A 55,756-nucleotide genomic window follows, 5' to 3' on the forward strand; every position below is an offset into this window, starting at 1 on the left:
TGCCATCCTCTTTCGGCAGCTCGACGCATGGATCACACCTCGGCCAGGTGCCGGCGAATCGTCCTCATCCGCAGAGTCGACCTCGCCCCGCGGCCGCAGCAGAAGACTGGAGGAAAGGCCTCATGACCCATACCCGAGAAGTGGTGGATCTTCATCCGCCCATCCCGGACGGCAACCACGAACCTCCATGTCCTGGTCCTGTCGTGGCCGTCGAGCCTGATGCGCCGCCGATCGTCCGAGCTGTCGCGACCCGTGTGCGCGTGGCGGTGCGCACCGACAGCGGGAGGCAGGCCCTCCAGCGTCTACCTGGCCCGATCGCGCTCCGCTCCGTCTCCGACGCTCAGCGCGCGACGATCACCCGCACATCCGACGGCGTGCACGTCGAGACGCTCGGCTCGGGCGCGCCTGCCGCGACGCTCGACATCGACCCGCTCTCGCTGACGGTTTCGTCCGCGAACGGCGAAGCCCCCGCCGTCGAGGCCGTGTCAGCCCTGCTGCACCCGGATCCGCCCGCGCTCGCCGCCGCCGCCGAGGATTTCTGGGCGCTGTCCTCCCCGATGCCCGGGATGCCAGGTCTCGTCCTGGTCGCCGTCGACACCGGTGAGGTGGTACGGCTCGGCCCGCAGGAGGAGCCGTACGAGATCCACGGCGGCGACATCGACCTGCGGCGGCTGATGTCGGGATTCGACTGGCTCATCCCCAGCCTCCGTGCCGGAAAGTTCTCCATCAAAGGGACGCACCGTCAACTGTCCGTGGTGACCGGGGCGTCGATGAAGGCGGTTTACGATGTCTGACTCCACCACCGTCGCCGACTGGATCGACGCCGCTTCCACCCGGGTGGTCCGCGCCCAGACGGTGACACTGGACGGCGTACTCGTCGGAAAGCACCTGTCGCCGAAGAAGTTCCTGTCCGGAGCGGAATCCGGGTGGGGATTCGCCGATATCGCCCTCGCCGTGGACCTGGGCAACGTCACCCAGCTCGGATTCGATTTCGGCGATTGGCGCGGCGAGATGCGCGACGTGATCCTGCGGCCCGACCTTGGCACGATGGCGCCGGATTCGTCACTGCCCGGTCTCGCGTCGGTGCTGTGCGACCTCGTCGACCAGACGGGGGCTCCGCTTCCCGTCTGCTCGCGATCCGCGCTCAAGCGGGTGGTTGGGCAGCTCACCCAGCTGGGCTACACCGGCAAGGCCGCCGTCGAGATCGAGGCGACGGTGTTCGAGGAGTCGATCGACCAGGCCCGGGCGCAGGGATTCAAGGATCTTCATCCCCTCGGCGGCGCACACGGGGCGATCTACCTCCTGAGCCGTTCCAGGGACTTCACCACGCTGCTGGACGCGATGGCCGTACGGATGGACGAGGCCGGCATTCCGTGGGAAGGCTGGGCCGACGAGTCGGCGCACGGCCAGATCGAGGTCAACCTTCCCCCGACCGACATCCTCACCGCCGCTGACCTGTACGTCCGGACCAAGCAGCTGATGCGTGAGGTCGCCTACGAACACGGCCGCACGATCACGTTCATGGCCCGCTGGTCGCCGGACCAGTTCGGTCAGGGTGCCCACATCAACCTCTCCCTCCAGCGTGACGGCGAGAACGTCTTCTTCGACCCGGCGTCGCCCCGGCGGCCGTCCGAGACGATGCGGCATTTCATCGGCGGCGTGCTCCGGACCTTGCCCGCGGCGAGCTCCTTCCAGTACCCGACGGTCAACTCCTACCGGCGGATCGCCGAGTTCGACGGGCCGCCGACGACGGCGACCTGGGGAGTGGACAACAAGAGCACCGCGGTGCGAGCGGTCTGCGGTACCCCGAAACTGACCCGCGTCGAGTACCGGGTGCCGTCCGCCGACGTCAACATCTACCTGTCGATGGCCTCGTTCCTCGCCGGTGGCCTCGTCGGGCTGCGGGAGCGCGTCGATCCCGGCCCTGAGTGCACCGTCATGGCCTGGGGGCTTCCCGAGGGCGCCCCGCGGCTGCCCGCCACCTTGTCGCAGGCCATCGCGGAACTGGCCGCGGACTCCGAGCTCACGCAGGTCCTCGGGCCGGAGCTGGTGAGCTACTGGATCGGCACCCGCCGCTGGGAGTGGCTCCAGTTCCACACCACCGGGGGAGACCCCGAGGCCGGTGTCTCGGACTGGGAACTCGAGCGCTACTTCGAACACATCTGACGCCAGAGGAAGGAAGCACACCGATGAGGGCCGCAGTACTCAACACCGCGCCCGGACAGCTCGAGTTCGAAGAGCTCGACATGGACGCACCCGGTCCTCGGGAAGTCCTCGTCCGCACGGCCGCGGTCGGCCTGTGCCAGAGCGACCTGCACTACATCGACGCGCACTGGAGCACGGCCTTGCCCGAAGTGCTCGGGCACGAGGCGGCCGGCGTCGTCGAGGCGGTGGGCTCCGAGGTCACCGCCACGGCCCCGGGCGACCATGTGGTCACCTGCATGACGGCCTTCTGCGGGCGATGCCGATACTGCGTCGACGGACGGCTCACGCTGTGCGTCAACCATTCCAGGCTCCGCACCCGCCCACGCCCGGCGCTGCTGAACCGGCATGGTGCCGCGGTGGGAAGGATGGGCGGGATCGGCGGGTTCGCCGAGCAGATGCTGGTGCACGAGAACAGCGTGGTCCCCATCGATCGAGACCTCCCCCTGGATCGTGCCAGCCTGCTGGGCTGCGCCATGATCACGGGCGTCGGGGCCGTCTGGCGCAGCGCTCGCGTCGAGCCCGGGGCGTCAGTGGCCGTGATCGGGTGCGGCGGAGTGGGGTTGTCCGTCGTGCAAGGCGCCCGCCTGGCCGGCGCCGCCAGGATCATCGCGGTCGACGTCGACGAGCACAGCCTGGCGCAGGCGCGCCTGCTCGGCGCGACCGCCACCGTGAACGCCACGGCCGAGGACGCCGTGGACGCCGTACGGCGCCTGTCATCGGGCGGTGTCGACTACGCGTTCGAGGCCATCGGCAGGCCCGCCACCGTCGAGCAGGCGTTCGCCATGCTCGCACCGGGTGGCGTCGCGACCGTGCTGGGAATGGTGCCCGACGATCAACCACTGCGCATCACCGCGTCGGAGCTGTTCTTCCACGAGAAGAAGCTGCAGGGCTCGCTCCTGGGATCCAACCAGTTCCCCACCGACATCCCCCGTCTCGCCGAGCTGTACGTGCAGGGGCGCCTCGAACTCGACGGCATGATCTCGCGGCGGGTCGGCTTCGACGACATCGACGCAGGTCTGGCCGCCCTTCGCGCGGGAGGGGTGAACCGTGTCGTCGTGGAATTCGGCTGAGCGGGCGCGGCGGCCGCTGATCGGGGTGACCGGTCGGCGTGCGAGCGCCGGACGACTCGACGTCGAGGCCAGGTACCGGTCCCGCGAGTTCGACATGCACTACGCAGATTTCGCGACGCGGCTGGCCGAGCAGGGCGCCATCCCGGTGCAGCTTCCCTATGAGGCGATCGGCCCGGACCTCGTCGAGCGGCTCGACGCTCTCGTCGTCTCCGGTGGCCAGGACGTCCACCCCGCCACCTTGGGCATCGACGCCCCGCCCGTCGATGCCGAGAGCGACCCCCGCCGAGACCGCCACGAGATCGAGTTGATCAGGTGCGCCATCGAACTGGGGACGCCGCTGCTCGGAGTCTGCCGCGGACTGCAGATTCTCAATGTGGCGCTCGGGGGCACGCTGGTTCCCGACCTCCGCACCGGCGAGATCGACCACCGGTCGCCGGGAAAGGAGGTCTCCGACGAGACCCATGGCGTCCGCTTCCTCACCGGATCGACCGTGCACGGGATCTACGGAGACCGGGCACCCGTGAACTCGCTGCACCATCAGGCCGTCGACCGTCTCGGCACGGGACTGACCGCCACCGGATGGGCGCCTGACGGCGTCGTGGAGGCCGTCGAACTGGGCGGCGCACCGGTGGTCGGTGTGCAGTGGCATCCGGAATGGCGTGCACACGACCCGATCTTCTCCTGGCTCGTCCGGGTGGCCTCGACGCGCAAGGAGGCGCTCGATGGAGTTGCGTGAATACGCCCGCATGGACGCCACCGGGCTGAAAGACCTGCTCGATCGGCGCGAGGTCACCCGCGGTGAGGTGTTCGAGGCGGCGCGCGCCGCGATCGCGCAGGTGGATCCGGTGCTCGGCGCCGTCGTCGGGGAGGTGTTCGACGAGCCCCCGGCCTACTCCGAGGCGGGTCCGTTCAGCGGTGTTCCCTTCGCCCTCAAGGACCTGATGTGTACGGCGGCGGGGGTGCGGAACGAGAACGGCAGCGCGTTGACGGCCGGGTTCGTCGCCCGACGCGACTCGGATCTGATGGTGCGCTGGCGGGCGGCCGGGCTCGCCGTGGCCTGCCGTACGAGCACGCCGGAGTTCGGGTTCAGTGCGACGACCGAGCCGGTGGCGAACGGTCCGACCCGCAACCCCTGGAATCCCGAGCGTGTGGCCGGGGGGTCGAGTGGCGGTTCGGCGGCCCTCGTCGCCGCGGGTGCCCTGCCCTGGGCTCACGCGAACGACGCGGGAGGGTCGATCCGTACGCCCGCCGCGCTCTGCGGTGTCGTCGGGCTCAAACCCACGCGCGGCCTGGTGCCTCCCGGACCTGACTCGGACGAACCGCTGTTCGGCCTCACGGCCGAGTTCGCCGTCACCCGAAGCGTCAGGGACGCCGCGGCACTGCTGGATCTGGTGCACGGAAGCGCCCCGGGCGACCGCTACCACGTCCGGCGCCGGGCTCCGGGCGAGTTCGCCGCCGCGGTCGGGCTCCGACCGCGGCGCCTGCGCGTGGCCGTGTCCACGGACTCGCCGGGCGGCGGCGCCGATCCGGCCGTCGCGGCCGAGGTCCTCCGCGTCGCCGGGCTGCTGGAGGACTTCGGCGACCAGGTGGAACGGGCGGCTCCGGTGGTCGACGACGAACGCTTCCGCGAGCTCAACCTGACGTTCTGGTCCGCCTCGATCGCCGACACCATCCAGGCGCTGACCGGCGGACGGGACGTGGAGAAGGCACTCGCGCTCGTGGAGACCGCGACCGCGGCGATGGTACGCCACGGCCTGGCACTGCGCTGGGAGGACGTGTCCCGAGCGCGCGGCTACCAGAACGAGCTCACCCGATCCATGGCCGGCTTCCTCGACCGGTTCGATCTGATCCTGACCCCGACGACGCGGTCCACGGCCTGGCCGATCGGTGAGCTCGATGCCAACCGGCCCGGCATCGACGCCCGTGGCTGGGTCGACACGCTGTCCGGATACTCGCCGTTCACGGCCGTCTACAACGCGACCGGCCAGCCGGCGATCTCGATACCCACCGGAATGTCTGAGGGACTGCCCATCGGGGTCCAGCTCGCGGCGGCACCGGGACAGGAAGACGTGCTGCTGGCGGTGGCCGCCCAGCTCGAAGAGGCGGACCCCTGGCGAGGACGCGTTCCAGCCGTCCACGCGGGTGGTCCCGCGGGCCACCCCTCACCCGAGATCAGAGAAACGGAGGCCAGATGAACACCCGAGACGAGTGGGCACGGTTCGCGTCAGCGCTCATCGTGCCGTCCACGATGTGGCTGGACGGGGCGTGGTTCGACGCCGCCGACCGCGCCAGACAGGACGTCGTGTCACCGCACACGGGGACGGCCGTCGCGAGCGTGCCCCTGGCCACTCCCGAGGACGTCGACCGGGCCGTCGCCGGAGCGCGTGCGGCCTTCCGGGACGGGCGGTGGTCCGGAATCAGCGCCCGGGACAGGGGAGCGGTGCTGCGACGCTGGGCGGACCTGATCCAGGAGCACCGCGACGAACTCGCCGCGCTGATCACCCTGGAGATGGGGAAGCCGGTGGTCCAGGCGCGGGACATCGAACTGCGCGCCACCGAGGCGACGTTCCGCTGGTACGGCGAGCTCGCCGACAAGCTGCTCGACGAAGCCCCACGAGGGCTGCCCGACGCCGTCGCACTGGTCACCCGTGAACCCGTCGGAGTCGTCGCCGCCATCACGCCGTACAACTTCCCGCTGACACTGAGCGGCTGGAAGATCGCGCCGGCCCTGCTCGCCGGGAACAGCATCGTGGTCAAGCCGGCGACCCAGTCGCCGCTGTCTCTCCTCTGGCTGGCCGAGCTGGGTTCCGCGGCCGGACTGCCCGACGGGGTGCTCCAGGTCGTGACCGGGGCGGGTGGCAGCACCGGAGCGGCCCTGGCCCGGCACATGGACGTCGACTGCCTCACCTTCACCGGATCTCCGGAGGTCGGCAAACGGCTGCTCATCTACGCCGGGGAGTCGAACGCGAAAGCGGTCCACCTCGAACTCGGCGGCAAGAGCCCGCAACTGGTGTTCGCCGACGCGCCGGATCTCGCCGAAGCCGCGCGGACAGTGGCCTGGGCGATCACCTTCAACGCCGGGCAGATGTGCACGGCGGGCTCCCGGCTCCTGGTCGAGGAGAGCATCGCCGAGCCGTTCGTCGCCGAAGTGATCGCCGAGATCAAGAACACCGCGGTCGGCGACCCGTTCGACCCGTCCACCGGGATCGGCCCGGTCGCGAGCACGCGGCACCGCGCCGACATCCTGGCGCACGCCAGGTCCGCTGTCGCCCAGGGGGCGACCTTGGCCCTGGGGTCCTTGGACGCGCCGGCCGGTGACGGCGCGTATCTGGATCCGATCGTGTGCACGAATGTACGGCCGGAGCACGACCTGTTCCGGAAGGAGGTGTTCGGGCCGGTCCTCTCGGTCACGAGCTTCACCGACGCCGACGACGCGATCCGGTTGGCGAACGATTCCTCGTTCGGACTCGGGGCCGGGCTGTGGACCTCGAACCTCTCCCGCGCGCACCGCCTCTCCCGGGAGATCGACGCGGGACTGGTCTGGGTGAACTGCTACGAGGAGGGAGACCTTTCGGTTCCCTTCGGTGGTCGCAAGCTGTCCGGCCACAGCGTGGACAAGAGCATCCACGCACTCGACAAGTTCACGTCGACGAAGACGACGTGGATCCGGCTCTGACCGAAGGCGCACCATGGCAACCAGTGACAACAGCGGCCACATCGCGATCATCGGGACAGGGTTCTCCGGCCTGTGCATGGCGATCGCGCTGAAGAAGAAGGGCATCCACGACTTCACCCTGTTCGAGCGCGCGGACGACCTCGGCGGCACCTGGCGCGACAACACCTATCCGGGCGCGGCCTGCGACGTCCCCAGCGTTCTGTACTCCTTCTCCTTCGCGCCGAATCCGAACTGGACCCGCGTCTTCCCGCCGTGGTCGGAGTTGCACACCTATCTGCGGTCCGTCGCCGAGCGGTTCGACATCATGCGGCACATCCGGTTCGGAACCGAGGTCGCCGAGATGCGCCTCGACGAGCGCACCCTCAGGTGGGACCTGCAGCTCACCTCCGGCGAATCCGTCGACGTCGCCGTGGTCGTCAACGGCTCGGGCGGGCTCAGCCGGCCGTTCGTTCCCCCGCTGGCCGGCCTGGAGTCCTTCGAGGGCACGAGATTCCATTCGGCGGAGTGGAGGCACGATCACGACCTCGCCGGCAGGCGCGTCGCCGTGATCGGCTCCGGCGCCAGCGCCATCCAGTTCGTTCCGGAGATCGCTCCCCACCCGGAGGCGCTGCACGTCTTCCAGCGGACACCACACTGGATCATGCCGCGAGGCGACGCTCCGCTGCCCGCGTCGACGCGCGCGCTGTTCGCCAGAAGCCCCATGCGGCAACGACTCCGGAGGTGGAAGACCTACTGGCAGTTCGAGTCCCTCGCCTACGCCTTCCTCGGGAACCGCCGGCTGATCGAGCGGTATCGCGCGTCCGCGCTCGAGTACCTGAATGAGCAGATACCGGATCCGAAGCTGCGGGCGGAGGTCACCCCTGACTACGACCCCGGCTGCAAGCGGCGACTCGTGTCCGACGACTGGTACCCGACGCTCCAGCGCGACAACGTGCACCTCGTCACGGAGGGGATCTCGGAGATCCGGCCGCGATCGGTGGTGACCGCCGACGGCGCCGAGCACGAGGTCGACACCATCATCTTCGCGACCGGATTCACCCCGACCAGCTTCCTGGCCCCGATGAAGGTGTTCGGCCGCGGCGGCGTCGAACTGCTGGACGCCTGGAGAAAGGGGGCCGCCACCAAGCTCGGCATCGCCACGTCGGGATTCCCGAACCTCTACTTCCTCAACGGGCCGAGTACGGGGCTCGGACACAACTCGGTCGTCTTCATGATCGAGGCGCAGGCCAGGTACATCGCGTCGGCGGTCCGCCGCATGCGGAGGGCCGGCGCCGGCGCCATCGACCTGGACCGCAGAGTGCAAAGGCGCGGCTACGCGTACACCCAGAAGCGCATGCGGCGGACGGTATGGGCCTCCGGCGGCTGCACCAGCTGGTACCAGTCAGCGGACGGCCGCATCGACACTCTCTGGCCGGCGACGACCGTCGAGTACTGGCTGCGCACGAAGTTCTTTCGAATGTCGGACTACCACCGGCTGAGCACCCGCAAAGGATGATCGACATGGATGTATCACTGCTGGGCACGGGGCTCATGGGATCCGCGCTCGCGCACGCGTTGATCCGGAACGGCGCCCGGGTGACCGTATGGAATCGCACCTCCGCCAAACTCGCACCGCTCGCGGCCGCCGGCGCCGCCGTGGCCGTGTCACCCCGGTCCGCGGTGGACGCGAGCCCGGTCACCATCGTCAGCCTCCTGGACTACGACGTCGCCCAGGCGGTTCTCGAAGAATGCGGTTCGCTGACAGGGAAGATCATCATCAACACGGCCACCGGGTCTCCCGACGAGGCGGCCTCGTTCGCCGAGTGGGTCGAGGGCAGGGGCGCGCGGTATCTCGACGGCGCCATCGCGGCCTACCCGGAGGACATCGGAACCGAAACGTCCGCGATCAACTACTCCGGCTCCCAGGAGGCGTGGGAAGCGCTCAGCCACCTTCTCCTTCCCCTGGCCGCGCAGTCGCGTTTCGTCGGGACCCGTCCCGGCGCCGCGAACGTGATCGACGCCGCCATGGCGGGCGCGTTCTTCAACGTCGCGCTCGGCGCCTTCCACGAGGCGGCCTCCTACGTGAAGGCCGAGGGCGTCGCGGTCTCGGAGATGCGCCACTGCCTGCATCTGTGGACCGGAAAGCTGCTCGAACTGCTCCAGGAAGCCATCGACACCTTCGAGTCCGGCGACTACACGACCGACCAGGCGACGCTCGACATCTACACCGCCGCCGCGCAGTCATGGCATCAGTCGATGCTCCGCGTGGGCCAGCGTGCCTCCCTGATGGCGGCGAACCTGGAGAACCTCGAACGCGCCTGCGCGGCCGGGTTCGGCGACATGGGGATTTTCGCCCAGATCGAAGTCCTTTCCACCCCCTCCGAGACCACCCCCTCCTAGACCACCCCCAACTGAAGGGCACCACATGACCACCACGACCAGCCTGACGACTCTGCCCGCCGCCACCACCAGCGTCGACGAGGTCGTCGACGTCATCCGTCGCGACGGGGGCGTCATCCTCGAGGGCTTCCTGGAGCCGTCCGTTCTCGCCGAGCTGCGCCGGCAGCTGGAGCCGATCCTCGACGAGACCCGCTACGGCGAGGACGCGTACTTCGCCGGGACGAAGACCCGCCGTGCCGGCGGCCTGTTCGGCAGGCTGGACATGATGCCGGAGATCGCCCTGCATCCCCTGTACTACGGCGCCGCCAAGAAGATCCTGCAGAAGCCTTTGTGGGTCTGGGTGGGGGACGACCGGATCGAGATGGTCCCGGACATCCAGGTCGGCGTCACGCAGGCCATCCAGATCCACCCCGGGCAGGGTGACCAGCGACTGCACCGCGATGACACGAGCTTCCTCTGGCGGCACCCGGACTACGGTCGCGAGGGGCGGGTCCAGATCATGGTCGCGGTCACCGATTTCACCGCGGAGAACGGCGGAACGCTGGTCATCCCCGGCAGCCACCTGTGGGACGACGAGCGCGGGCCCAGGCGTGAGGAGGCCGTCTCCACGGTGATGCCCGCGGGGTCGGCGTTGATCTGGATCGGATCCACCTACCATGGCGGCGGCGACAACTCCTCCGAGGCGTCCCGGACCGGTCTGACGATGGCGTTCGACCTCGCCTGCCTGCGGCAGGAGGAGAACCAGTACCTGTCGATTCCGCGCGACAAGCTGCCGGGCCTGTCAGAGGAGGTCCAGCGGCTGCTGGGGTGGGGTTCGGGAGTCAACCTCATGGGCTACGTCGAACGTGACGGCCAGATGGTCGACGCCCACACCCTGCTCGAGGACGGTGCGGTCGACCTGCCGACCGTGCGCTGATCCGGTTTCGGGCCGAGAACCCCCCGGCGTGGCGCGAGCTCGCGGCGGTGCTACACGGCGTTCTCCGCGCCGGTGGCGCCGCCACCACGATCGACTTCACCCGGACTCCGCGGAGCGGAGGTGATGTCGAAGGGAACATGTTGGTCGTCGAAGAGGATGGCTCCCGCGCGCACCAGCCGGTCCTGGAGCTCTGGCAGAGGGAGTGTCCGAGGTGACACGCCCAGACTCACGGACAGCGCGGCCGCGGCTCCGGCCCCTTCGCCCATCGCCATGCACTGCGCCATGAGGCGGGCGCTCGCCTGTGCTTCGTGGTCGGCCGAGAGGCAACGCCCGGCTGCCAGGAGATTGTCGAAGCCTGAAACGATCAGGCTTCTCAGTGGTATGTCGTAGACGCGTTCATCGCTGAGATAGCGCCAATCGGCATCGTCACTCCCTTGGATCTCGACGGGCGACCCGCTTTGTGCGATGACATCGGGGAACTTCCTGCCGTTGAGCACATCGTCCGACGTCAGTTCGTAGTCGCCGACCGCCCGCCGGGAGTCTCTGACGCCTATGTGCACGCCGTAGCTGACAAGCTCGGCACGGGCGTACCCGGGTACCTGGTCCTGGAGGAAGCGAAGATACTCGCGAGCCTGTCGGCGGCCCGCTCTCTCGGCCGCGCTGAGTTCGAGGACGTCGGTCGCGTCGTAGCCGCCGATTCGGGTGAGGAGAGCGTGTGCTCCGCCCCCTGTCGAGGAGCGGCGGACGTGGATGTCGTCGTGGGGGACCTCGTATCGCCCGCTCGCCCGTGCTTGCCGGACGTACTCGGCGAGGTGTTCTCGGGGGAAGGAGCGTGCGAGTTCGTTGTCGACATTCGCCAGTCGCATCGTGGTGGTCATGGCCTGCTTCAAGCCGCCTCGCGCGGCGTTCACCACCGGTCCGCCCGCGAGGCGGACGAGCGAGGCGTCCCCGGAAGCGTCGACGAAGCCGGCCGCGCTCAGTTCCAGCGGTTCTCCCCGCGCGATGAGGGAGAGGCGCTCCACCCGGCCGGCGCTGGTGCGGGCACCCGTCAGCTCGGTGTGGAGATAGACCTGGACGCCTTCGCGTTCGGTGATGTCGTCGAACAGATCCTTCAGGTGTTCGGGGTCGTAGCCGATCCCGATGCCGCCGCCGTGGGCGTTCTCACGGTAGAAGGCGTGCCCCTCGGCGACGAGAGAGCGTTCGATCTCTTGTGCGATGCCTCCGACGACCCGGAAGGGTGGTTCGCCCGGCGTGAAGAATCCGTAGAAGCTGTCGAGGACGGATGTCGCCGTACCGCCGAGGTAGCCCATCCTCTCGATCAGCGCGACCCGTGCTCCGGCGCGAGCGGCGGACAGTGCCGCCACGGCCCCGGCACATCCTCCGCCGACGATCGCGACATCGAACTCATGGTGAGACCGGGTGGCTGACATCACGGGTGACTTCTTCTGCCGCCGGGCCCTGTCGACCTTCGCCTCCTGGCGGGCAGTCGCCTCCTGATCTGGCAGCGGGCGCAGGCTCCGGCGTACTACGACCTGGTCGTGGGGGCGTTCCGGGACGCCGGTCTTGATCCGGTGGTCGACACGCGGCTTCGGAGGGCGACGACCCGGGTGGCGGAGATCGCGAGTGGTGAGACGGTCGCCGTCCTGCCGTCTCAGGCCGCGGCGTTCCCGCAGCCTGGTGTGCGGTATCGCGCGATTCAAGGCGGGCCGACGGCCTCGGTGGACGTGGTGTGGCAAGCGGCGGAGAGCAGGCGGGAGGTCCTCGCGGCGCTGGACGTGGTTCGCCTGAACGTCGTCGACGTGGCCTGAGGACCGTGCCGCGCGGACACCGGCGGGTCGCCTCAGCGGTCCTCCAGCTCCGCTCCCGCTCGACGGATGAGCTCGCGCAGCGCGAGTAGTCGTGCCCGCCCGTCGTCCATCCGCCACTGCATCTCCAGAGGGAGAGTCGCCCGCTCCGCGAGCGGGACCGCGACGACGTTCTCGGACAGGTGGCCCGTCGTCGATCCGGGGACGAGGGAGAACGCCCGGCCTTGGGACAGGAGGTAGAGGCGGGAGCCGACGATCCTCGGCGGACTCATGATCATGTGCGGTTCGAGCCCTCGATCGGAGCACATCGTGAGGACCCAGTCGTAGTACCTCGGATGCTGCTCTCTCGGCCACAGAAGCAGGGGAACGTCCGCAAGGTCGCGGAGTGCGACGCGTGGCAGCCCGGCTGCCGGATGCTCCCGGCTGATCGCGACGAAGACCGGCTCGTCGGCGATCGTTTCCTTCTGGAAACCGGCCATGTCGTCGAGGAACCGTCCCAGGCCGATGTCGGCGAGTTCTGCCGCGAGAGCCGCTGAGACCCCGCCGGTTTCGACGGGTATGTCGTCGATCTTCAGCATGGGAAGTTCGAGTTCTGCCTGGCTGATGACGGCGGGGAGCAGACGGTTCACGATGCTCGGGGACGCCACGAGACGAGCGGTGTTCATTCTCGACTCCTCGTGGAGGTGGACCTTCCCGAGGAGGGAGCCGGCCTGGTCGAGGAGCACGCGCCCCTCGGCCGTCATGACCCTTCCCGCCGGGGTCAGGGCGATCGCTCGGTGGCTGCGGTCGAAGAGGGCGACGCCGACGGCCCGCTCCAGCCGGGCGACCTCCTGGCTCACCGTGGGCTGTGAGATGTGCAGCTTCTCCGCGGCGCGTCCGAAATGGAGGGCCTCGGCGACCGCCAGGAAGACTTCGACCTGCCTGAGCGTGAACTTCATAGCTTAAAGCTATCGCAGCATCGCTTATTCATTCTGGTTCTTGAGCCCAGCCTCTTTCTAGCCTGTGAGGCACATGCTCGCGTTACGGAAGGTCTGAAGGTATGTCACATCCTGCGGTCCATGTCTCCGACCAGGTCACCCACGCGGTGGAGAGCGGCGCGCCCGTCGTCGCACTCGAATCCACGATCTTCACGCACGGCCTTCCGCGCCCCCGGAACCTGGCGGTCGCCCTGGAAGCGGAGGAACTGGTCCGTGCGGCGGGAGCCGTACCGGCGACGATCGGGGTCTATCGAGGCGTCCCCACGGTAGGGCTGACCACCGAGCAGATCACGGTGCTCTCGAACGCGGACGGGATCGACAAGGTGAGCCTGCGGGACCTCCCGGTCGTCGCCTCCCTCGGCCGGGACGGAGGAACGACTGTCGCGGCGACCGCCTACCTGGCACACCTGGCCGGCGTGCGGGTCTTCGCGACCGGAGGGCTCGGCGGCGTCCATCGCGGAGCTTCCGAGTCGTTCGACGAGTCGGCGGACATGACGACGCTCGCCGTGACACCCATCACCGTGATCAGCGCGGGAGTGAAGTCGATCCTCGACATCGGGGCGACCCTGGAGCGGTTCGAGACGCTGAACCTTCCCGTCATCGGGTACGGAACCCGCCGGTATCCAGGCTTCTACGTCTCGGACTCCGGATACAGGCTCCAGTATTCGGTGGACTCCCCCGAGGAGGCCGCGAAGGTCGTCTCGACCCGGGACGCGCTGGGGCTTCAGCAAGCGGTCCTGCTCGCCAATCCCGTCGACGAGTCCCTGCAACTGCCGCCGAGTGTGCTCGACGACGTGCTGCGCCGCGCGTGGGAAGAGGCCGGACGGCAGGGGATCGGCGGTAACGCCGCGACGCCGTTCCTGCTGGATTTCATTCAGCGCGAAACGGGCGGCCGGAGCCTGGAAGTCAATGTGGCCGTCTACCGCGGAAACGTCACCCTCGGCGCCGAGGTCGCCGTGGCGCTGTCCGCGGAGCGGAACCAGGAGTAGCCGATCATGCTCGGAGTGATCGGCGATCTCGTCGAAGATGTCATCGTGTGGGTCGGAGGTCCCGTTCGACACGGTACCGACACCGAGTCGAGGGTCTTCCGGCGCCGAGGTGGGAGCGGCGCGAACGTCGCCAGTTTCGCCGCGGACCTTGGGCCGACGCGATTCATGGGCTGCGTCGGTGCGGATCCCGCCGGTGACCGGGTCATCGGGGACCTCGAAAGCGAGCGCGTTGACGTGCGCGTGGTTCGACGGGGTGAGACGGGCACCATCGTGGTCTTGATCGACGGCCAGGGCGAGCGGACGATGTTTCCGAATCGGGGCGCGTCGACGCTGCTCGACGCGGTTCCGGATGAGTGGCTGTCCGGGCTCTCGCTGCTCCACGTACCCGCGTACTCCTTCAGCGCGGAGCCCCTGGGGGCGGCGGTGATCGACGCGATCCGGCGGGTGAAGGACGTCGGTGGTCGTGTCTCCGTGGACGCGTCCTCCACGGGCATGCTCACGCGCTACGGCCGTGGGCGGTTCCTCGACCTCATGGCGGAGCTCGAACCAGACTTCCTGCTGGCCAACAGCGACGAGTCCGCCTTTCTCGGACTGCTCGTCGACGGGGTGACCGGCACAGAGCGATGGCGGCTCCCCTCGACAACGGTCGTGACCAAGTCGGGGCCTCAAGCGACGATCATCGACGTGCCGAATCAACCGCAGGACGAAGTCGAGGTCCCCGCCGTCGAGGAGGTGCGCGATCTGACAGGGGCGGGGGACGCGTTCGCCGCCGGCTTCCTGAGCGGGTACCTTCGTACGCGAGATCTTCGAGAAGCCGCTGTGCTGGGGCACGCGTCGGCCGCTCGGGTCCTGACCTCGCCTGGAGCCTCCACGGCCGGCGGCTGAACGATCGGCCGACCCGCTCGCGGACGGCGGCGAGCGGCCGGCAGGAGAGTTCTGGGCTATCGGAGGTAGGTCGTTGGGTGCCATGAACAGGGTGCTGATCTCGGGGGCCACCGGGTCGGGGAAGACCACTCTGGCCACGGTGTTGTCGGCGGCGCTCGACGTGCCGCGGTTCGAGCTCGACGCCCTGCACCACGGCCCGGGCTGGGTGAAGCGGCCGGAATTCGCCTCCGAGGTGGACGCGTTCTCGGGGCGGCCTCGCTGGGTGACCGAGGACCAGTATCACCGTGACCTGGGCGATCTGTTGTGGCAACGGGCGGACACGGTGATCTGGCTTGATCTGCCCCGCCGTACGGTCATGTGGCGGGTCGTGTGGCGCTCGATCGTCCGCGCGGTGACGCGGCGTGAGCTGTGGAACGGCAACCGCGAGAGCTTCCGTGACTGGCTCGACGCCGGACATCCGATTCGCTGGTCCTGGTCGCAATACGACCGAAAGAGACACGAGACCGCCGACCGGATAGCCCGGCACCCCGGCCTCCGCGTCGTCCGGCTGCGCTCACCCCGAGAGGTGCGGCAGTGGACCGCGCGCCGCCACGACCAGCCTGGCCGCGCGGTTCGGTGAGATCTTCCTACGGGCGTGCCCCGACGATGCGCAGGGCCAGCTCGCAGTAGTGGTCGGCGATCTCCTGGTCGCTCCATTCGCCGTCGTCGCGGTACCAGCGCGCGAGGTCGACGCCGAGTGACAGCAGCGCGAGCGCGGTCATGCGCGGGTTGGGGGTGTGGAACACACCGGCGGCGACGCCCGCCTCCACGATCCGACGCATCTGCTGGTTGATGGTCCGCCTGATGGCGCGGATCTCCTCGTAGTGCTCCGCGCTGAGCGCGGAGAGCTCGTAGTTGACGATGCGTGCGCTCGTGTGGCCGCGGGCGTGGTACGTGGTGAACCCTCGGACGGCTGCGAGGAGCTGCTCCATCGGGTCGTCCGAGCTCGCCGCGCCTTCTCGCAGGAGCCGCAGCGTGACGTCGTGTCCCGATCGCGAGATCTGGTAGAGCAGCTCCTCCTTGGATGCGTAGTGCACGTAGAGGGCGGCGGGGCTCATCCCGGCCGCCGAGGCGATGTCGCGGGTGGTCGTCCCGTGGAACCCCTTGGCGGCGAAGGACTCCACCGCCGCGGCGATCAGCCGGTCGCGGGCGGTCTCGGGGTGGCTTTCCCTCGTCTTCGGACGGGCGTTCGGCACGTTCTCGCCTTCTGTGATCTTCCTCGGTCCGTACGGCCAGGGCGTTGACAAGAATGTCGCACTTGGGGAACCCTGAGCAAGCGCTTAGCGATAAGCAAGCGCTTAGTCACTCCTTTCCGTGCGAGGTACCGGTGAGACGCAGCATCTACGACTCTGACCACGAGGCGTTCCGCGGCTCGGTCAGGGAGTTCCTCGACCGGCACGTGATCCCGCACACGGATCGGTTCGTCGAGGCCGCGGGGTTCCCCCGGGAGCTGTGGATCGAGGCCGGCAAGCAGGGCTTTCTCGGCCTGGAGATCCCGGAGCGGTACGACGGCTCCGCCGCGGGGGACTACCGCTACAACGCCGTCCTCGGCGAGGAACTCGCCAAGGTGACGGCGGCGCTGTCCTCCTGCTTCGGCATCCACTACGACGTGGTGGCGCCGTACCTGGTGGAGCTCACCGGCGAGGAGCAGAGACGGCGGTGGCTGCCCCGGTTCTGCTCCGGAGAGCTGGTCACGGCCATCGGCATGACCGAGGCCGGCGGCGGGTCCGACCTGGCCGCGCTGCGCACCACCGCGGTGCGCGACGGGGACGCCTGGGTGCTCAACGGCGCGAAGACCTTCATCACCAACGGCTACTCGGCGGACCTGGTGATCGTGGCCGCGCGCACCAGCCCGGACAAGAGGGCCAAGGGGATCACGCTCTTCGCCGTCGAGGCGGGGATGGCGGGTTTCACCCGCGGCCGCAAACTCGACAAGGTCGGCCAGACGGAGTCCGACACCGCCGAGCTGTTCTTCGACGACGTCCGCGTGCCCGGCGCGAACGTCGTCGGCGAGATCGACCGCGGCTTCGTCCACATGATGGAACGCCTGCCGCAGGAGCGTCTCGGCACGGCGGTCAGCAACATCGCCCACGCCGCGCAGATCCTCAAGGAGACCATCGAGTACGCCAAGGAACGCCACGCGTTCGGGCAGCCGGTGGGGTCCTTCCAGCACAACAAGTTCCTGCTGGCCGAACTGGTCACGCAGATCGAGGTGTCCCAGGCGTACGTCGACCAGGCGGTCATGGCGCACGTCGAGGGACGGCTCACCGCGGTGGACGCGGCCAAGGCCAAGTGGTGGACGGCGCAGGTGCAGAACGACGTGCTCGACGCCTGCGTCCAGCTGTACGGCGGCTACGGCTACATGAACGAGTACCGCGTGGCCCGCGCCTGGCGCGACGCCCGGGTGACCAAGATCTGGGCCGGCTCCAACGAGATCATGAAAGAGCTCATCGGCCGGGACCTCGGTCTCTGACCGACGACACGAATCTGGGAAGCAGAGGGAAGACACATGCCCGAGGCAGTCATCGTCGCCACGGCCCGTTCGCCGATCGGCCGTGCGTTCAAGGGTTCGCTGAAGGAGATGCGGCCAGACGATCTCACCGCCCGGATGGTGCGCGCCGCGCTGGACAAGGTGCCCGAACTGGACCCGGCGGACATCGACGACCTGATCCTCGGGTGCGGCCAGCCCGGCGGCGAGTCCGGGTTCAACATGGGGCGCGTCGTCGCGGTGCTGCTCGGCCTGGACGGCGTCCCCGGTACGACGGTCAACAGGTACTGCTCGTCGAGCCTGCAGAGCACCCGGATGGCGATGCACGCGATCAAGGCGGGCGAGGGGGACGTCTTCGTCTCCGCCGGGGTGGAGACCGTCAGCCGGTTCGCCAAGGGCAACGCCGACGGACTCCCCGACACCGAGAACCCCGCGTTCGCCGACGCCGTCGCGCGTACCGGGCGGTTCGCCGAGGGCGGCCGGACCTGGTCCGACCCCCGGGATTCGGGCGGCCTGCCGGACGTCTACATCGCGATGGGGCAGACCGCGGAGAACGTCGCCCAGCTCAAGGGGATCAGCCGGGCCGAGCAGGACGAGTTCGGCGTTCGCAGCCAGAACCTGGCGGAGAAGGCCATCGCCAACGGGTTCTGGGAGAGCGACATCACCCCCGTGACGCTCTCGGACGGCACCGTGGTGAGCAGGGACGACGGCCCGCGGGCGGGCGTGACCATGGAGGCGGTCGCCCGGTTGCAGCCGGTGTTCCGGCCCGACGGAACCGTGACCGCGGGCAACTGCTGCCCGCTCAACGACGGAGCCGCCGCGGTGGTGGTGATGAGCGACGTCAAGGCGCGGCGACTCGGGCTCACCCCGCTCGCCCGCGTCGTGGCGACGGGCGTCTCCGGGCTGTCGCCGGAGATCATGGGGCTCGGCCCGGTGGAGGCGTCCACGCGGGCGCTCGCGCGTGCGGGGATGACCATCGGCGACATCGACCTGGTGGAGATCAACGAGGCCTTCGCCGCCCAGGTGATTCCGTCCGCTCGCGACCTGGGCGTCGACTTCGACAAGCTCAACGTCAACGGCGGCGCGATCGCGGTGGGCCACCCGTTCGGCATGACGGGCGCCCGGATCACCAGCACGCTCATCAACTCCCTGCGCTTCCACGACAAGCAGTTCGGCCTGGAGACGATGTGCGTCGGTGGCGGGCAGGGGATGGCCATGATCCTGGAGCGCCTGAGCTGAGCACGCGATCCGCGCGAAAGGCCGGAGGAGCGACGGAGATGGACATTCGCAGAGGAGAAGTAGTGAACGAGCAGCAGAATCAGCAGTCAGGCCGCACCGCGCTGGTCACCGGGGCCGCGCGTGGCATCGGCGCCGCGGTCGCGAGGCGGCTCGGCCGGGACGGATTCGCCGTGGCGGTCCTGGATCTGGACGAGACGGCGGGCGAGCCGGTCGTGGCGGAGATCGAAGCCGCCGGCGGCAGGGCGCTGGCGGTCGGTGTGGACGTCGCCGACGAGCAGGCGGTGGAGGCCGCGGTGGCGAGGGTCGCCGAAGAGCTCGGCGCTCCGGCCGTGCTGGTGAACAACGCCGGGATCATCCGGGACAACCTGCTGTTCAAGATGACCGCGGACGACTGGGACATGGTGATGGGCGTCCATCTGCGCGGCGCGTTCCTGATGAGCAGAGCGGCGCAGAGGTACATGGCCGGGGCCGGATGGGGGCGCATCGTGAACCTGTCCAGCACGTCCGCGCTCGGCAACCGGGGGCAGGCCAACTACGCCGCGGCCAAGGCCGGAGTCCAGGGGTTCACCAAGACGCTGGCGATCGAGCTGGGCAGATTCGGCGTCACCGTGAACGCGATCGCGCCGGGGTTCATCGAGACCGAGATGACCGCCGCCACCGCCGCGCGAGTCGGGGTGCCGTTCGAGGACTTCAAGGCGGCGGCCGCCGGGCAGATCCCGGTCGGCAGGGTCGGCCGTCCTGAGGACATCGCCGCGATGGTGTCGTTCTTCGTCCGCGAGGAGGCCTCGTTCGTCTCCGGCCAGGTGGTCTACGTCGCGGGCGGGCCCTGCGATTGACTTAGGACTTACCCGGTGGCCGGTGCTCCGCGGCGATGCCGATGCGGCGGGGCTCGGCCGGGTGAGACTCCAGAGTGTGGTGGGTCGCGGCCCCCAGGCGGATGATCGTGTCCGGGGACTGCCGTTCCGCCTCCTCCAGCTCCTGCAGCCGTTCGAGGTCGGCGGCGGGGACCAGGGCCACGATGGGCTTTCCGTGCCGGGTCATCACGATGCGCTCCCCGCCGTACCCGGCACGGTTCACCAGCTCGGCGAAGTCGGCGCGAGCTTGGGTGACAGGGATCTCTTCCGCCATGGCTCCAACATAGCAGTCTGCATGTCATGTACGTTCTGTATATTCTGTACAGAACGGAGGCGCTCGTGATCCACCCCACCAGCCGTTACGTGCTGCCGGAGGTCGTGGAAAGGACCAGCCGCGGCACGATCGTGATGGATCCCTACTCGAAGCTCCTGGCAGGGCGGATCATCTTTCTCGGCACCCCGATCGACGACACCAGCGCCAACGACGTCATGGCGCAGATGCTCTATCTCGACTACGAGAACCCCGAGCAGGACATGTCGCTCTACATCAACTCTCCCGGCGGCTCGTTCACCGCGATGATGGCGATCTACGACACCATGCAGCACGTCTCCGCGGACGTGGAGACCGTCTGCATGGGGCAGGCCGTCTCCGCCGCCGCTGTCCTGCTGGCGGCCGGAACCCCCGGCAAGCGGCTGGCCCTGCCGCGCTCGCGCGTCCTCATCCACCAGCCCTCCAGCGAGGGGCGGGGGCAGACCAGCGACCTGGAGATCCAGGCTCGAGAGGTCCTGCGCGCGCGGGCGCTCACGGAAACACTGCTCGCCAGGCACACGGGGCAGGGCGAGGAGCGGGTCCGGCGCGACATCGAGCGGGACAAGATCCTCGACGCGAACGAGGCCATCGCCTACGGCTTCGTCGACGCGTTGGCCGGCTCCCGCAAGCGGGTCCCGATCTGGTGAGGTCGCGCGCCCGGCGGTGGCGCCGGGCGGCGCGCTTTCCCCCGCCTGTTCCAGGCGATGGCACGAGTTACGGCAAAGTGACCCAGGACTCTCGGTGCTACGGCAGGCCGCGGTGACGCAGTTCGGGTTTGTGGATCTTTCCTGAACCCGTTTTGGGCAGGTCGTCCACCACGTCGAAATAGCGGGGGATCTTGTACTTGGCCAGCCGTACGAGGAGGAAGTCACGCAGTTCGGCGCCGGTGACGTGCCAGCCAGGGAGGCGGACGACGAACGCGCGGCCGACCTCGCCCCACGTGGCGTCGGGCACCCCGACCACGGCGACCTCGGCGACGGCGGGGTGCTCGAACATCACCTTCTCGACCTCGGCCGGGTAGACGTTCTCGCCGCCGGAGATGTACATGTCCTTGACCCTGTCGGCGATGTAGAGGTGTCCCTCCTCGTCGAGGGTGGCGAGGTCGCCGGAGTGGAACCAGCCGCCCTCGGAGAAGGCCGCGGCGGTCGCCTCCGGGTTCCGCCAGTAGCCGGGGGTCACGTTGGGCCCCTTGATGAGCACCTCTCCCGGCTCGCCGGCCGCCACGTCGGTGAGGTCGGGACGGACCACGCGCACGCCGGCGAAGAACACCGGGACGCCGGCGGAGCCGACCTTGCGGGTGCTCTCGCTCGCCTCGAGGAAGGTCGCGCCGGGCGCGGTCTCGGTGAGCCCGTAACCCTGGCAGAACACCAGGCCGCGCTCCTGGTAGGTGCGGATCAGCGCGGCCGGGATCGCCGCTCCTCCGGCCATGAGTTTGCGCAGGGAGGACAGGTCGGCGCCATCCCACCGAGACGACCGGGCGAACGCGGCGAACATCGTGGTGACGCCGAACATCCAGGTGACGCCGTGCCTCTCGATGAGGTCGTAGCACCCGTCCACGCTCCATGACGGCATGATCACCGACCGGCCGCCCTTGATGAACGTGGGCAGCAGTGTCTGGTCGAGGGCCGCGACGTGGAAGAGCGGGGCGCTGATCAGCGTCACCTCGTCACTCGCCACATCGACGCCGATCATGAGGTTGAAGGTGTTCCAGACGAGGTTGGCGTGGGTGAGCGTCGCCCCCTTGGGACGCCCGGTCGTGCCCGAGGTGTAGAGGATGAGGGCGACGTCGTCGAGCGCCACCGGCACGTCGATCGGCGTGGGATCCCCCTCCGACAGCCACGTCTCGTACTCCGGCTCTCCCGGCGCGGGAGAGGTGAGTGCCACGATCGCGAGCAGGGCCGAGGGGTCCGGGAGCGCGTGGACCACCTCGGCGCACTCCGGCGCGTAGATCAGGACCGTCGCGCCGGACTGCTCCAGCATGTACGCGATCTCGGGCGCCGCCAGCCTGAAGTTCAGCGGGACGAAGATCCCGCCGAGCAGGTGCGTGGCGAACATGGTCTCCGCGAACGCGACGTGGTTGGGGCCGAGGTAGGCGACCCGGTCACCGGCCCGCACCCCGGCCTCGCGCAGCCGCGAGGCCAGTTTCGTGGTGCGTTCGTGAACCTGGGCGTAGGTGAGGGACCGGTCACGGAAGACGAACGCCGTGCGCCCCGGCGTCATCAGGGCCCGGCGAGCCGGCCACCCTCCCACTCCAGCGTTCTGCATCGGTGTACGACCTCCGGGGTCAGATCTTCGGATGGGTGGTGGGACTTCCTACCGGACGACCTCGTGACATGCCCGCCGCGTCGCCCTCAGGCGTAGTGCCGGTAGACCGCCCGGGCGACGCAGGCGGGCTTGGGGGAGCCGTCGACCTCGACGGTGAAGTCGAGCAGCATCTGCACGCCGTTCCCGTCCACCTCGGTCACCGACACCACCGTGGCGGCGAGGCGGATCTTCGCGCCCACCCTGACCGGGCTCGGGAAGCGGACCTTCTCCAGGCCGTAGTTCACGCTCATCGTCACGCCCTGGATGTCGAGCAACCCGGTGAAGAGCGGGATGACCAGCGACAGGGTCAGGTAGCCGTGGGCGATCGTGCCTCCGAACGGCCCGCCCGCCGCCCTCTCCGCGTCGACGTGGATCCACTGGTGGTCGCCGGTGGCGTCGGCGAAGGTGTTCACCCGGTCCTGGGTGATCTCGAGCCAGCCGCTGCGGCCGAGGTCCCTGCCGGTGAGCGCCTTGATCTCGTCCAGTCCGTGCACGCTGATCGTCATTGCGGGGTTCTCCTCTCGTCACTGCCGGCCGGCAGTGTTCGGTGCTGTCGGTGCTATTCGGTGCCGAGCCCGAGCAGGCGTACGGCGTTGTCCTTGAGGATCTTGGAACGGACCTCCGGCTTGATCTCGAGCTTGTCGAAGTCCGCGAGCCAGCGGTCCGGGGTGATCACGGGGTAGTCGGATCCGAAGAGCACCTTGTCCTGGAGCAGCGAGTTGGCGTACCGGACGAGCTGCGGCGGGAAGTACTTCGGCGACCACCCGGACAGGTCGATGTAGACGTACGGCTTGTGCGTGGCGACGGCGAGGGCCTCGTCCTGCCAGGGGAACGACGGGTGGGCCAGGATGATCCGCAGCTCGGGGAAGTCCACGGCGACGTCGTCGACCAGCATCGGGTCGCCGTACTTCAGTCGGACGCCGCCGCCGCCGGGGACTCCCGCCCCGATGCCGGTCTGGCCGGTGTGGAACAGCGCGGGGACGCCGAGCTCCTCGATGGCCTGGTAGAGCGGATAGGCCGTCCGGTCGTTGGGCGCGATGCCCTGGAGGCTCGGGTGGAACTTGAAGCCGCGCACGCCGTACTCCTCGACGAGCCGTCGCGCCTCGCGGGCGCCCGCCCTGCCCTTCCAGGGGTCCACGCTGGCGAACGGGATGAGCACGTCGGCGTGCTCGGCGCAGCTCTCGGCCACCTCCTCGTTGGCGATGCGGCGGTGCCCGGTGGCGTGCTCGGCGTCGACGGTGAACACCACGGCGGCCATCTTCCGCTCGCGGTAGTGGTCGGCCATCTGCGCGATGGTCGGCTTGCGGTGCCCGTGCGCCTTGAAGTACTCCTCGGAGGCGCCGAACAGTTCCGGGCTGAGGGAGCCGTGCCCGTCCTTGCCGACCTCGGCGTGCGTGTGGACGTCGATGGCGACCAGGTCGGCGACGTTCATGACGCGATCGGTCATCTCACGCCTCCGGGACCTTGGGCGCGGGGATCCCGTACGTCTCCGGCTCGGCGCCGACGCCCGCCTGCCAGGACGCGGCGATGGCGCCGGGCGTCCATCCTCCGTCGGCGTAGGCGACGGCCTTCTCGCTCGGGTGGGACCAGAGCGCGAGCCGGTCGCCGCCGATGCCGATGGCCTGCCCGGTCACGCCCGCGGACGCGTCCGAGGCGAGGAAGACGACGAGGCCGGCGACGTCCTCGACGGTGCCGAGGCCCTCGTCCTTGCGCAGCCACTCGGGGAACGGCCGGCCGGTCCGCTCCGCCTCCTCCAGGATCGGCGCGAAGGCGGGGATCGTCCTGGTCATCTCGGTGGCCGCCACCGGTACGACGGCGTTCACGGTGATGCCCGCCCTGGCCAGCTCCATCGCCCAGGTGCGGGCCATGGCGACGACGCCCGCCTTCGCGGCGGCGTAGTTGGTCTGGCCGAAGTTCCCGCGCTGGCCGGCGGGTGAGGAGATCAGGATCAGGCGGCCGCCCGACCCCTGCTCGCGCATGCGGACCGCCGCCGCGCGGGCGCAGGTGAACGTGCCCCGCAGGTGCACGTCGATCACCGCGTCGAAGTCGTCGTCGGACATCTTCCACAGGACCCTGTCCCGCAGGATGCCCGCGTTGGTGACCATCACGTCGAGCCGGCCGAACTCCTGGACGGCGGTGGCGACCAGCCGGTCGGCGAGTTCGGAGCCGCCGACCGGGCCCGCGGCGACGGCGGCCGTGCCGCCGCTCTCCGCGATGGCGATGGCGACCTCGCCCGCCGCTTCGGCGTTCACGTCGTTCACGACCACCGCCGCGCCGGCCGCGGCCAGGGCCTCGGCGTACGCGCGCCCGAGGCCCTGGCCCGCGCCCGTGACCACGGCGACCTTGCCGGACAGATCCATCGACTTCCCCTCTCGATGCGCTGATGAGCGACCCGGCCAACGTAAGGCAGTTTCGTGACCCACGTCAAAGTTTTGCCCAATATCTCTGATCCGTCTACCCTCTTCCTGTGACGCTCAGCGAAGGAGACGACCAGGCGCAGGCGCCGTCCGCGCGCCCGCAGTCGCTGATGTTCAGCCTTCTCGGCATCTACGTGCTGGGGCGCGACACCGCCCTCTACTCGGGAAGCGTCATCGACGTGTTCGCCCGGCTCGGCCTCTCCGAGGAGGCGGTGCGCTCGACCCTGACCCGCATGGTCAAGCGGAACCTGCTGGCCCGGCACCGCCAGGGCCGAAAAATGTACTTCGGGCTCACCGGGCACGCGACGGAGGTGCTGGAAGACGGGCGCAGGCGGGTCTGGGAGACCGGCGCGGTGAACCGCGACTGGGACGGCACCTGGACCCTGGTCGGATTCTCGCTCCCCGACAACAGGCGCAGCACCCGGCACGACCTCCGCTCCCAGCTCATCTGGGCCGGATTCGGCCTGCTGCAGAGCGGTCTGTGGGTCGCGCCCGGCGTGAAGGACGTCACCGGGATCCTCGCCCCGCTCGACCTCGGCGACCACGTCACCGTGCTCGCGGCGCGGGCGCTCAAGCCCACGGAGTCGGCGGACGTCGTCAGGAAGGCGTTCGACACCGAGGAGATCGCCGGGCGGTACCGCGCCTTCCTCGACCGCTGGGACACCCGCCGCCCACTCCCGTCGGCGCCCGACGACCTCGCGCGGCAACTGCTCCTGCACACCGACTGGCTGCAGCTCGTCCGCCAGGACCCGCACCTGCCGGCCGAGCACCTACCCGGCGACTGGCCGGCGATCCGGGCCGAGCAGGTCTTCCGGTCGCTGGCCCGGTCGTACGAGCCGAGCGCGCGGAAGCTCGCGGACGAGGTTTTGGACAAGCTGCCCCTCCGGCCGTGACGCGTGCGCGGTCCCACCGACCGCGCAGCGTCCGGACGGAGGGCCCGTCAGAAGGCCGGGTCGGTGTGGACTCGATCGCCCTCGACGTAGGTGGCCAGCACCGCGGTCTCGGCGATCTCGGTGGCCGGGATCGAGAAGGGGTCGCGGTCGGTGACCACCAGGTCGGCGAGCTTGCCCTGCTCGATCGTGCCGGTCCGGGTGTCCAGGTGGTTCACCCGCGCTGTGCCGATCGTGTAGGCGGCCAGCGCGGCCGCCAGACTGAGCCGCTGCTCCGGCAGGAACACCTTGGCGCTCTCGCGCGGGATCATCCGGTTGACGGCGACGTGCACGCCCAGGAACGGGTCGGGGCTGCTGACCGGCCAGTCGCTGCCCGCCGCGAGCGAAGCGCCGGTGCGGACCAGATCCCCGAACGGGTACTGCAGGAGCGCCCGTTCCGGGCCGAGGAACGGGATGGTCAGCTCGTCCATCTGCGGCTCGTGCGCCGCCCACAGCGGCTGCATGTTGGCAGTGATCGCGAGCGCGGCGAACCGCGGCACGTCGTCCGGATGCACGACCTGGAGATGGGCGATGTGGTGGCGGTGGTCGTTCATGCCGTTGGCCGCGCGCGCGGCCTCGAACGCGTCCAGGGCTTCGCGGGCCGCGCGGTCTCCGACGGCGTGCACGTGGACCTGGAAGCCTTCGGCGTCCAGGCGGGTGACATACGCGCGCAGCGCCTCCGGGTCGACGAAGCTGATTCCCTGGTTGCCGGTCCGGCAGCCGCAGCCGTCGAGGTAGGGGGAGGTCATCGCGGCGGTGAAGTTCTCCGCGACCCCGTCCTGCATGATCTTGACGCTGGTGGCGTGGAACCGCCCCGTCGTACCTCTGCGCGCGAGCAGTTCAGGGATCTGCTCCTCGCCCCTCTCACGGTCCCACCAGAGTGCGCCGACCACCCGGGCGGTGAGCAGCCCGGACTCGGCCGCGGTCAGGTAGGCCCGCTGCACCTCGGGATTGACCATCGCGTCCTGCCAGGCGGTGACGCCGGCCGCGTGCAGCCGCCGCTGGCCGGCCTGGAGGCCGCGCAGCATCGCGTCCGCGGTCGGCTCGGGGACGTGCCGGCCGACCAGGCCCGACGCGCCTTCGTGGAGCGTGCCCTGCGGGGCGCCGTCGGCCTCCCGCTCGATGCGCCCGTCGATCGGGTCCGGGGTGCTCGCGTCGATGCCGCACAACTCCAGGGCCCTGCTGTTGACCCAGGCCCCGTGTCCGTCCCGGTTGATCAGGTGGACGGGCCGGTCGGGGACCACCGCGTCCAGCAGGTGCCGACTCGGCGTGCCACCCGGGAACCACTCCATGGACCAGCCGCCTCCGCTGATCCACGCGATCTCGGGGTTCGCCTCGGCGTAGGCGCGGACGGCGGCGACGGCCTCGCCCGCGTCGCCGGCCTCGTGCAGGTCGCACCGGATCATGGTGAGGCCGGCCAGGACCGGATGCACGTGGGCGTCCTGGAACCCGGGCAGCAGGGCTCGACCGGCCAGGTCGACGACCTCGGTGGCGGCGCCGATCAACGGCCGGACGTCCGAGTCCTCGCCGACGGCGATGATCCGGCCGTCGCGGACGGCGACCGCCGCGGCAGCCGTACGGGCCGGTCCGAGGGTGTGCACCGGGCCGCCACGGAAGACGAGATCGGCGGGGGTGGTCATGCGGACTCTCCTTGAGATGAGATCGGGGGGATCACAGCGACTCGGGGCGGAAGGCCCATGGGCGGGTGTGTTCGAGGGCGGCGCCGATGTGGAAGACGGTCGGGTCGTCGTAGGTGCGGCCGACGATCTGTACGCCGGTTGGGACGCCGTTGAATGCTCGTCCGGATGGGACGTTGAGGACGGGGCAGCGGCTGGCGATGTTGAAGACCGTGGTCATGGAGTATTCGAGGTAGTGGTCGAGTTCGACGTCGTTGACGGTGAGTTTGGTGTCGAGGTAGTCCTCGCCCGCGCGCAGGCCGGGGGCTCCGGTGGTGGGGCAGATGAGGGCGTCGTAGCGGTCGAGGAGTTCGCCGATCGGGGTGTAGATCGCGGCTTCGGTTTCCAGGCCGGCCAGGTAGCCGCCGGCTTGTTCGTGCACGGTGTGGGAGTGTGCGGCGAAGGCGGTGGCGTAGCGGGTGAGTTTGTCGCCGTGTTCGGCTGCGACGCGGGCGACCATGGGGCCGAAGATGGCGCCGAAGTGGGTGAAGGCCGCGCGCATGACGTCGGCGCGGCGCAGCCCGACCTCGACCTCTTCGACGATGGCGCCGGCCTGTCGTAGCGCGTCGGCCACGGCTTGGGTGTTGGCCATGATGTCGGGTTCGATCTCCCAGTCGCCGAGGTTGGGGGCGTAGGCGATGCGCAGGCCGTTCACCTGGCCGAGTTGGTCGGGGAGGTGGAGGGCGGGGCGCAGGGAGACGACGTCGTGTGGGTGTGGTCCGACGATGGTGTTCTGTAGGAGTGCGCAGTCGGCGACGGTGCGGGCCATGGGGCCGTCGTGGCAGTAGTGGTCGAGGTTGAAGGGTGCCATCGCGGGTACCCGGCCGTAGGGGGGTTTGTAGCCGACTGTGCCGGTGTTGGCGGCGGGTAGCCGGATTGAGCCGCCGATGTCGGAGCCGGTGGCCAGGGTGGTGGTGCCGGAGGCGAGGGCGGCGCCTGATCCGCCTGAGGAGCCGCCGGGTGAGTAGTCGAGGTTCCAGGGGTTGCGGGTGATTCCCCATAGTTTCGATTGGGTGAAGCCGGCGCAGCAGAATTCGGGTGTGGTGGTGCGGGCGTGGATGATGCCGCCGGCGGCCAGGATCCGTTCGATGACCGGGTGGGTGACCTCGGCGACGTGGTCGGCGTAGGCGAGTGAGCCGTCGGTGGCGAGGCGGCCGGCGATCGGTTGTTCGTCCTTGGCCGCCACCGCGAGTCCTTCCAGCGGCCGGGGCGTGCCGCCGTCGCGGTAGGCGCGTTCGGCCTGTTTGGCCTGTACGAGCGCCTCTTCGAAGGTGCGTTCGCTGAGCGCGTTGACCGCGGGCTCGACGGCCTCGGCACGTTCAACGACGGCGTTCATCAACTCAACGGGAGACAACTGTCGAGACCGGAACAACCGCAGAGCCTCAGTCGCGGACAGATAGGCCAGATCGGTCACTTGGTCACACTCCTTGTCGCAGGGTCATGCTGAAGCGGGGGCTGCCCCAGGGCGGCCGCGAGGGCGCGCCGGTCGGCGGCGATCCGGGCGGGATCCCAGCCGGGACGCGGCACGGAGTGCAGCAACAGGCGGGTGTACGGATGCTCGGGAGCGGCCAGCACCTCTCGGGTGGGGCCCGACTCGACCACGCGCCCCTGGTAGAGCACCAGGATGTCGTCGGCGATGTGCCGGACGAGTGCCAGGTTGTGCGTGACGAACAGATACCCGACGCCGGTGTCGCGACGGATCTCCGCCAGCAGGTCGAGGATCTGGGCCTGGATGGACACGTCCAGGGCGGCGGTCGCCTCGTCCAGGATCAGCACCTTCGGCTCGGTCGCCAGCGCGCGGGCGATGGCGACCCGCTGGCGCTGGCCGCCGGACAGCCGCCGGGGGAGCGCGTCCGCCTCCCGCTCGCCGAGGCCGACCCGCGCCAGCAGCTCGTCACGGCGGGCTCGCCGCTCCTGCGTGGTCAGCGCGAAGTGCAGGCGCAGCGGCTCCTCGACGCACGCGGCGACGGTGACCCGGGGGTCGAGCGAGAGATAGGGATCCTGGAAGACCATCTGGATCTCGCGGGCGCGGGCCAGCCGGGTCGCCTTGCCGCGGGCGGCGTCCGAGCGGTCCCGCCCGCCGACACGGATCCGGCCGGCGTCCGGCCGCTCCAGCCCGACGAGCATCCGCGCCGTCGTCGTCTTACCCGAACCCGACTCACCCACGATGGACAGGGAGCCGCCGGGCGGTAGCGAGAAGGAGACGTCGTCCACGGCGACGTGGGCGCCGAACGACTTGCGCAGCCCCTCGACTTCCAGCGCGTGCTCACTCATCGAACAGCTCCTCCGCTCGCAGGCAGGCCACCTGGGCGTCGTCGATTACCTGCGGGACGGGCTCCTGTTCGCCGCACCGGGGCCGCGCGTGCGCGCAGCGGGCCGCGAACGCGCACCCGGTCAGCGCGTCGGCGAGCGACACCGGCCGACCCGGCACCCCTCGCGGCCGGTCCGCGTCCAGCCGCGGCGTCGCGGCCAGGAGCCCCATGGTGTACGGGTGGCGAGGCCGGTTGAAGAGTCCCTCGGCGGACTGGACCTCGACGATCCGGCCCGCGTACATGACGTAGATGCGGTCGCAGATCGCCGCGGCCAGCTCCAGGTCGTGGGTGACGAAGAGCATCGCCATGGCGCGCTCGGTGCGCAGCCCGGTGAGGATCGAGATCACCTCGGCCTGGGTGGTGACGTCCAGCGCCGTGGTGGGCTCGTCGGCCAGCAGCAGCCGGGGCTCGCCGGCGAGCGCGCCGGCGATCATCACGCGCTGCAGCATGCCGCCGGAGAACTCGTGCGGATACCGGCGCAGCGCGGCGTGCGAGTCGCGGATGCCGACCGACTCCAGCAGCTCCTCGGCCCGCTTGAGCGCGAGGTCACGGGACACGCCGCCGGCGCGCATCCCCTCGGTGACGTAGTCGCCGATCCTGCGGATCGGGTTGATGGAGGCCCGGGGGTCCTGGAAGATCATGGACACGTCGCGGCGGCGCAGCTCGCGGAGCCGCGCGGAGGGCATGGTCAGGACGTCGTTCCCGTCGACCCGCAGACTCCCGTCGGCCTCGGCCCCCTCGGGGAACAGCCCCAGCACCGATCGGCAGGTGACGGACTTGCCGGACCCGGACTCGCCGACGAGGCCCACGGTCTCACCCTGGGCGACGTGCAGGGACACCCCGTCGAGGATCGGGCGGGCGGCCTTGCCCGCCGCGAGCCGCACGGTCAGGTTCTCCACCTCCAGCAGGTGACGGGGCATCAGTTCTCCCGCAGGGCGACGCGGTCGGCGATGGCCTCGCCGACCATGCTGAAGGCGACCACCGTGATCACGATGATGGCGCCGGGGGCGAGGGCGGGAAGCATCGCGCCCTGGAGCATGGCGCCGGCCCCCTCGTTGACCATGGCGCCCCAGTCGGCGGCGGGCGGTTGCACGCCGAAGCCGAGGAAGGACAGCGCGGCCAGGTCCATGAGCGCGTAGCCGAAGTTGATCGCGGACTGGGCGAGGATCAGCGGAACGATGTTGGGAAGCAGGTGCCGCAGGCAGATCGCCCAGCCGGACCAGCCCTGCACCCGGTACGCCTGGATGTACGGCCGGGTCATCTCCTGGAGCGCCACACTGCGGGCGAGCCGGCCGACGTACGGGGCGTAGGCGACGCTCATCGCGATCACCGGGGCGGTCAGCCCCACGCCGAACACCGCCACCAGGGTGATGGCCAGCAGCAGGGCGGGGAAGGAGAAGACGAGATCCATCATCCGCGACAGCAGGGCGTCGACGGCCCCGCCGAGCCAGGCGGCGGACACGCCGAGCAGCGTGCCGAGCACGGTCGAAATGACCACCACCAGCAGCGGCCCGAGCAGGCCGGTCTGCGCGCCGTACAGCATCCGGGACAGGATGTCCCGGCCCGACTGGTCGGTCCCCAGCAGATGATCGGGGGTGAGACCGCTCAGAGTGGCGGACAGATCGATGGCCTCCGGATCGTGCGGCGCGATCAGCGGGGCGAAGACCGCCGCGATGATCAGCACGACCAGGACGGCGAGGGCGGCTGTGACCAGTTTGTCGCCTCCGGCGAGGCGGGTCAGCGGCGCCAGGATCTTGCGCCGGTGGATGGGCAGGGCGGTCACGACGCACCTCCCTTCGCATGGGTCAGACGGGGGTCGATGAGCGGATAGAGCAGATCCACGAGGAGGTTGACGGAGACGAAGGCCAGCACCACCAGCAGGCTGACGGCCTGCACGACCGGGAAGTCCTTGACGGTCACGGAGCCGACGAGCAACTGGCCGACTCCCGAGAGACCGAAGGCGGTCTCCACGATCGAGGTGGCGACCAGCAGGCCGGCCACGACCGTCCCGGTCACGGTGGCGATGGGGCCGAGGGCGTTGCGCCACACATGCCGCCGCACCACGTCCCGGCCCGGCACCCCCCGCGAGCGGGACACCTCGACGTGCTCGCGTCCCAGCTCCTCCAGCATCGACGCCCGGGTGACCCGGGCCAGCAGACCGGCGAAGGTGAGCGCGAGCGCGGCGGCCGGCAGCGTCAGATGCCAGATCCGGTCACCCACACCGGAGCCGTTGCCGAAGGCGGGGAACCAGCCCAGTTGCAGGGAGAACAGCGAGATCAGCCCCATCGCGGCGACGAACGAGGGGGTGGCGGTGGCGATGCCCGTGCCGAGGAGGACCAGCCGGTCCACGACGCCCGGCCGCAGCGCGGCCAGCGCCCCGAGCAGCAGGCCCACGACGACGATGAGCAGGGCGGCGTAGCCGACGAGCCACAGCGTCGTCGGCAGCCGGGCCGTGATCAGGCCGGCCACGTCCTGCCGGAACTGCACGGAGCGGCCGAAGTCGCCGGTGAGGACGCCGCCGACCCACTTGGCGTACTGCACGAGGAACGGGTCGTCCAGGTTGTACTGCGCCCGGATGGCGGCGACCGCCGCGGGCGAGGCCGAGCGGCCGCCCAGGAGGAAGGACGCCGGGTCGCCGGGGGCGAGGTGGACCGAGCCGAACACCGCGAACGAGGTGACGACCAGCGTCGCGATGATGCCGGCGATCCGGCGGAGCAGGAAACGCACCATGGCCGGACTCAGCCGGCCGAGCCGAGTCGGGCGGCCCAGGGGTACTGGAGCTGGGCGATGCTGGTCGGCGCGCCGGTGAGCCGCTTGTTCAGGAACATGGTGTGCGGCACCTCGTACAGCGGGATCCAGACCATGTCGCGCAGGGCGATCTCCTGCAGCTTGGCGACCGTCGCGGCGCGGGCGGCGGGGTCGGCCTGGGCCTCGGCCTCGTCGAGCAGGGCGTCGTACTCGGGGTTGGAGTAGCCGCCGTAGTTGGGGAAGGCGCCGGTCCGCAGGATGCTGTAGAACTCCAGCGGGTCGGGGGTGGAGTCGTACCAGATCGTCATGACCAGGTCGATCCCCTCGCGGGCCTTCGGGTCGGAGAACAGCGCCGTGTAGGCGTCCGGGGCGATCGCCTTCAGCTCGACCTGCAGGCCGATGGCCTGCCCCGCCGACTGCACGGCGTTGGCGATGACGCCGATCTCGGGGGACACCGTGCTGGTCGCCATCACGATCTTCTTGCCGCCGGCGCCGGCCTCCTGGACCAGCTTCTTGGCGGCGTCGAGATCGCGGGTGAGGGCCGGCAGCTTGGCGTAGTACTCCTTGGCCGCCTCAGGGGCGATGCCCCAGGCGCCGATCGCGGCGGGAGCCTTCGCCGGGCTGGCGGCGCCGCCCGCGGCCGCCTTGATGACGCCCTCGCGATCGAACGCCAGGGACAGCGCCTTGCGGACCCGCACGTCGCCGAGCGTGCCCTGGAGATCGGTGGGGATCAGGCTCACCGCCGTGGTGCTGGGACCGAAGTAGAGCTTCCCGTTGGTGGCGGCACGCAGCTTGGCGAAGCCGGTGGACGGCAGCAGGTAGCCGCCGTCGACCTCGCCGGCGACCATCGTGTTGACCCGCGCGGACGGGTCCTGGATGAACACGTTCTTGAGCGTGTTCACCTTGGGGGTCAGCGTCGTGTCCCAGTAGCCGTCGAACTTCTTCAGAGTGATCGACTGGCCCTTCTGCCAGTCGTCGAGAGTGAACGGCCCGGTGCAGTTCACGCCCACGTCCGGGGTGCCGTAGCCGGTCCCGGCCTTGGCCAGGAACGCGGCGCTCTCGACGCTGCCGGCGGAGGTGCCCATCTCCTCGTTGAAGAGCTGGTCGGGCTTCTTCAGGTGGACCGTGACCTCCATCGGCCCGGTCTTCTCGATCGACTTGACGTTCTGGTAGGCCGAGACCCAGTAGGAGCCGACCTTGGGATCCAGGTGGCGGCGCAGGCTGGCCACGACGTCGTCGGCAGTGAGCGCGGAGCCGTCGTGGAATGTCACCCCGGAGCGGATCGTGTAGACCCAGCGCTTCGGGTCGGGCGAGCTCGCGGCGCTGGCCAGGCCCGGCTCCAGCTTCAGGTCGGGGGTGACGCGCATGAGCTGCTCGCACACGTTGGCGAGTACCGTGTTGGGCGGGTAGTCGAAGGCGTACGCGTAGTCCAGGGACTGCGGTTCGGCGTACAGCGACCAGGTCACCGAGTCCACGGGGCCGCTGGCCGGCGGGGTGTCCTTCGTGATCTCGAAAGCGGCGGAGCCGCCACCCTTGACGGCTTGGGGAGCGCCGCAGGCGGCGACCGCGAGTGCGAGCAGCGCCGTTGCGGCAGCGAAACGGGAGGTGCGCATCAGACCCCCTCTTTCTGAACGGGCCGCACCGATCGGGTATGCGGCGGAGGTGGCTGCGAGTATTCGTGAAGGAACGTTCCTGCACAAGGGGTTGGCGGAACGATTCTGCAAAGCTGGGGGGCTGTGTGGCGGACCATCCGGCCAGATGACAGGATCCCGCTCATGAGCCAGTCAGACCGCAGCGTCCGGGTTCGCCTCGTGGATGTGGCCCGCGTCGCAGGAGTGTCCAAGACCACCGTGTCCGACGCGTTGAACGGAACCGGGCGGCTTCCCGCGTCCACCCGTGAGCACGTACGGCAGGTGGCGCGAACGCTCGGATACCGCCCGAACGCCACGGCACGGCTGCTGCGGAGCGGGCACACCCGGCTGCTCGGCCTCGCGGCACGGGAGTACGTCGAGACGCCGTGGGTCTACGCCGACCTGGCCTACTTCTCGCAGCTCGCCATCGCCACGACCCGGGTGGCGCTGTCCCACGGATACGGGGTCGTCCTGCTGCCTACCTCCGGGCCGGAGGACTGCTGGCTGGACATACCGCTGGACGGCGTGTTCGTCGTCGACCCGGTCGAGGCGGACCCGATGGTCGGGGACTTCCTCGCGGCGGGTGTCCCCGTGGTCTCCGATCGCCGGGCCCTGGCGGAGATCGGGAGCGCGGCACGGGAGACCGGCCGATGGGTCGACTTCGACTACGGCGGCGCCGTACGCCAGGTCCTCGATCACCTGGAGGACGCCGGCGCCGAACGGATCGCGGTCGTCGCCGCCGAGGCCACCGCCTGCTTCCACCAGCAGTCCGTCGGCGCCTACCAGGACTGGTGCGCCGAACGGGGCCGCGAACCCCGGATCGTCTACATGCCGGGCCCCGGTGTGCAGCACACGCTCGACGCCGTGAAGGACCTGCTCGCCGCCCCGGTCCCGCCGGATGCGATCTTCACCCTGGTCGAGGTCAGCCCGCCGCTCCTGCTGGACACGATCCGCAGGTTCGGCCGCTCCGTCCCCGGCGACCTGCTGCTCGTCTGCACCACCGAGGATCCGGCGGCCTCCTACACCGACCCGCCGATCAGCACGCTCAGCTTCCTGCCCGTCGAGACCGCCCAGGTGGCGGTGGAACTGCTCGTCGACCGCCTCGAAGGGCGCGAGGGCGACCCCGGCCGCCTCCTCTCGGCCGACTTCCAGATCCGCGCCTCTTCGGCCTTCCCCGACCAGCGGCCACCACGGCCGGCGGTGTCCCCGCTCACCCCCGGGTGACGCTCAGGCGGAACCGGTCCCGGAACTCGCGGGGTGAGAGGCCGAACTCCGCCTTGAAGAGCTTGCTGAAATGGCTGGGGCCCTGGATGCCCCAGCGGGCGGCCACCGCGTACGCGGGCAGATGATCGAGGGCGGGATCGGTGAGGTCCCGGCGGATGCGGTCCAGTCGCCGGCGGCGGATGTGGTCGCCGACCGTCTCCCCCTGCCGCTGGAAGAGCGCGTGCAGGGAGCGGACCGAGACGTGGTTGGCGGAGGCGATCTCCGCCGGTGCGAGCCGGTCGGCCAGATGCCGGTCGATGTGGTCGAGGATCCGGTCGAGGACGTGCGCCTGGTCGGCCGGCGATCTCCGCCTGCCCGACTCGCGGACGAGGGTCCGGATGACGCCGGCGACGTGCTCGCCCATCTCGCTCCTGGACACCGGGCCGAGGTCGCGCGCCCGGTAGGCGAGCTCGGTCAGCATCGAGGCGAGGATACGGCCGCTGGGGGACCGGGGGAGTTCCTGGTTCGCCGTCGCGTCCTGGGCCAGCCGCATGAGTTTGGCGGTGCCGTAGTCCAGGTGCAGGACGAACCAGCGGTAGTTGCCGCCGAGGTCCAGGCGGAACGGGCGCTCCGCTGAGTAGAGGGCGAACTCGCCGGGAGAGAGCGGGCAACGGCGGCCGTCCTGTTCGAGCGTCCCGTCGCCGGACAGCAGCAGTCCGAGCAGCTGGGCGCCGTCGCGGGCCGCCGCCGTCGCGTGCGGGCTGACCTGGACGCCGTGCTCGCCGCTGATGTCGCAGGTGTTGAGCGCGCCGAACCGCTCGGGGCGCATCTCGGCGGCATAGGGCGTAGCCGCCTTGACCAGGACCGTGTCGGATGCCCGGAAGCGGTCCGGCGAATCGGTGTCCAGGTAACCGAAGACGAGCGTGCCGTCATGCCGGCTTTCCAGACGCACGGCTCCTCCTTCCGCACTGCGGCGCCAGAAGCCTGCGCTGCGATGTCAGCACGCGCGCCGCGATTGGCAGATGCTCGCACTCGTCTCCCGGTTCCTGGAAGTGAAAAGACGGTCACAGGTGGATGTACTTCTGGCAATCCTCAGCCTGTTCGGCCTGTATGGGCTCATCACCGTCGGTATCGCCGTGATCTTCGCGGCGACCCGGGTGGTGAACCTGGCCCAGGGCGATCTCGTGATGGTCGGGGCCTATACCGCCGCGGTCGTCACCGGCCCCGCGTTCGGCTGGCGGGCGGTGCTCGCCCTGGTGGCGACCGCACCGCTGCTCCTGCTGGTCGAGCGGCTCCTGTTACGGCGGCCCCTCGCGGACGGACTGGCGACCATGCTCGTCACGTGGGGCGTCGGCATGGCGCTGCGCCAGGTGGTCGAACTGCTCTTCACCTCCACCTCCCGCGCGGTCGAACCGCCGATCGCCGGGACCGTGACCGTGCTGACCACGCCCTACCCGGCCTACCGCCTGGCCTGCGGCCTGATCGCGCTGGCGGTCATCGGGCTGGTGCTGCTCGTGGCGTACCGGACGGACTGGGGCCTCACCCTGCGCGCCGTCGCGGACAACGCGACCATGGCGGCGCTGCTCGGCACCGACCCGCGCAGGGTGCGCACCGTCGCCTTCGTCCTGGGCGGGCTGCTGGCCGTCCTGGCGGGCGCGCTGTACAGCCCGGTGCTGGCGGTGAATCCGACGATGGGCTTCAGCCTGCTGGTCCCCGTCTTCTTCGGCCTGCTGTTCAGCCGTCCGGGCGCGCTCGGGACGGCGGCGGGCGCCGCGCTGCTGATCGCCGCCCTGTCGGTGCTGCTGCGCGTCTGGATGAGCGACGTCCTGGCCGAAGTCCTCTTCTATCTGATCGTGATCGGGGTCGCGGCGCTGCGCTCGCGCCCCTGGATTCGGAGGTTCTCCTCATGGCTCAGCCGCATTTTCGTCCCCGCACGGGCATCCTGACCGTCGCCGCCCTGCTGGTGCTGACCGGGTGCGGCGGCTCGGCGATCTCGGGCGGGCAGGACGACCGGAGCGGGTCGTTGAAGATCGGGGTGATCGTTCCGCTCACCGGACCCGTCTCCGCGACGGGCACGGCCCTCCGGCGCGGGTTCGAGCTCGGTGTGAAGAAGGTCAACGACAACGGCGGCGTCAACGGCACGAAGGTGGAGTACGTCGTCGTCGACGACGCGGGCAACCCGGCGACCTCCACCCAGCTCGCCCGCAGGCTCATCCAGCAGGACAAGGTGTCGATCATCTTCGGCACGATCACCGGGGACACCGCGGAAGCCGTGGCCCGCGTCGCCGACGACGCGAAGGTCCCCTTCGGCACGGCCATCCTCGGCGACACCGAGCGCTGTTTTCCCTACCAGTGGGGTTTCGGCGAGACCACACGGCAGATGCTCACCCCGACCATCCCCGAGCTGATCAAGAAGTACGGGAAGAAGGTGGCGATCGTCGGTTCCGACTACAACTACCCGCGCTTCTACGCCGGGGTCGCCAAGGACCTCGTGAAGCAGTCGGGAGGCGCGATCGTCGCCGAGGAGTACAGCCCTCTCGGTCAGGCCGACTGGCAACCGGTGATCACGCGGCTGAAGGACGCCAAGCCGGACGTGGCGCTGTCGATGGTCGTCGGCGCCGACGCGGTGACGTTCAGCCAGCAGGCCAGCCAGTTCGGCCTGCTCACCCCCGGCCTGGGCTTCGAGGGCGCGCCGCTGGACACCGACTACTACCCGGCGCTCAGCGCCCTGGTGGACGGCCGTACCCACACCGTGCGCTGGACCGACCGCCTGGACGACGCCGAGAGCCGGACGTTCGTGGCCGACTACCGGGCGGCGCACGACTTCGACGCCCCGATCCCCGAGGTGGCGGGCAACGCCTACTTCGGCATCCAGTTCCTCCTCGCCGCCGCGCGGAAGGCGGACGGCCTCGAAGGTCCGGCCATCAACACCGAGATCGGGCGGCTCACCTTCGACTCGCCGCTCGGCAAGGGCACCCGTTTCGAGTCCGCCAACCACCGGCTTCAGGCCGACATGCTGGAAGTGACGATCAAGCCCGGCGGGGCGTACGAGGTGAGCAAGAAGCTCGGCCGGATCCCCGACACCACCCCGAAGACGGGGTGCGCATGAGCATGACGGTACGGCTCGGCCTGCTCGTCGCCGTCCTGGTGGCGGCTCCCTTCGGGCTCGGCACCTTCGCGGTGGCCACCCTCACCCTGGGGCTCTGCTACGGGTTGTTCGCCTACGGGCTCGACCTGTCCTGGGGCCGGGCCGGACTGCTCAGCGTGGGCCACGCGGCCTTCTTCGGCCTGGGCGCCTACGCCGTCGCGCTCAGCCAGGCGCACGACCGGTCGCTCGCCGTGCTGCTGGTGGCGGCGCTGGCCCTCTCGGTCGCCGTCGCACTGCCGATGGTCCGCATCGGACTGGCCTCCGGCGTGCCCGACGCCCCGCTCATCCTGCTGACGATCGGTGTGAGCCTGCTGCTCCAGCACGCCGCGACCAGCCTCACGGGCCTGACCGGCGGCACCAACGGGCTGTCGATCAGCAGCCCCGGCGTGGTCACGACGTACTACCTGACCCTCGTCGTGGTGGCCGTCGTGGTGGCCGTGACCACCCTGACGGTCGTCCGGAGCAGGTTCGGCGCGCGGCTGACCGCCGCGTCCCGCAATCCGGAGCGAGCCGCCCAGACCGGCATCGACGGGGTCCGCGTCCGCTCCACGGCCTTCGCGGTCAGCGCGGCGGTGTCGACGATCGCGGGCGCCCTGTACGCGCTCGCGGCAGGGCTGGTGTCCCCGCAGATCTTCGGCCTCGGCCTGTCGACCAGCGTCCTCGTCTGGCTCGCCCTGGGCGGGCGCGAGTCGACCGTGGGCCCGTTCCTCGGCGCGGCGCTGGTCACGATGGGGGAGCAGATGCTCGGCAGCACCTGGCAGGGCTGGTACGTCCTGGGGCTGGCCGCTCTGTTCGTCCTCGTCGTCCAGTACGCCCCGGCGGGTCTGGCGGGGATCGCCCGGCGCTGGACGCGTGGCCCCGCGGTGAAGCTGCCCCCCGCCGCCGCGACGCGCCGGCCTCGGAAGGGGGGCGGCGGCCAGGCCAGGGGAGCGGCGGCGCTCGCCCTCACGGCGATTCACAAGTCCTTCGGCCCGGTGAACGTGCTCCGCGGCGTGGACCTGACCGTCGAGGACGGCCGGTGCGTGTGCCTGATCGGCCCCAACGGCGCGGGCAAGAGCACCCTGCTCGCGATCATCGCGGGCCAGCTCGCCCCCGACGGAGGTGAGGTGCGGATCTTCGGCGCGGACGCCTCCGCGGTGCCGATCCATGACCGGGTACGGCTGGGCGTCGGCCGGATGTTCCAGATCCCGAGCGTCCTGACGGACCTGTCGCCGGCCGACAACCTCCGGCTGGCCCGCATGGACGCACCCGAGCACGTCGAGCTGCCCGCCGAGTACGACGACCTGGTCCGCGACGAGACGAACGAGACCCGGGCGCTGCCGCTCGCCGACCGCAGACGGCTGGAACTGGCCATGGTGCTGGCCGGGGCGCCCCGCCTGATGCTGCTCGACGAACCCGCGGCCGGGCTCGGACCGGACGACGCCCGCGCGCTGATCAGGGAACTCAAGGAGGTCTCCCGCCGGACGGGCTGCGCGATGCTCGTCGTCGAGCACGACATGACGATCGTCCGCGAGCTGGCTGACGACGTGGTGGTGCTGCACGACGGAGGGGTGATCGCGCACGGCCCGATGGACGAGATCACCGCCGACCCGGCGGTGCGCGAGGCATACCTGGGAGCGCACTGATGCTCGAACTGCACGGCCTCTGCGGAGGGTACGGCCAGGCCGCCGTGGTCCGCGACGTCGACTTCCGGATCGCGGCGGGTGAGACCGTCGCCCTGCTCGGCCGCAACGGCACCGGCAAGACCACCCTGCTGCGTACCGTCTTCGGGCTCGCCGACCGGCAGGGCGGCACGATGAGCCTGGCGGGCCGTACCGTGCCGCCCGGTCGTCCGGAGCTGCTCGCCCGCTGGGGGGCCGCGCTGATGCCGGAGGACCGAGGAGTGTTCCCCAGCCTCACCGTCGCGGAGAACCTCCGGCTGGCCGCGCGGAAGGGCTTCGCCCCCGCGGTCGATCCGCGGGAGATCTTCCCGCTGCTCACCGAGCGGCGTCAGCAGCCCGCCGGAACGCTGTCCGGCGGGCAGAAGCAGCAGCTCGGCATCGCCAGGGCGATCCTCTCCGGGCAGTCGCTGATCGTGGTGGACGAGCTGACCCAGGGCCTGCAGCCGTCCGTCGTGCGCGACGTGCTGGAGGCGCTGGCCGGCATCGCCGCGACCGGTGTCGCCGTGGTGGCGGTCGACCAGCACGCGGGGCTTCTCCTGGACCGGAGCCACCGCGCGCTCGTCATGGAGGCGGGCCGGGTCGTGTTCGACGGCCCGAGCACACCGGGGACCCGCGAGGAGCTCGACCGCCTGCTCGCCGTCGGCTGACCCCTTTTTCTTTCCCATCTTCTGGAGCCACTATGGACCCTTTTGACTCCGCGTCGGATCTCGCCGAGGCGGTGCGTAAGCGTGAGCTGAGCCCGGTCGAGATCGTCGACACCTGTCTGGCGCGCATCGACCGGTACGACCCCGAGGTCGGAGCCTTCGTCTGGCGGAACGACGAGCAGGTGCGCTCGGCCGCCAGGCGGGCCGAGCAGGCCGTCATGGCGGGTGGCCGCGACCTGCCCGCCTTCCACGGTGTGCCGATTCCCGTCAAGGACCTCACCCAGGTGGCGGAGCAGCCCGCCACCTACGGGACGTTCGGGGTGCACGACACCCCGCGAACGGTCACGGAGCCGGTCGTGACCAGGCTGCTGGACGCGGGATTCCTGCTGATGGGCCGGACCAACAGCCCGGACATGGGGCTGCTCTCCACCACCGACAACTCCCGCTACGGCAGTACCCGCAACCCCTGGAACCTGGCCTACTCCTCGGGCGGCTCCAGCGGTGGCGCCGCGGCCGCCGTCGCCGCCGGTCTCACGCCCGTTGCCCACGCCAGCGACGGCGGCGGCTCGATCCGCATGCCGTCGTCGTGTTGCGGGCTGGTCGGTCTCAAACCGAGCCGGGGCAGGGTGCCGCAGTATGTGGCGTCCTGGGAGCACGCGACCGTCGAAGGCGCGATCACCCGCACGGTGCGTGACGCGGCCGCGCTGCTCGACGTCATGAGCGTGCCCGACAACCTGGTCATGTACCGCGCGCCCGCCCCTGAGCGGCCGTTCTCCGACGAGGTGGGCCGCGACTGCGGGCCTCTGCGGATCGGCTTGCTGCTGGACGCGCCGACCGGGCTGCCGGTCGACCCGGTGTGCGCGGCGGCGGCCGTTCACACCGCGCGGTTGCTGGAGTCGCTCGGGCACGCCGTCTTCCCGGTGTCGCCGCGGTTCTTCAGCGGGGAGGCCATCGTCGGCTACACCCAGACCGTTCTCGACGCGGCGTTGTGGGCGTCGCCGTACGATCGGCCGGAGTTGGCCGAGCCGCATCTGCGGTACCGGATGGAGCGCGCCGCGGGCCGCCACTCGGGGACCTACACCCGGGCCGCCGCCCTCCTGCAGGAGGAGTCCGTCGTCGTCCGCGCCCAGTGGGGCAGGGACTTCGACGTCCTGCTCACCCCGACCATGGCCTGCCCGCCCCCGCTGGTCGGCACGGTCCTGGCGGAGGCCAACGCCGACCCCGGGGGTCCCAGGCTCACCGAGACCCAGATGATCTCGTTCACCGCCGTCTGCAACATCACCGGTCTGCCCGCCGTCACGCTGCCGACCCACACCTCGCCCGACGGGCTTCCCATCGGCAGCCAGCTGATCGGCGGGCCCTGGGACGAGGCGGTGCTCATCCGGCTGGCCTCCGCTCTGGAAGAGCTGGACCGCTGGCCGCTCCGCCGCCCCGAGTCCTTCCTGGGATGAACCCCCACTCATGACAAGGAGATCCGCCATGGCAAGAACAGAACTGGCCCGTCTGGTGCAGAAGCTGTTCCAGGAGCATCGGGCCGCCGCGCGGCTGCGCGTACCCGTCGACGAGGTCCGAGGCGTGGCCGCGGAGCGCATGGTGTCCCGCCGGGCCATCCTCGGCGGCGCGGCCGCGCTGGGCGTGGGCGCCGCGACCGGCGTCCTCGGCTTAAACGCCCGCCCCGCCCACGCGGCCGGTCAACCTCGGGTGGCGATCATCGGCGCCGGCATCGCCGGCCTGACCGCGGCGCTGCGGCTGGCCGACAAGGGGATCAGCGCGACCGTCTACGAGGCCGACACCAGGGTCGGCGGCCGCATGTACTCCAACCGCTCCGGCACCTACTGGAGAGCCGGGCAGGTCAGCGAGTGGGGCGGCGAGCTGATCGACACCGGTCACGAGATCATCCGCGGGCTGGCCGCGCGGTTCGGGCTGCCGCTCGACGATCTGCGGGCCGCCGAGCCGGCCGGCACCACGGAGACCTACTGGATCGACGGCGGGTACTACCCCTACGCGACCGCCAGCGCCGACTTCGCCCCCGTCTACCAGGCGATCCTGGCGGACCTGGACGGGTTCTCCTGGCCGAGCTGGGACACCCCCACCTCTCCCCAGGTCGTCGCGCTGTCGAACCTGACGACGTACGAGTGGATCGCGACCAGGGTGCCCGGCGGCCACTCCTCCCGGATCGGCAAGCTGCTCGACATCGCCTTCACCACCGAGTTCGGCATGGACACCGACACCAGCAGCGCGCTCGGCATCCTGGTCGTCCTCGTCGACCAGCCCGAGGGCAGGTTCTCCCTCTTCGGGCAGAGCGACACCCGCTTCCACATCAGAGGCGGCAACGACCTCCTCCCGCGCGCCATCAAGAACGCCCTCCCCGCCGGGACAGTACGGCACGGCTGGGAACTGGAGGCTCTGGCGGTCGACGGCTCGGGACGGCAGACCCTGGTCTTCTCCGTCGACGGGGTGACCCGCACGGTGACCGCCGACCACACGGTCCTGGCCCTGCCGCAGGGCGTCCTGCAGCATCTGGACTTCTCCGCGGCCGGGTTCGACACACGCAAGAGAGCGGCCATCGCCGCCCTGCCGATGGGACGCAACACCAAGCTGGCGCTCCAGTTCGAGCGGCGCCTGTGGAACTCCTCCGGCCCGTGGGGCCGCTCCAGCGGCAGCGGCATGTCCTCGAGCGGCTACCAGACCTCGTGGGAGTCCACCCGCGCCCAGCCTGGCACGCAGGGCATCCTGCTCGCCTACGCCGGCGGCGACCACGCCGCGGACTTCAACCCGCCCTGCGCCTTCTCCACCTCGAGCACCCCCCAGACGGCGGGGTACGCCGGAATCGTGCTCGCGCAGCTGAACACGGTCTTCCCCGGCCTGGCCCACCAGTGGAACGGCAAGGCCACCCTGGCCGCCTGGCACCTCAACCCCTACGCGCGCGGCGCCTATGGGGGACTGCCCACCGCCTACTACCAGTACTACGGCGGCTACGAGGGAGTCCGGCAGGGCAACGTCCACTTCGCGGGTGAGCACACCTCCTCCGTCGCCTCGGGCTACATGGAAGGGGGAGCGGACTCGGGGCTTCGGGCCGCTGACGAGCTGCTGGCCGACCTCGGCGTCGCCGCCGCGGCGTGAGTGGTTCCTGAGGGCCGGGCCGGGGGCGCCGGCCCTCAGGACAGCCTTGGCGTACCTGCGTCACCTGACGCGCAGCGCCTTCTTGTCGATCTTCCCGAGAGGAGTCAGAGGCAGCGCCTGACACAGCCGGATGCGCTTGGGGGTCCAGATACCGCCCTTCGCCTGCCGGACATAGGCGGTCAGTTCGTCGCTGGAGGCGTCGTGGCCGGGGTGGAGGACGACGGCGGCGACGACCGCCTCGCCCCATTGCGGGTCCGGCTCTCCGTACACCGCGCAGTGGGCGACGGCGGGGTGGCCTGCCAGGACGTCTTCGACCTCGCGGGGGTAGACGTTGAACCCTCCGGTGATGATGACGTCCTTGATCCGGTCGACGATGGTCAGGCGGCCCGAGGGGTCCGCCCGTGCGATGTCGCCGGTATGCAGCCAGCCGCCCTGGAGCGCGGCACGGGTCTGGTCCGGCTTGTTCCAGTAGCCGTCCATCACCAGCGGGCCTCGTACGCACATCTCGCCTGGCTCGCCGTCGGCGACCGGGTGGCCGTCGGCGTCGAGCAGCGCGATCTCGGTTCCCGGCATCGGCCGCCCGCAACTGGCGAGGACGGCCGGGTCGTCGCTGCGGTGCTCGTCGGGGTCGAGCACGGTCAGCGCGTTGGGGGCCTCGGCCTGCCCGTAGTGCTGGCTGAGGATCGGGCCGAACCGGTCTCTCGCCTGTACGAGGCGGGCGGGCGCGGTGGGGGCGGCGCCGTAGAGGATCCAGCGCAGGCCGGACAGGTCGGCGGTGTGGACGCGGGGGTGGTCGAGGAGGGTGTAGAGCATGGTCGGCACGAGGAAGGTGGTGTCCACGCCGTCGTGTTCGATCGCGTCGATGACCCGGTCCGGATCGAAACCGGGATGGACCACGAAGGTCGCTCCGCGCAGGAGGCCGGGGGCGATGAGCAGGCCCGCCGCGTGGGACATGGGCGTGGTGATGAGGAAGGTCGTCTTCTCGGGCCAGGCCCAGGTGGTGGAGGCCCAGGCGTTCGCGGTCAGGGAGCGGTCGCCGAGGATCACGCCCTTGGGCTCGCCGGTGGTGCCGCCGGTGTAGAAGAGGTAGCACGCCGGGCCGCGCGGGTCGTCCGCCGCCGGGGCCGTACGGCCGGCCAGGCCGGCGAGGTCGGACAGGGTGACGACCCTGGTGGTGGCGCCGGCCGCGGCGGCGCGGTCGGCGAATCGGGCGTCGTCGACGATGAGCAGGTCGGCGCCGCTGTCACGCAGCACGTAGGCGTCGTTCCCGGCGTCGCCGAGCGGGTGCAGGGCGGCGAAGCGGATGCCCGCGAGGCAGGCGGCGGCCATGATGGTGAACGCCTCGGGGCGGGGGCCGGTGAGCAGGGCCACCGCGTTCCCGGGCGCCAGCCCGAGACGGCCGAAGGCGGCGACGGTCCGCTCGATGCGCTCCGCGGTGGCGCGGTAGGTCAAGGTGCGCGGCTGACCGTCTTCACGCCAGCGGAACGCCAGCCGGTCGGGGCGGCGGCGGAGCGCGGACAGGATCAGCTGGGCGTAGCCGGGGCCGCCGAGCACCGCGTCGGGCGCGCTCATCGGATCCCGCCCAGGATGGTGACCGAGGCGACGGCTTCCTCGATGCCGTACAGGCCGCCGCCGTTCTCCGCGGCGGCGATCCGCGCGGCGGCGACCTGGCGGGCCCCGGCTTCGCCGCGCAACTGGGTGACGAGTTCGAAGATCTGCGCGAGTCCGGTGGCCGAGACCGGGTGCCCGCGTGACTCCAGGCCCCCCGACGGGTTGACCGGCAGGGTTCCGCCCAGCGCGCCGGCGCCGGACAGGGACCAGGGGCCGCCGTCGCCTATGGCGCAGAAGCCGAGGTTCTCGATCTGCTGGATCTCGCCGAACGCGGTGGCGTCGTGCACCTCGGCGACGTCGACGTCGCCGGGCGCGATGCCCGCCTGCTCGTAGGCGGCCAGCGCCGCCCTGCGGCCGATGTGCTGCTCGACCTGGTCGGCGGTGCGGTCGCCACCGGAGACGAGGGCGCTGGCCAGCACCCGCACCGCCCGCGCGTACCCGGCACGGGAGCGGGCGGTCTCGGCGCGCATGACCACGACCGCGGCGGCCCCGTCGCTGACCGGTGAGCACATCGGAACCGTCAGCGGCCACGCCACCTCTCGCGCGGAGAGGATCTCCTCGACGGTCAGCGGCTTGCGGAACTGGGCGTAGGGGTTGTGGACCGAGTGGGCGTGGTTCTTGGCGGCGACGGCGGCGAGCTGCTCGCGGGTGGTGCCGAAGCGCCGCATGTGGGCGCGGGCCAGCGAGGCGTAGACGTCCATGAACACCGAGCGATCCGAACCGCCGGCCGGAGCCTCGGCGCCGGACAGGGCGCGGAGACCGGCGAGGGTCTCCTCACGGCGGTGCACGTCCAGGGCCCCGTCGAAGACGGCCAGCCCGCGCGCCGCGTCGGCGCACACCAGCTTGTCGACACCGACGGCGAGGGCCGCCTCGGACAAGCCCGCGCGCACATGCGCGACGGCCAGCCACAGTGCGCTGGCTCCGCCGGCACAGGCGTTCTCCACGTTGACGAGCGGGGCGTGCGACAGCCCCAGGGGGCGCAGCGACACCTGGCCCGGGATCATGTGCTGGCCGTCGAGGGCCTTCTGGCTGACGGTGGCGTAGAACACCGCGCCGATCTCGTCGCGGGAGACCCGCGCGTCGGCGAGCGCCTCGGTCACCGCCTGCTGGGCAAGGTCGGAGGCGGAGCGGTCGGTGTGCCGGCCGAACGGCGTGCAGCCGGCCCCCAGGATCACGACTCCGTCGGGTGCGGTGCTCACGCCGTCACCACCGTGTTGCGCAGCACACCGATGCCGGAGACCTCCAGCTCGACGGTGTCGCCGGGCTGGAGGAACCGGCCGTGCTCCAGCCCGCAACCGGTGGGCACCGTACCGGAGCACAGCACTTCGCCCGGGTGCAGCCGGGTGCCGGTGGAGGCGAAGGCGATCATGTCGGCGAAGGTGTGGTCCATGTCCGCGCTGGTGCCGCTGCTGACCTCGACGCCGTTGATCCGCGCCACCAGCCGCAGCCGGTACGGGGCGGCCAGCTCGTCGGCGGTGACGATCCACGGGCCCAGCACGTTCGCGTCGGCGAAGTCCTTGCTCTTGCTCAGCCCGAGGCCGGTGGAGATCTCCTCCCGCTGGGTGTCGCGGGCGGTGAAGTCGTTGAAGATGGTGTAGCCGAAGATGTGGGACTCGGCTTCTTCGCGGGGGATGTCCATGCCCCCACGGCCGAGCACGCAGGCGAACTCCAGTTCGTAGTCGCGTACCGAGGAATAGGACGGCCAGCGCACCGCGGTGTCGTGGCCGGCGACCGCCAGCCGGTTGGCGACGTAGTACAGGGGGCGTTCCCGCATGATGGCCGGCAGCTCGACGCTCTCGGCCGCCACCCCCTCCATGCGGGCGCGGGCGTTGCGGAAGTGGTCCATGAATCCGCCGAAGTCCCGTATCTGCGGGGGGTGGGGCAGCGGCGACATCCACCGCACCTCGTCCATCCCCACCACGGCCGCCTCGGGCGGATCGGCGAGGACACGGTCGGCGGCGGCGCGTGCCTTCGCCCCGCCCTCGATGATGTCCAGCACCGATCGCAGCAGGGGGGCCTGCTCATCCGACCGGATGCGGGCGGCGGGGCCGAGCAGGACGACGCGGCGCTCTGGTTCGAGTACGGCCGCGGCGTGCTCGCTCGCGCCGTGGACAACGGTGGCCAGTTTCATCAGAAGCCTCCTCTGGTGGGATCAGCCGCTCAGACGAACGCGACGACGCGGGCAGGGGCCGCGCTGGCCCGCGCCAGCTTCAGCGGGAAGAACGCGACCCGGAATCCGGACGGGGGCAGCGCGGCCAGGTTGGCCAGCTGCTGGACGATGAACACCTCTCGTTCCCGGCCCGCGCGGTGCCCGTCCCACAGCACCGCGTTGTCGCCGCCGGTCCGGAACGCCTCGGCCATCACCGGGAAGGGCAGGTCCCAGCCGGCGGCGTCGGTGCCGAGCACCTTCGCACCCTGTTCGGCCAGGAACAGGGTGCCCTCGCGGCTCATCCCCGGGTACCGGAAGAACTCCGGGTCCTGCGGCCCGAACCGCTCCTGACCCGTGCGCAGCAGGACCGCCCCGCCCTGCGGAACACCGACGCCGGCCTGCTCCACGGCGGCCTGCAGCGCCTCGACCGTGATCGCGGTGTTCGCTTCGCAGCGGCCGTGCAGGTCCAGCACGACCGCCTCGCACCACAGCTCCTGAAGGGCGATGTCGGTGATGGTGCGCGCCGGGCGGCCCTCGCAGGTCGACCCGTAGTGCAGCGGCGCGTCCACATGCGTGCCCAGGTGCGAGCTGAAGTCGTTCAGCGTCTCCGAGCCCCACCCCTCGCCGTCGGGCAGATCCTCCACGCGGCACGCCATCGCCGCGGCGAACTCCTCTCCGCCCGCGCCGGCCGGATGCGCGTAGGTGATCTCGGGGGCCAGGACGCGTCCCAGCGCGCGCAGCTCCGGCGGCAGCTTCTCGCGGTCGGCTGGATCCAGTGTCCTGGTGAGGTCGATCAGTTCCATGGGTGGCACCACCGTTCTGTGTTGTACGTCCAACTTATTATTGGACGCTCAACACAGCAAGTACACCCTAGGAAGCGGGGGCACCTCCCTCGGCCGGTGTCAGGGCCGCGTCGTAGATCGCCTCCATCGCGCGGACCGCGCCACCGCGATCCACTGTGGCCGGGTCGAGCCGGTGCTGGATGTTGATGCCCAAGGTGGCCCCGAGCATGGCGACCGCCAGGGCGTCGGGATCGAACACGGCGGCCAGCCCCGGAGCCGCCTCACGCAGGTAGTCGGAGTACAACCGCCGCAGGGCGACATACTGCTCCGCGTAAGCTCTCCCGACCGCGGACTCCCGGGTGATCGCCTCCAGCAGCAGGGTGGAGTAGATCCGGGCCTCGGGTCGCGACATCAACGCGAAGTTCGCCCGCGTCAGTGCCGCGACGCCGCGCGGTTCCGCGTCGAGGCGCTGCCGCAGGAACTCCACGCCGCGCTGGAAAGCCTCCTCGACCACGGCCACCAGCAGTCCGTCCTTGGAGCCGAAATGCCAGGCCACGGAACCCCGGCTGATACCGGACCGGGTGGCCACCGCCTGGATCGACATCGCCGCCGCGCCGCCGTCCGCGGCGAGTTCGAAGGCCGCCTCCACCAAACGCCTGCGAGTCTCCTCGGACATCTCCTGCTTACGCGTCGCCATCCCTGACTCCTCACCGTGTGACACCGTGCGCGCGAACACGCACCGGACGCGCGTCCGCGAACTGGACGCACTGCCACGTTGCCACGGATCCCACCCGCGGCACGCCCAGTCAGTGTTCCGCGACCGGCCCATGTGGCTCCGCGGAGCCGCATGGCCCGCCGGCGTGGACGGTGAGATCGCCGGCTTCCACGTGCAGTTCGATCGTGGCCAGCGTCTGCTGCTCCCACTCGGGAAGCGCGGCGGAGGCGGGCACATGGCAGCAGACGCTCTTGCTGCCCCCGGAGTGGTCGGTCATGGCCTGCCGCATCGGCTCTCCGGCGCTCAGCCGGCGACGCAGGGCGTCGTGACGCAGCAGAGTGTCGGGGAACTCCTTCGGCACCTGGTCTCCGGCGGCGGCCGTCGGGTCGAGGAAGTGGTTGGTGTGGACGAGGATTCCGTCGCCGTCGGGCAGCACCCATGCCGGGCCGCCCGGATGCAGTTCGGCGGTGATCGCGCTCCCGGGCACGACCAGCGTCACCGACGTGGAGGCCGAGACCCCGGGGGAGGTCAGCAAGGAGGTCGCCGAGGACAGGTCGTAAGCCTCGTCCAGCACCCGGCGGGCCACCACGTGCACCGGTACGCCGATCGTCACGCCGTCCCGCTCGTGTGACAGGAAGGTGAAGAGCAGCCCGAGCCGTTCGGAGTTGACCCCGATCTTGCCGACGACGCCGTATTCGGTCATCGTCCGGACGACCCGCCCCGACGGATGGGGGATCGTCCAGACCAGCCAGTTGTCCGCCATCGCGCCGACCCAGTCCCAGGTCTGCCCCGCGACCGTGGGTTCGCCCAGCACCACGACCGCCGAGCACTCGCCGCGCGGCGGCGCGAGCAGGGTCGCCAGGATCTCGGTCCGCGCGTTGATGGCGGCCACCTCGGTCTCCGGCAACCCGGCCCCGTCCGCGATTCCCCTGATCTCCTCCGCGAGATCGGGAGCCCACCCCTCGACGGCGGTGAGCGCCCGCGCGCCCGGATCGTCGAGCGGGACGGGCCGCCCCGCCAGCCCGTCGAACATGACGCGGTACGACGCCACAGTGGCGGCGACCTGCGCGGCGTGGACGGCCCCGAACTCCAGACCCCGTTCGTATGGTCCGTCCGGCTTCGACGTGAACTCCCGGATCACAAGACCCTCCTGCCAGTCAGTTTATGAACGATCGCATCTTATGTGATAGTTTGCTTTTTGATCGATATAGGGGAGTCGGCCTCATGGTGACAACTTCCCGATGTCAGGGCGTGCGGGACCGCAGGGGTTGGGGGGCGGTTGCCGGGGTCGATTGGCCCTTGAGCATCACCACCAGCCGGACCAGGGAGACCGCCCCGCCGGCCGTGCTGATCAGCGTGAGCCAGAACCAGAAGGTCATCCAGGTGTCCGGGACCGGCAGGAGCAAGGCCACCAGGAACGGGTAGCCCAGCACCAGCAGGCGCAGGCGGCGGTCGTCGCGGAGCTGCTGGCGGGTCATCGGACGCAGGCCGCTGACCATGACCAGCCGCCAGGTGTACAGCGTGGCGGTATAGAGCGTGATGATCATCGCCAGGCCGAGGAGTTGCGCCCAGTCGGGCGCGGTGCGGTTTTCGGGAGAGCTGTAAGGCAGGACCATCACGGCGAACGGCAGTGTGCTGAACGCCTCGACGACGGTCAGCCGGCTCGCGGGCCTCTCGCGGAACAGCGGAGTGGCTGATAGGTTCATAATATATGCGATCGTAAACCAATCGATCGATCCAGTCACGATCCATTAGTAGGGGGTTTGATGAGAATACTCGCCCTCGGCGGGCCCGGCGCGATGGGCCGCGTCGCGGTCCGCGTCGCGGCCGGGTTCTCCGGCGTCCAGGAGATCATCGTCGCCGACCGCGACCTGAGCGCGGCGCGGCGATTAGTCCGCGAACTGGAGGGCTCGCGGGTACGGCTGAGCGCGCGCGAGGTCGACGTCACCGACGAGGCCCAGTTGGACGCGGCGCTCGACGAGGCCGACATCGTCCTCACCACCGTCGGGCCGTTCTACCGGTTCGGCCTGGGCGTGCTGCGGGCGGCCATCCGCACTCGCACCCACTACCTCGACATCTGCGACGACTGGGAGCCCACCCTGGAGATGCTCGACCTCGACGCCGAGGCCCGAGCCGCGGGGGTACGAGCCGTGATCGGCATGGGCGCGAGCCCCGGCGCCAGTAACCTTCTCGCGGCCGGGGCGGTGGCCAGACTCGACACCGTGACGGACCTCTACACCGCCTGGCCCGTCGACGTGCCGGGCTCCGGTGACACCGACCTGACCGGACCCGACGGCCGTCCGGTGGCGGCGGCCGTGCACTGGATGCAGCAGATCAGCGGCACGGTCGCCATCGTGAGCGGTGGGGAGGTCGTACAGCGGCCGCCCCTGCAGCCGGTCGCACTCGACCTGCCCGGGGGTCGCAAGGGCACCGCCTACACCGTCGGCCACCCCGAGCCGGTGACCTTGCTGCGCAGCTATCGACTGACCGGAGACTCGGCCAACCTCATGGTCATCACGCCCGGGACCGTGGCCTACCTGGACGTGCTGCGCAACGACATCGACAGCGGCAGGCTCACCAACGAGACCGCGGCCGCCGACCTGGCCAAGCCCACGATGCGACGCGCCGTGCGCTCCGCCGCGCGCGCCGTGAAGTTCAAGGCGCCCGGCTCGCTGCCGTCGTTCTTCGCCGCCGCCAGAGGGATCAAGGATGGGCGACCGACCACCGTCGTGGCCTATCTGACGGGCACGGACGCGCTGATGAAGAACATGGGCGAGGCCACCGGAATCCCGGCCGCCCTGGGCCTCGCCCAACTGCTCGACGGCACCGTCAGCCAGCCCGGGGTCCACCCGCCGGAAACGGCGATCGACCCCGATCGATTCTTTGCCGACCTGGCGGAGCATGCCAAGCCCCTCAAGGTCGTGATCGAGGAGGCGTCGTAACCCGCTGGAGGATCTAGCGGCGCCCCTGCCTCAGCCGCTCAGGTTCGAGTGGCTGAGCGGCGGGTCATGTCGCCGTAGAGGCGGAAGAGGCGGATGGGCTCGCCGTCCGGGCCGGCGCTCTCGTCCAGGAGCGACCAGCACTGTGCGACCAGTTCGCGGGCCTGGGCGCCAGGCCAGGGCTGCGGGAGCAACTGGGGCGGCAGGAGAGGGTCGGCTTCCATCGCGCGACTGAATTCGGCCGCCAGTTCCACTGCGATGGTCAGTCGCTGAGGCTCGGAGAGGCCGGCGTGATCCTGGAGGCGGTCGCGCCGCAGCCGGGCGACGGCGGTGAGCCGGTGATACCGCTCGGCGATCTCGGCCAGCGGCCACAGGTCGCGGGCGAGCGCGACGGGATCGCTCTGGTCGCCCTGGCGCAGGTCCCGGGTGCTCAGGAAGGTGAGGTGGTCGAGGACGTTCAGGCGGCGGGCGTGGTCCTCGACGTACGGCTCCCACAGGTTGGCGCTGACATACAGACCCCCTTGGATCGCTGCTCCACCCAAGCCGGTGAGCGCGACGCGCAGCGCGTCGCGTGCGGTGCGGGCGGTCTCGGGTACGGCGAAGGCGACCAGGTGCCAGGTGCCGTCCCAGGGGGCGAGCCCGGCGTCCTGGCGGAAGGCGTGGCCGACGAACTCGACATCGAGGCCCATGGTCTGCTCAGTGGTGCCGCTGGCCCGCAGCAGTGCTTTGCGCCCCCTGCCCTCCTGGGTGAAACGTCCCTCGGCGGCCAGCCGTTTGATGCACAGGCGCACCTGCTGGTCGCTCATGCCCAGCAGGTTGGCGGTGGCGTAGAGCTCGCCGGAGTCGACGGTGAGATCGGCGCGGACGAGCGCTTCGACGAGCATCCGGGTGGGGACCTGGACGTCCGGTCCCGGCATACGGGGTGCGGCGGTCATGCTGCAGCCTTCCAGGGATGGCCGGGCGGCACCGCGAGGACGGCGCCGATTCCGGGCGATGCGGCGGACGGTGAGGCGCCCGGCGTGCACGAGTTTACCGACGCCACCAGACACCCACCCGCCTAACACAAACAGAACTATCGAATTTGATTCGATAGTAAACTATGCGAACGTCGGGTGGGACGGCGACCCGCCAGCGCTGACCCGCGCTCCGCGCCGTGCCGACGGGTAGATCACGGGCCGATGACGGTGGTCACCGCGTCCAGCAGGATGCGGTGACGGGCGTCGCTCAGCGCGTCGGCGGGCATGGTGCGCGGCAGGAAGGCCAGGGCGAGCCCGCGGCGAGGATCGCCGAGGCCGAGGGCGCCGCCGATGCCGGGGTGACCGAAGGCCGTGGGGGAGCCGAGCCGCCAGGCACGGCTGTGCAGGGCGAATCCGCACCCGAACGCCGACGGGAGGCCGAGTACCCGGTCCCGCCCGGCGGCGCGAAGCCGTACGGCGGCGCGCTGGGTGCGGTCGCTGATGAGCGGATCCTCGGCCTCGGGCAGGAGCATGGCGTAGAGCTGGGCCAGGGACCGGGCGGTGGCGACGCCATTGGCGGCGGGAAGCTGCCCGGCGAGGGTCTCCGGGCGGCGTACCCAGAGGTCGGCGGGTTCGGTGAGGGCCCCGTGCACGGTCAACGCCTGCCACAGCGGCGTTCCGGGGCGCGCGAAGACCGCGGTGGTCAGCCGTACCAGGAGCGGGACCCGGGTGGCGGCGTACACCGGGGAAGGCGGAGGGTCGAGGTGGGTGCCGATGCTGATCGCCAGGTCCCGGGGGCGGCACACCAGCTCGGCGAGCACCTCGCCGAGCCGGGCCCCGGTGATCCGGCGGACGAGTTCGTCGGCGAGTGTCCCCCAGGTGACCGCGTGGTACCCGGGGCGGCCCAGCGGCCAGCGGGGGCGCTCGTCGGCCAGGGCGTCCGCGAGCGGGCGCCCGTCCAGCACGTCGGCGAGGGTGGCGGGCCGCGAGGGGGCGATGAGCCCGGCCTGGTGGCTCAGCAGTTGCGCCACGGTGATCTCGGACTTGCCGTGGCGGCCGAACTCGGGCCAGTACCTGGTCACGGGCGCGTCGAAGTCGAGATCGCCGCGGTCGGCGAGCACCGCCAGGCACGCGGCGGCGATGCCCTTCGAGGCGGAGAAGACCACCTGGCGGGTGTCCGGGCCGTTGGGCCCTTTGCCGTCACTCCCGCCGTAGAGATCCACGACGGTCCTGCCGCGGTGAATGACGTGCAACCCGGCGCCGCGCTCCTCCGGCCCGCTCATGATCGCGGCGAACGCGTCACGGACCGGTTCCCAGCCGGCCGCGACGTCGCCGCGGAGTGCGTCTGGCGCGCTCATGCCGGCCACGAGGTCGTGGCGGTGGCGGGCGCCTGATCCACCTTGACCACCTCACCGCGATCGGCCCGCGGCGGATCGCAGTGGGCGGCCAGCGCGTCGAAGTACCGCTCGGGGTCGAGCACCGCGTCGGGGGGATGGACGCCATGGGTGCGCACCGAGCCGTCGAGGATCTGGCCCGCCGCCAGCGCCAGAGGGATGCCGGTCGCCCTGGCCATCCCACGGGGGGAGGCGATCAACCGAGCACCCACCGCGTACGGCCGGCCGCCGCGGCTCCCGGTGGCGAGCGCGAAGAAGGCGGGCAGCGCACGAGGGCCGCGCAGCCAGGGCCGGCGGAGGGCGGCCCTGGCGAAGTTGCCCGCGGTCGGGTGGTCGACCGCGGCGGCCGCCTCCTCCAGGGAGAGCTTCCCGCTGTCGATGTCGTCGCGCAGGGTCATCAGGTACGCCGCGGTCGTCGGCTGGACGACCATGACGCAGGCCGAGCTGCGCGTGACCGCGCGGGTCCCCGGCAAGGTCACCGGCTCGGGGTGACCGACCGTGTACGCGGTGCCCGTGCCCGACCCCGGGTAGTCCAGCGTGACCGGTTCGAGCGGGGGCCGCTCGGCGGGTTTGCCGTCGACCCAGGTCTGGATCGTTCCGGACAGCTGCTGCATCCAGTGCACGGTGGCGGCCGAGGCGCCGGCGGCCGAGTCCTCCGGGGCGTCGCCGACGAACGGCACGTCCACCGGCCAGGCCGTGAAGACGTCGTCAACGGTGTCCAGGTCGCGGGTCGCGAGCGCGGCCAGCATGTTGCTCGTGCCCGGACTCGCCCCGGCCCCGATCACGGCGATCACGCCCGAGCTCCGCGCCCGGGCGTCCAGCGCGAGCATGTCCAGGGTCGGCTCCCAGTCGTCGCAGATGTCGACGTAGTGGGTGCGCGCGTCGATCGCCGCCTCCAGTACGGGCACGCCGAGCCGGAAGAAGGGTCCCGTGGTGTTGATGACGATGTCGGCGTCTCGGAAGAGTTCGCGCAGCCGTACCGGATCCGTCGCGTCCGCCGCCTGCGGGATCAGGGTGGCGGACGCGACGCCCGCCAGGTCGGCGGCGAGGCGTTCGGCGGCGGCCAGATCGCGGTCCGCGATCACCAGCTCCGCGACGTCCCCGCGCTGGGCGAGCGCCTCGACCGCGGGCCTGCCCATCGCTCCCGCTCCGCCCAGTGCGACCACTCGATGTTCATTCATATAACGAACGTATCGAAAACGAACGTTTTATGCAACGCGGTTTCGCGTGTCACCTGGCGTGGGCGAGCAGGACGTGCATGGCCCGGGTCAGCGGGATGTCGCTGGAGTCGGCCGCCGCCATGGCGGCGGCCATGGCGGCGCGGGCGCGGGCACCGGGCCAGTCCGGCGGCAGCAGTTCCAGCGGCAGCAGCGGATCGCGTTCCATGATCTGCGCGAACTCGACGACTCGCAGCAGGGCGTCCGGCGCGGACTGCGTCGAGGAGGCCAGCCGCCGCTCGAAAGCGATCCACTCGGCCTCCAGCCGGGAGAGATCCCACAGCCTCCCGGCCAGCGCGCGTGGCTCGCTCACCCCGCCGATCCGCAGGTCGCGGCTGGTTGTCACGGACAGGCCGGCGGCGATC

53 protein-coding genes (1 of these 53 running past the window's edge) are annotated in these 55,756 nt (G+C 70.6%); 26 read left to right on the top strand and 27 right to left on the bottom strand.

Features of this window, described 5'->3' with window-relative positions; genetic code table 11:
* Positions 1-203: 203 nt before the first annotated feature.
* Genes ABZ911_RS10685 through ABZ911_RS10725 form a run of 9 tightly spaced genes read left to right on the top strand, consistent with a single transcriptional unit; the run spans position 204 to position 10,246 of the window.
* On the top strand, positions 204-794 hold the full coding sequence (locus ABZ911_RS10685; protein ID WP_358054217.1) for a hypothetical protein: 591 nt from the start codon (positions 204-206) through the stop codon (positions 792-794).
* On the top strand, positions 787-2,166 hold the full coding sequence (locus ABZ911_RS10690) for a glutamine synthetase family protein (protein ID WP_358054219.1): 1,380 nt from the start codon (positions 787-789) through the stop codon (positions 2,164-2,166). The genes ABZ911_RS10685 and ABZ911_RS10690 overlap by 8 nt, the downstream gene beginning before the upstream one ends.
* Positions 2,167-2,189: 23 nt before the next feature.
* The gene (locus ABZ911_RS10695; RefSeq protein ID WP_358054220.1) at positions 2,190-3,275 is read left to right on the top strand and encodes a Zn-dependent alcohol dehydrogenase; all 1,086 of its coding nucleotides are present in this window, start codon (positions 2,190-2,192) and stop codon (positions 3,273-3,275) included.
* Entirely contained in the window at positions 3,253-4,011 is a 759-nt protein-coding gene (locus tag ABZ911_RS10700) for a gamma-glutamyl-gamma-aminobutyrate hydrolase family protein (protein WP_358054222.1), read from the top strand. The genes ABZ911_RS10695 and ABZ911_RS10700 overlap by 23 nt, the downstream gene beginning before the upstream one ends.
* Positions 3,998-5,470 carry an amidase family protein gene (locus tag ABZ911_RS10705; RefSeq protein WP_358054224.1) on the top strand — a complete coding sequence of 491 codons (1,473 nt, stop codon included), beginning with the start codon at positions 3,998-4,000 and terminating at the stop codon, positions 5,468-5,470. Before ABZ911_RS10700 ends, ABZ911_RS10705 begins: the two co-directional genes overlap by 14 nt.
* A complete protein-coding gene (locus tag ABZ911_RS10710; RefSeq protein WP_358054226.1) occupies positions 5,467-6,951 on the top strand; it encodes an aldehyde dehydrogenase family protein in 1,485 nt (494 codons plus the stop codon). The genes ABZ911_RS10705 and ABZ911_RS10710 overlap by 4 nt, the downstream gene beginning before the upstream one ends.
* A 13-nt stretch (positions 6,952-6,964) precedes the next feature.
* On the top strand, positions 6,965-8,446 hold the full coding sequence (locus ABZ911_RS10715) for an NAD(P)/FAD-dependent oxidoreductase (protein WP_358054228.1): 1,482 nt from the start codon (positions 6,965-6,967) through the stop codon (positions 8,444-8,446).
* 5 nt (positions 8,447-8,451) lie between these two features.
* The gene (locus tag ABZ911_RS10720; protein WP_358054230.1) at positions 8,452-9,330 is read left to right on the top strand and encodes an NAD(P)-binding domain-containing protein; all 879 of its coding nucleotides are present in this window, start codon (positions 8,452-8,454) and stop codon (positions 9,328-9,330) included.
* A gap of 25 nt (positions 9,331-9,355) precedes the next feature.
* Positions 9,356-10,246, top strand: a complete 891-nt coding sequence (locus ABZ911_RS10725) for a phytanoyl-CoA dioxygenase family protein (RefSeq protein ID WP_358054232.1) — start codon at positions 9,356-9,358, stop codon at positions 10,244-10,246.
* Between the two features lie 50 nt (positions 10,247-10,296).
* On the opposite strand, the gene ABZ911_RS10730 is transcribed toward ABZ911_RS10725, so the two are convergent.
* Entirely contained in the window at positions 10,297-11,676 is a 1,380-nt protein-coding gene (locus ABZ911_RS10730) for an FAD-dependent oxidoreductase (protein ID WP_358054234.1), read from the bottom strand.
* Between the two features lie 15 nt (positions 11,677-11,691).
* Here ABZ911_RS10730 and ABZ911_RS10735 point away from each other — a divergent pair, with 15 nt between their 5' ends.
* Positions 11,692-12,054 (top strand): LysR substrate-binding domain-containing protein, encoded by a 363-nt coding sequence (locus tag ABZ911_RS10735; RefSeq protein ID WP_358054502.1) that lies wholly within the window; start codon positions 11,692-11,694, stop codon positions 12,052-12,054.
* Positions 12,055-12,086: 32 nt separating this feature from the next.
* Here ABZ911_RS10735 and ABZ911_RS10740 read toward each other — a convergent pair whose 3' ends face one another.
* Entirely contained in the window at positions 12,087-12,989 is a 903-nt protein-coding gene (locus ABZ911_RS10740) for a LysR substrate-binding domain-containing protein (protein ID WP_358054236.1), read from the bottom strand.
* A 101-nt stretch (positions 12,990-13,090) separates the two neighbouring features.
* On the opposite strand from ABZ911_RS10740, the gene ABZ911_RS10745 reads away from it, so the two are divergent.
* From ABZ911_RS10745 to ABZ911_RS10755, 3 genes are all read left to right on the top strand, one after another.
* Positions 13,091-14,017 carry a pseudouridine-5'-phosphate glycosidase gene (locus ABZ911_RS10745; protein ID WP_358054238.1) on the top strand — a complete coding sequence of 309 codons (927 nt, stop codon included), beginning with the start codon at positions 13,091-13,093 and terminating at the stop codon, positions 14,015-14,017.
* Positions 14,018-14,023: 6 nt separating this feature from the next.
* Positions 14,024-14,902 carry a PfkB family carbohydrate kinase gene (locus ABZ911_RS10750; protein ID WP_358054240.1) on the top strand — a complete coding sequence of 293 codons (879 nt, stop codon included), beginning with the start codon at positions 14,024-14,026 and terminating at the stop codon, positions 14,900-14,902.
* 82 nt (positions 14,903-14,984) lie between these two features.
* The gene (locus ABZ911_RS10755; protein WP_358054242.1) at positions 14,985-15,521 is read left to right on the top strand and encodes a hypothetical protein; all 537 of its coding nucleotides are present in this window, start codon (positions 14,985-14,987) and stop codon (positions 15,519-15,521) included.
* 7 nt (positions 15,522-15,528) lie between these two features.
* Here ABZ911_RS10755 and ABZ911_RS10760 read toward each other — a convergent pair whose 3' ends face one another.
* Positions 15,529-16,137: a TetR/AcrR family transcriptional regulator gene (locus tag ABZ911_RS10760; protein ID WP_358054244.1), complete on the bottom strand. Its 609-nt coding sequence runs from the start codon at positions 16,135-16,137 to the stop codon at positions 15,529-15,531.
* A 131-nt stretch (positions 16,138-16,268) separates the two neighbouring features.
* On the opposite strand from ABZ911_RS10760, the gene ABZ911_RS10765 reads away from it, so the two are divergent.
* The 3 genes from ABZ911_RS10765 to fabG all read left to right on the top strand — a co-directional run bounded on the left by ABZ911_RS10765 (position 16,269) and on the right by fabG (position 19,504).
* Entirely contained in the window at positions 16,269-17,414 is a 1,146-nt protein-coding gene (locus ABZ911_RS10765; RefSeq protein WP_358054246.1) for an acyl-CoA dehydrogenase family protein, read from the top strand.
* A 36-nt stretch (positions 17,415-17,450) separates the two neighbouring features.
* Positions 17,451-18,668, top strand: a complete 1,218-nt coding sequence (locus ABZ911_RS10770) for an acetyl-CoA C-acetyltransferase (protein ID WP_358054248.1) — start codon at positions 17,451-17,453, stop codon at positions 18,666-18,668.
* A gap of 62 nt (positions 18,669-18,730) precedes the next feature.
* Positions 18,731-19,504 (top strand): 3-oxoacyl-ACP reductase FabG, encoded by a 774-nt coding sequence (fabG, locus tag ABZ911_RS10775; RefSeq protein WP_358054250.1) that lies wholly within the window; start codon positions 18,731-18,733, stop codon positions 19,502-19,504.
* Position 19,505: 1 nt separating this feature from the next.
* On the opposite strand, the gene ABZ911_RS10780 is transcribed toward fabG, so the two are convergent.
* Positions 19,506-19,796 carry a type II toxin-antitoxin system Phd/YefM family antitoxin gene (locus ABZ911_RS10780; RefSeq protein ID WP_358054252.1) on the bottom strand — a complete coding sequence of 97 codons (291 nt, stop codon included), beginning with the start codon at positions 19,794-19,796 and terminating at the stop codon, positions 19,506-19,508.
* 68 nt (positions 19,797-19,864) lie between these two features.
* Between ABZ911_RS10780 and ABZ911_RS10785 the strand changes: the two genes are divergently transcribed.
* Positions 19,865-20,479 carry an ATP-dependent Clp protease proteolytic subunit gene (locus ABZ911_RS10785; protein WP_358054503.1) on the top strand — a complete coding sequence of 205 codons (615 nt, stop codon included), beginning with the start codon at positions 19,865-19,867 and terminating at the stop codon, positions 20,477-20,479.
* A 97-nt stretch (positions 20,480-20,576) separates the two neighbouring features.
* On the opposite strand, the gene ABZ911_RS10790 is transcribed toward ABZ911_RS10785, so the two are convergent.
* The 4 genes from ABZ911_RS10790 to ABZ911_RS10805 form a co-directional block, all read right to left on the bottom strand.
* The gene (locus ABZ911_RS10790; protein WP_358054254.1) at positions 20,577-22,097 is read right to left on the bottom strand and encodes a long-chain fatty acid--CoA ligase; all 1,521 of its coding nucleotides are present in this window, start codon (positions 22,095-22,097) and stop codon (positions 20,577-20,579) included.
* A gap of 86 nt (positions 22,098-22,183) precedes the next feature.
* Positions 22,184-22,642, bottom strand: coding sequence for a MaoC family dehydratase (locus ABZ911_RS10795; protein WP_358054256.1), 459 nt, complete (start codon positions 22,640-22,642; stop codon positions 22,184-22,186).
* Between the two features lie 53 nt (positions 22,643-22,695).
* The gene (locus tag ABZ911_RS10800; protein ID WP_358054258.1) at positions 22,696-23,583 is read right to left on the bottom strand and encodes an amidohydrolase family protein; all 888 of its coding nucleotides are present in this window, start codon (positions 23,581-23,583) and stop codon (positions 22,696-22,698) included.
* Between the two features lies 1 nt (position 23,584).
* Entirely contained in the window at positions 23,585-24,496 is a 912-nt protein-coding gene (locus ABZ911_RS10805; protein ID WP_358054260.1) for an SDR family NAD(P)-dependent oxidoreductase, read from the bottom strand.
* Between the two features lie 107 nt (positions 24,497-24,603).
* Between ABZ911_RS10805 and ABZ911_RS10810 the strand changes: the two genes are divergently transcribed.
* Positions 24,604-25,446: a PaaX family transcriptional regulator C-terminal domain-containing protein gene (locus ABZ911_RS10810; RefSeq protein WP_358054262.1), complete on the top strand. Its 843-nt coding sequence runs from the start codon at positions 24,604-24,606 to the stop codon at positions 25,444-25,446.
* Positions 25,447-25,493: 47 nt separating this feature from the next.
* On the opposite strand, the gene ABZ911_RS10815 is transcribed toward ABZ911_RS10810, so the two are convergent.
* From ABZ911_RS10815 to ABZ911_RS10845, 7 genes are all read right to left on the bottom strand, one after another.
* Entirely contained in the window at positions 25,494-27,122 is a 1,629-nt protein-coding gene (locus tag ABZ911_RS10815; protein WP_358054264.1) for an amidohydrolase, read from the bottom strand.
* Positions 27,123-27,153: 31 nt separating this feature from the next.
* A complete protein-coding gene (locus ABZ911_RS10820) occupies positions 27,154-28,494 on the bottom strand; it encodes an amidase (RefSeq protein WP_358054266.1) in 1,341 nt (446 codons plus the stop codon).
* 74 nt (positions 28,495-28,568) lie between these two features.
* The gene (locus tag ABZ911_RS10825; protein WP_358054268.1) at positions 28,569-29,432 is read right to left on the bottom strand and encodes an ATP-binding cassette domain-containing protein; all 864 of its coding nucleotides are present in this window, start codon (positions 29,430-29,432) and stop codon (positions 28,569-28,571) included.
* Positions 29,425-30,390: an ABC transporter ATP-binding protein gene (locus ABZ911_RS10830; RefSeq protein WP_358054270.1), complete on the bottom strand. Its 966-nt coding sequence runs from the start codon at positions 30,388-30,390 to the stop codon at positions 29,425-29,427. The genes ABZ911_RS10825 and ABZ911_RS10830 overlap by 8 nt, the downstream gene beginning before the upstream one ends.
* Entirely contained in the window at positions 30,390-31,253 is an 864-nt protein-coding gene (locus ABZ911_RS10835) for an ABC transporter permease (protein ID WP_358054272.1), read from the bottom strand. The genes ABZ911_RS10830 and ABZ911_RS10835 overlap by 1 nt, the downstream gene beginning before the upstream one ends.
* Positions 31,250-32,200: an ABC transporter permease gene (locus tag ABZ911_RS10840; protein WP_358054274.1), complete on the bottom strand. Its 951-nt coding sequence runs from the start codon at positions 32,198-32,200 to the stop codon at positions 31,250-31,252. The genes ABZ911_RS10835 and ABZ911_RS10840 overlap by 4 nt, the downstream gene beginning before the upstream one ends.
* An 8-nt stretch (positions 32,201-32,208) precedes the next feature.
* Positions 32,209-33,831: an ABC transporter substrate-binding protein gene (locus ABZ911_RS10845; RefSeq protein ID WP_358054276.1), complete on the bottom strand. Its 1,623-nt coding sequence runs from the start codon at positions 33,829-33,831 to the stop codon at positions 32,209-32,211.
* 162 nt (positions 33,832-33,993) lie between these two features.
* Here ABZ911_RS10845 and ABZ911_RS10850 point away from each other — a divergent pair, with 162 nt between their 5' ends.
* The gene (locus ABZ911_RS10850; protein WP_358054277.1) at positions 33,994-35,073 is read left to right on the top strand and encodes a LacI family DNA-binding transcriptional regulator; all 1,080 of its coding nucleotides are present in this window, start codon (positions 33,994-33,996) and stop codon (positions 35,071-35,073) included.
* Here the strand turns inward: ABZ911_RS10850 and ABZ911_RS10855 are convergent.
* Positions 35,060-36,004: a helix-turn-helix domain-containing protein gene (locus tag ABZ911_RS10855; protein ID WP_358054279.1), complete on the bottom strand. Its 945-nt coding sequence runs from the start codon at positions 36,002-36,004 to the stop codon at positions 35,060-35,062. The genes ABZ911_RS10850 and ABZ911_RS10855 overlap by 14 nt on opposite strands.
* A gap of 118 nt (positions 36,005-36,122) precedes the next feature.
* Between ABZ911_RS10855 and ABZ911_RS10860 the strand changes: the two genes are divergently transcribed.
* The 6 genes from ABZ911_RS10860 to ABZ911_RS10885 are packed head-to-tail and all read left to right on the top strand — an operon-like array spanning position 36,123 to position 43,628.
* Positions 36,123-36,998 (top strand): branched-chain amino acid ABC transporter permease, encoded by an 876-nt coding sequence (locus tag ABZ911_RS10860; RefSeq protein ID WP_358054281.1) that lies wholly within the window; start codon positions 36,123-36,125, stop codon positions 36,996-36,998.
* Positions 36,959-38,161 (top strand): ABC transporter substrate-binding protein, encoded by a 1,203-nt coding sequence (locus tag ABZ911_RS10865; RefSeq protein WP_358054283.1) that lies wholly within the window; start codon positions 36,959-36,961, stop codon positions 38,159-38,161. Before ABZ911_RS10860 ends, ABZ911_RS10865 begins: the two co-directional genes overlap by 40 nt.
* Positions 38,158-39,825 carry an ATP-binding cassette domain-containing protein gene (locus ABZ911_RS10870; protein WP_358054285.1) on the top strand — a complete coding sequence of 556 codons (1,668 nt, stop codon included), beginning with the start codon at positions 38,158-38,160 and terminating at the stop codon, positions 39,823-39,825. Before ABZ911_RS10865 ends, ABZ911_RS10870 begins: the two co-directional genes overlap by 4 nt.
* Entirely contained in the window at positions 39,825-40,508 is a 684-nt protein-coding gene (locus ABZ911_RS10875; protein ID WP_358054286.1) for an ATP-binding cassette domain-containing protein, read from the top strand. Before ABZ911_RS10870 ends, ABZ911_RS10875 begins: the two co-directional genes overlap by 1 nt.
* Before the next feature lie 32 nt (positions 40,509-40,540).
* Positions 40,541-41,956 carry an amidase gene (locus ABZ911_RS10880; protein WP_358054288.1) on the top strand — a complete coding sequence of 472 codons (1,416 nt, stop codon included), beginning with the start codon at positions 40,541-40,543 and terminating at the stop codon, positions 41,954-41,956.
* 28 nt (positions 41,957-41,984) lie between these two features.
* Entirely contained in the window at positions 41,985-43,628 is a 1,644-nt protein-coding gene (locus tag ABZ911_RS10885; RefSeq protein ID WP_358054290.1) for an NAD(P)/FAD-dependent oxidoreductase, read from the top strand.
* A 60-nt stretch (positions 43,629-43,688) separates the two neighbouring features.
* On the opposite strand, the gene ABZ911_RS10890 is transcribed toward ABZ911_RS10885, so the two are convergent.
* The 7 genes from ABZ911_RS10890 to ABZ911_RS10920 form a co-directional block, all read right to left on the bottom strand.
* Positions 43,689-45,200, bottom strand: a complete 1,512-nt coding sequence (locus ABZ911_RS10890) for an AMP-binding protein (RefSeq protein WP_358054292.1) — start codon at positions 45,198-45,200, stop codon at positions 43,689-43,691.
* The gene (locus tag ABZ911_RS10895; RefSeq protein ID WP_358054294.1) at positions 45,197-46,438 is read right to left on the bottom strand and encodes a thiolase family protein; all 1,242 of its coding nucleotides are present in this window, start codon (positions 46,436-46,438) and stop codon (positions 45,197-45,199) included. The genes ABZ911_RS10890 and ABZ911_RS10895 overlap by 4 nt, the downstream gene beginning before the upstream one ends.
* Positions 46,435-47,370, bottom strand: a complete 936-nt coding sequence (locus ABZ911_RS10900; protein WP_358054295.1) for a fumarylacetoacetate hydrolase family protein — start codon at positions 47,368-47,370, stop codon at positions 46,435-46,437. The genes ABZ911_RS10895 and ABZ911_RS10900 overlap by 4 nt, the downstream gene beginning before the upstream one ends.
* Positions 47,371-47,399: 29 nt before the next feature.
* Positions 47,400-48,191, bottom strand: coding sequence for a cyclase family protein (locus ABZ911_RS10905; RefSeq protein WP_358054297.1), 792 nt, complete (start codon positions 48,189-48,191; stop codon positions 47,400-47,402).
* A gap of 67 nt (positions 48,192-48,258) precedes the next feature.
* Positions 48,259-48,867, bottom strand: coding sequence for a TetR/AcrR family transcriptional regulator (locus ABZ911_RS10910; protein WP_358054299.1), 609 nt, complete (start codon positions 48,865-48,867; stop codon positions 48,259-48,261).
* A 109-nt stretch (positions 48,868-48,976) separates the two neighbouring features.
* Positions 48,977-50,026: a C45 family peptidase gene (locus ABZ911_RS10915; RefSeq protein ID WP_358054301.1), complete on the bottom strand. Its 1,050-nt coding sequence runs from the start codon at positions 50,024-50,026 to the stop codon at positions 48,977-48,979.
* Positions 50,027-50,129: 103 nt separating this feature from the next.
* A complete protein-coding gene (locus tag ABZ911_RS10920) occupies positions 50,130-50,591 on the bottom strand; it encodes a hypothetical protein (protein ID WP_358054303.1) in 462 nt (153 codons plus the stop codon).
* Between the two features lie 60 nt (positions 50,592-50,651).
* On the opposite strand from ABZ911_RS10920, the gene ABZ911_RS10925 reads away from it, so the two are divergent.
* Complete coding sequence (locus ABZ911_RS10925) at positions 50,652-51,827, top strand: saccharopine dehydrogenase NADP-binding domain-containing protein (RefSeq protein WP_358054305.1); 1,176 nt, start codon at positions 50,652-50,654, stop codon at positions 51,825-51,827.
* Between the two features lie 38 nt (positions 51,828-51,865).
* Here ABZ911_RS10925 and ABZ911_RS10930 read toward each other — a convergent pair whose 3' ends face one another.
* The 4 genes from ABZ911_RS10930 to ABZ911_RS10945 form a co-directional block, all read right to left on the bottom strand.
* Positions 51,866-52,759: a PaaX family transcriptional regulator C-terminal domain-containing protein gene (locus tag ABZ911_RS10930; protein WP_358054307.1), complete on the bottom strand. Its 894-nt coding sequence runs from the start codon at positions 52,757-52,759 to the stop codon at positions 51,866-51,868.
* A 233-nt stretch (positions 52,760-52,992) separates the two neighbouring features.
* On the bottom strand, positions 52,993-54,138 hold the full coding sequence (locus ABZ911_RS10935) for a serine hydrolase domain-containing protein (RefSeq protein WP_358054309.1): 1,146 nt from the start codon (positions 54,136-54,138) through the stop codon (positions 52,993-52,995).
* Complete coding sequence (locus tag ABZ911_RS10940; protein WP_358054311.1) at positions 54,135-55,355, bottom strand: saccharopine dehydrogenase NADP-binding domain-containing protein; 1,221 nt, start codon at positions 55,353-55,355, stop codon at positions 54,135-54,137. The genes ABZ911_RS10935 and ABZ911_RS10940 overlap by 4 nt, the downstream gene beginning before the upstream one ends.
* Before the next feature lie 49 nt (positions 55,356-55,404).
* Positions 55,405-55,756: the end of a PaaX family transcriptional regulator C-terminal domain-containing protein gene (locus tag ABZ911_RS10945; RefSeq protein WP_358054313.1), read on the bottom strand. Its footprint extends 464 nt past the window's final position; only the last 352 of its 816 coding nucleotides appear in the window; its start codon lies beyond the right edge, outside the window — the gene reads right to left on this strand; the stop codon is at positions 55,405-55,407.

The sequence above is a fragment of the Nonomuraea sp. NPDC046570 genome (assembly GCF_040645915.1).
GTDB lineage: Bacteria > Actinomycetota > Actinomycetes > Streptosporangiales > Streptosporangiaceae > Nonomuraea.

What these genes read in the sequence shown, in the direction of transcription:
- ABZ911_RS10690 (WP_358054219.1), top strand. Translation starts at nt 787, where the DNA reads ATGTCTGACTCCACCACCGTCGCCGACTGGATCGACGCCGCTTCCACC.
- ABZ911_RS10695 (WP_358054220.1), top strand. Translation starts at nt 2,190, where the DNA reads ATGAGGGCCGCAGTACTCAACACCGCGCCCGGACAGCTCGAGTTCGAA.
- ABZ911_RS10705 (WP_358054224.1), top strand. Translation starts at nt 3,998, where the DNA reads ATGGAGTTGCGTGAATACGCCCGCATGGACGCCACCGGGCTGAAAGAC.
- ABZ911_RS10710 (WP_358054226.1), top strand. Translation starts at nt 5,467, where the DNA reads ATGAACACCCGAGACGAGTGGGCACGGTTCGCGTCAGCGCTCATCGTG.
- ABZ911_RS10715 (WP_358054228.1), top strand. Translation starts at nt 6,965, where the DNA reads ATGGCAACCAGTGACAACAGCGGCCACATCGCGATCATCGGGACAGGG.
- ABZ911_RS10720 (WP_358054230.1), top strand. Translation starts at nt 8,452, where the DNA reads ATGGATGTATCACTGCTGGGCACGGGGCTCATGGGATCCGCGCTCGCG.
- ABZ911_RS10725 (WP_358054232.1), top strand. Translation starts at nt 9,356, where the DNA reads ATGACCACCACGACCAGCCTGACGACTCTGCCCGCCGCCACCACCAGC.
- ABZ911_RS10730 (WP_358054234.1), bottom strand. Translation starts at nt 11,676, where the DNA reads ATGTCAGCCACCCGGTCTCACCATGAGTTCGATGTCGCGATCGTCGGC.
- ABZ911_RS10740 (WP_358054236.1), bottom strand. Translation starts at nt 12,989, where the DNA reads ATGAAGTTCACGCTCAGGCAGGTCGAAGTCTTCCTGGCGGTCGCCGAG.
- ABZ911_RS10745 (WP_358054238.1), top strand. Translation starts at nt 13,091, where the DNA reads ATGTCACATCCTGCGGTCCATGTCTCCGACCAGGTCACCCACGCGGTG.
- ABZ911_RS10750 (WP_358054240.1), top strand. Translation starts at nt 14,024, where the DNA reads ATGCTCGGAGTGATCGGCGATCTCGTCGAAGATGTCATCGTGTGGGTC.
- ABZ911_RS10755 (WP_358054242.1), top strand. Translation starts at nt 14,985, where the DNA reads ATGAACAGGGTGCTGATCTCGGGGGCCACCGGGTCGGGGAAGACCACT.
- ABZ911_RS10770 (WP_358054248.1), top strand. Translation starts at nt 17,451, where the DNA reads ATGCCCGAGGCAGTCATCGTCGCCACGGCCCGTTCGCCGATCGGCCGT.
- ABZ911_RS10780 (WP_358054252.1), bottom strand. Translation starts at nt 19,796, where the DNA reads ATGGCGGAAGAGATCCCTGTCACCCAAGCTCGCGCCGACTTCGCCGAG.
- ABZ911_RS10790 (WP_358054254.1), bottom strand. Translation starts at nt 22,097, where the DNA reads ATGCAGAACGCTGGAGTGGGAGGGTGGCCGGCTCGCCGGGCCCTGATG.
- ABZ911_RS10795 (WP_358054256.1), bottom strand. Translation starts at nt 22,642, where the DNA reads ATGACGATCAGCGTGCACGGACTGGACGAGATCAAGGCGCTCACCGGC.
- ABZ911_RS10800 (WP_358054258.1), bottom strand. Translation starts at nt 23,583, where the DNA reads ATGACCGATCGCGTCATGAACGTCGCCGACCTGGTCGCCATCGACGTC.
- ABZ911_RS10805 (WP_358054260.1), bottom strand. Translation starts at nt 24,496, where the DNA reads ATGGATCTGTCCGGCAAGGTCGCCGTGGTCACGGGCGCGGGCCAGGGC.
- ABZ911_RS10815 (WP_358054264.1), bottom strand. Translation starts at nt 27,122, where the DNA reads ATGACCACCCCCGCCGATCTCGTCTTCCGTGGCGGCCCGGTGCACACC.
- ABZ911_RS10820 (WP_358054266.1), bottom strand. Translation starts at nt 28,494, where the DNA reads ATGAACGCCGTCGTTGAACGTGCCGAGGCCGTCGAGCCCGCGGTCAAC.
- ABZ911_RS10825 (WP_358054268.1), bottom strand. Translation starts at nt 29,432, where the DNA reads ATGAGTGAGCACGCGCTGGAAGTCGAGGGGCTGCGCAAGTCGTTCGGC.
- ABZ911_RS10830 (WP_358054270.1), bottom strand. Translation starts at nt 30,390, where the DNA reads ATGCCCCGTCACCTGCTGGAGGTGGAGAACCTGACCGTGCGGCTCGCG.
- ABZ911_RS10840 (WP_358054274.1), bottom strand. Translation starts at nt 32,200, where the DNA reads ATGGTGCGTTTCCTGCTCCGCCGGATCGCCGGCATCATCGCGACGCTG.
- ABZ911_RS10845 (WP_358054276.1), bottom strand. Translation starts at nt 33,831, where the DNA reads ATGCGCACCTCCCGTTTCGCTGCCGCAACGGCGCTGCTCGCACTCGCG.
- ABZ911_RS10850 (WP_358054277.1), top strand. Translation starts at nt 33,994, where the DNA reads ATGAGCCAGTCAGACCGCAGCGTCCGGGTTCGCCTCGTGGATGTGGCC.
- ABZ911_RS10865 (WP_358054283.1), top strand. Translation starts at nt 36,959, where the DNA reads ATGGCTCAGCCGCATTTTCGTCCCCGCACGGGCATCCTGACCGTCGCC.
- ABZ911_RS10870 (WP_358054285.1), top strand. Translation starts at nt 38,158, where the DNA reads ATGAGCATGACGGTACGGCTCGGCCTGCTCGTCGCCGTCCTGGTGGCG.
- ABZ911_RS10875 (WP_358054286.1), top strand. Translation starts at nt 39,825, where the DNA reads ATGCTCGAACTGCACGGCCTCTGCGGAGGGTACGGCCAGGCCGCCGTG.
- ABZ911_RS10880 (WP_358054288.1), top strand. Translation starts at nt 40,541, where the DNA reads ATGGACCCTTTTGACTCCGCGTCGGATCTCGCCGAGGCGGTGCGTAAG.
- ABZ911_RS10885 (WP_358054290.1), top strand. Translation starts at nt 41,985, where the DNA reads ATGGCAAGAACAGAACTGGCCCGTCTGGTGCAGAAGCTGTTCCAGGAG.
- ABZ911_RS10890 (WP_358054292.1), bottom strand. Translation starts at nt 45,200, where the DNA reads ATGAGCGCGCCCGACGCGGTGCTCGGCGGCCCCGGCTACGCCCAGCTG.
- ABZ911_RS10900 (WP_358054295.1), bottom strand. Translation starts at nt 47,370, where the DNA reads ATGAAACTGGCCACCGTTGTCCACGGCGCGAGCGAGCACGCCGCGGCC.
- ABZ911_RS10905 (WP_358054297.1), bottom strand. Translation starts at nt 48,191, where the DNA reads ATGGAACTGATCGACCTCACCAGGACACTGGATCCAGCCGACCGCGAG.
- ABZ911_RS10910 (WP_358054299.1), bottom strand. Translation starts at nt 48,867, where the DNA reads ATGGCGACGCGTAAGCAGGAGATGTCCGAGGAGACTCGCAGGCGTTTG.
- ABZ911_RS10920 (WP_358054303.1), bottom strand. Translation starts at nt 50,591, where the DNA reads ATGAACCTATCAGCCACTCCGCTGTTCCGCGAGAGGCCCGCGAGCCGG.
- ABZ911_RS10925 (WP_358054305.1), top strand. Translation starts at nt 50,652, where the DNA reads ATGAGAATACTCGCCCTCGGCGGGCCCGGCGCGATGGGCCGCGTCGCG.
- ABZ911_RS10930 (WP_358054307.1), bottom strand. Translation starts at nt 52,759, where the DNA reads ATGACCGCCGCACCCCGTATGCCGGGACCGGACGTCCAGGTCCCCACC.
- ABZ911_RS10935 (WP_358054309.1), bottom strand. Translation starts at nt 54,138, where the DNA reads ATGAGCGCGCCAGACGCACTCCGCGGCGACGTCGCGGCCGGCTGGGAA.
- ABZ911_RS10940 (WP_358054311.1), bottom strand. Translation starts at nt 55,355, where the DNA reads ATGAATGAACATCGAGTGGTCGCACTGGGCGGAGCGGGAGCGATGGGC.